Annotated in this window: 52 protein-coding genes and 1 tRNA gene (1 of these 53 running past the window's edge); 28 read left to right on the forward strand and 25 right to left on the reverse strand. The window is 52.0% G+C overall.

The window, feature by feature from the left end; all coding sequences use genetic code 11:
* Positions 1-322 precede the first annotated feature (322 nt).
* Both BM040_RS19285 and BM040_RS19290 read left to right on the forward strand, forming a co-directional pair.
* Complete coding sequence (locus BM040_RS19285) at positions 323-712, forward strand: hypothetical protein (protein WP_092105021.1); 390 nt, start codon at positions 323-325, stop codon at positions 710-712.
* Positions 713-823: 111 nt separating this feature from the next.
* Positions 824-1,861, forward strand: coding sequence for a TQO small subunit DoxD (locus BM040_RS19290; RefSeq protein ID WP_245756306.1), 1,038 nt, complete (start codon positions 824-826; stop codon positions 1,859-1,861).
* A gap of 76 nt (positions 1,862-1,937) precedes the next feature.
* Here the strand turns inward: BM040_RS19290 and BM040_RS19295 are convergent, their stop codons facing one another.
* Positions 1,938-2,333 (reverse strand): VOC family protein, encoded by a 396-nt coding sequence (locus BM040_RS19295; RefSeq protein WP_092105023.1) that lies wholly within the window; start codon positions 2,331-2,333, stop codon positions 1,938-1,940.
* 118 nt (positions 2,334-2,451) lie between these two features.
* On the opposite strand from BM040_RS19295, the gene BM040_RS19300 reads away from it, so the two are divergent.
* Positions 2,452-3,294: an NHL repeat-containing protein gene (locus tag BM040_RS19300; RefSeq protein ID WP_092105025.1), complete on the forward strand. Its 843-nt coding sequence runs from the start codon at positions 2,452-2,454 to the stop codon at positions 3,292-3,294.
* 72 nt (positions 3,295-3,366) lie between these two features.
* On the opposite strand, the gene lgt is transcribed toward BM040_RS19300, so the two are convergent.
* From lgt to BM040_RS19325, 5 genes are all read right to left on the reverse strand, one after another.
* Positions 3,367-4,206 carry a prolipoprotein diacylglyceryl transferase gene (lgt, locus tag BM040_RS19305; RefSeq protein ID WP_092105027.1) on the reverse strand — a complete coding sequence of 280 codons (840 nt, stop codon included), beginning with the start codon at positions 4,204-4,206 and terminating at the stop codon, positions 3,367-3,369.
* Between the two features lie 205 nt (positions 4,207-4,411).
* The gene (gene nadE, locus BM040_RS19310) at positions 4,412-6,298 is read right to left on the reverse strand and encodes an NAD(+) synthase (protein ID WP_092105030.1); all 1,887 of its coding nucleotides are present in this window, start codon (positions 6,296-6,298) and stop codon (positions 4,412-4,414) included.
* Positions 6,299-6,554: 256 nt separating this feature from the next.
* Complete coding sequence (gene rnc, locus BM040_RS19315; RefSeq protein ID WP_092105032.1) at positions 6,555-7,295, reverse strand: ribonuclease III; 741 nt, start codon at positions 7,293-7,295, stop codon at positions 6,555-6,557.
* Positions 7,295-8,548 carry a beta-ketoacyl-ACP synthase II gene (gene fabF, locus BM040_RS19320; protein ID WP_092105034.1) on the reverse strand — a complete coding sequence of 418 codons (1,254 nt, stop codon included), beginning with the start codon at positions 8,546-8,548 and terminating at the stop codon, positions 7,295-7,297. Before fabF ends, rnc begins: the two co-directional genes overlap by 1 nt.
* 57 nt (positions 8,549-8,605) lie before the next feature.
* On the reverse strand, positions 8,606-8,842 hold the full coding sequence (locus BM040_RS19325) for an acyl carrier protein (protein ID WP_018477241.1): 237 nt from the start codon (positions 8,840-8,842) through the stop codon (positions 8,606-8,608).
* A gap of 154 nt (positions 8,843-8,996) precedes the next feature.
* Here BM040_RS19325 and BM040_RS19330 point away from each other — a divergent pair, with 154 nt between their 5' ends.
* A complete protein-coding gene (locus tag BM040_RS19330; RefSeq protein WP_092105036.1) occupies positions 8,997-9,425 on the forward strand; it encodes an IPExxxVDY family protein in 429 nt (142 codons plus the stop codon).
* Between the two features lie 2 nt (positions 9,426-9,427).
* Complete coding sequence (gene pyk / locus BM040_RS19335; RefSeq protein WP_092105038.1) at positions 9,428-10,855, forward strand: pyruvate kinase; 1,428 nt, start codon at positions 9,428-9,430, stop codon at positions 10,853-10,855.
* 931 nt (positions 10,856-11,786) lie between these two features.
* Here the strand turns inward: pyk and rpsT are convergent.
* Together rpsT and BM040_RS19345 are read right to left on the reverse strand one after the other, a co-directional pair.
* Entirely contained in the window at positions 11,787-12,044 is a 258-nt protein-coding gene (gene rpsT / locus BM040_RS19340) for a 30S ribosomal protein S20 (RefSeq protein WP_092105040.1), read from the reverse strand.
* 306 nt (positions 12,045-12,350) lie between these two features.
* Positions 12,351-12,782, reverse strand: coding sequence for a hypothetical protein (locus BM040_RS19345; RefSeq protein WP_092105043.1), 432 nt, complete (start codon positions 12,780-12,782; stop codon positions 12,351-12,353).
* Positions 12,783-12,930: 148 nt separating this feature from the next.
* Between BM040_RS19345 and BM040_RS19350 the strand changes: the two genes are divergently transcribed.
* Positions 12,931-13,887 carry a YheT family hydrolase gene (locus BM040_RS19350; protein WP_092105046.1) on the forward strand — a complete coding sequence of 319 codons (957 nt, stop codon included), beginning with the start codon at positions 12,931-12,933 and terminating at the stop codon, positions 13,885-13,887.
* On the opposite strand, the gene BM040_RS19355 is transcribed toward BM040_RS19350, so the two are convergent.
* The 5 genes from BM040_RS19355 to BM040_RS19375 all read right to left on the reverse strand — a co-directional run bounded on the left by BM040_RS19355 (position 13,884) and on the right by BM040_RS19375 (position 17,230).
* Positions 13,884-14,414 carry a DUF4269 domain-containing protein gene (locus BM040_RS19355; protein ID WP_092105049.1) on the reverse strand — a complete coding sequence of 177 codons (531 nt, stop codon included), beginning with the start codon at positions 14,412-14,414 and terminating at the stop codon, positions 13,884-13,886. The two genes, BM040_RS19350 and BM040_RS19355, sit on opposite strands and share 4 nt — an antisense overlap.
* Before the next feature lie 35 nt (positions 14,415-14,449).
* Positions 14,450-15,091 carry a 16S rRNA (guanine(527)-N(7))-methyltransferase RsmG gene (rsmG, locus tag BM040_RS19360; RefSeq protein WP_092105051.1) on the reverse strand — a complete coding sequence of 214 codons (642 nt, stop codon included), beginning with the start codon at positions 15,089-15,091 and terminating at the stop codon, positions 14,450-14,452.
* Positions 15,092-15,115: 24 nt separating this feature from the next.
* A complete protein-coding gene (locus BM040_RS19365) occupies positions 15,116-15,346 on the reverse strand; it encodes a hypothetical protein (RefSeq protein ID WP_092105053.1) in 231 nt (76 codons plus the stop codon).
* A gap of 181 nt (positions 15,347-15,527) precedes the next feature.
* Positions 15,528-16,136, reverse strand: a complete 609-nt coding sequence (locus BM040_RS19370) for an RNA polymerase sigma factor (protein WP_092105055.1) — start codon at positions 16,134-16,136, stop codon at positions 15,528-15,530.
* Positions 16,127-17,230 (reverse strand): glycosyltransferase, encoded by a 1,104-nt coding sequence (locus BM040_RS19375; protein WP_092105057.1) that lies wholly within the window; start codon positions 17,228-17,230, stop codon positions 16,127-16,129. Before BM040_RS19375 ends, BM040_RS19370 begins: the two co-directional genes overlap by 10 nt.
* Positions 17,231-17,581: 351 nt before the next feature.
* Between BM040_RS19375 and tgt the strand changes: the two genes are divergently transcribed.
* The 3 genes from tgt to BM040_RS19390 all read left to right on the forward strand — a co-directional run bounded on the left by tgt (position 17,582) and on the right by BM040_RS19390 (position 20,839).
* Positions 17,582-18,712, forward strand: coding sequence for a tRNA guanosine(34) transglycosylase Tgt (gene tgt / locus BM040_RS19380; RefSeq protein WP_092105168.1), 1,131 nt, complete (start codon positions 17,582-17,584; stop codon positions 18,710-18,712).
* A gap of 105 nt (positions 18,713-18,817) precedes the next feature.
* Positions 18,818-19,894: an LptF/LptG family permease gene (locus BM040_RS19385; RefSeq protein WP_092105059.1), complete on the forward strand. Its 1,077-nt coding sequence runs from the start codon at positions 18,818-18,820 to the stop codon at positions 19,892-19,894.
* Entirely contained in the window at positions 19,895-20,839 is a 945-nt protein-coding gene (locus BM040_RS19390) for a DMT family transporter (RefSeq protein WP_092105061.1), read from the forward strand.
* Here BM040_RS19390 and ispE read toward each other — a convergent pair.
* Entirely contained in the window at positions 20,795-21,601 is an 807-nt protein-coding gene (gene ispE / locus BM040_RS19395) for a 4-(cytidine 5'-diphospho)-2-C-methyl-D-erythritol kinase (RefSeq protein ID WP_092105063.1), read from the reverse strand. The genes BM040_RS19390 and ispE overlap by 45 nt on opposite strands.
* 240 nt (positions 21,602-21,841) lie before the next feature.
* On the opposite strand from ispE, the gene BM040_RS19400 reads away from it, so the two are divergent.
* Positions 21,842-22,975 carry an aminotransferase class I/II-fold pyridoxal phosphate-dependent enzyme gene (locus BM040_RS19400; RefSeq protein WP_139217855.1) on the forward strand — a complete coding sequence of 378 codons (1,134 nt, stop codon included), beginning with the start codon at positions 21,842-21,844 and terminating at the stop codon, positions 22,973-22,975.
* Positions 22,976-23,695: 720 nt separating this feature from the next.
* Here BM040_RS19400 and BM040_RS19410 read toward each other — a convergent pair.
* Positions 23,696-24,826 carry a trans-sulfuration enzyme family protein gene (locus BM040_RS19410; RefSeq protein WP_092105067.1) on the reverse strand — a complete coding sequence of 377 codons (1,131 nt, stop codon included), beginning with the start codon at positions 24,824-24,826 and terminating at the stop codon, positions 23,696-23,698.
* Between the two features lie 205 nt (positions 24,827-25,031).
* Between BM040_RS19410 and BM040_RS19415 the strand changes: the two genes are divergently transcribed.
* The 4 genes from BM040_RS19415 to BM040_RS19430 all read left to right on the forward strand — a co-directional run bounded on the left by BM040_RS19415 (position 25,032) and on the right by BM040_RS19430 (position 27,677).
* A complete protein-coding gene (locus tag BM040_RS19415) occupies positions 25,032-25,631 on the forward strand; it encodes a hypothetical protein (protein ID WP_092105069.1) in 600 nt (199 codons plus the stop codon).
* A 133-nt stretch (positions 25,632-25,764) separates the two neighbouring features.
* Positions 25,765-26,424 (forward strand): hypothetical protein, encoded by a 660-nt coding sequence (locus tag BM040_RS19420; RefSeq protein ID WP_092105071.1) that lies wholly within the window; start codon positions 25,765-25,767, stop codon positions 26,422-26,424.
* Between the two features lie 117 nt (positions 26,425-26,541).
* Positions 26,542-26,970 (forward strand): DUF1801 domain-containing protein, encoded by a 429-nt coding sequence (locus BM040_RS19425; RefSeq protein WP_092105073.1) that lies wholly within the window; start codon positions 26,542-26,544, stop codon positions 26,968-26,970.
* A gap of 98 nt (positions 26,971-27,068) precedes the next feature.
* Entirely contained in the window at positions 27,069-27,677 is a 609-nt protein-coding gene (locus tag BM040_RS19430; protein WP_092105075.1) for a hypothetical protein, read from the forward strand.
* A gap of 75 nt (positions 27,678-27,752) precedes the next feature.
* Here BM040_RS19430 and atpC read toward each other — a convergent pair whose 3' ends face one another.
* The 4 genes from atpC to BM040_RS19450 all read right to left on the reverse strand — a co-directional run bounded on the left by atpC (position 27,753) and on the right by BM040_RS19450 (position 30,619).
* Positions 27,753-27,998, reverse strand: a complete 246-nt coding sequence (gene atpC / locus BM040_RS19435; RefSeq protein ID WP_092105077.1) for an ATP synthase F1 subunit epsilon — start codon at positions 27,996-27,998, stop codon at positions 27,753-27,755.
* A gap of 92 nt (positions 27,999-28,090) precedes the next feature.
* Positions 28,091-29,602, reverse strand: coding sequence for a F0F1 ATP synthase subunit beta (gene atpD / locus BM040_RS19440; protein WP_092105079.1), 1,512 nt, complete (start codon positions 29,600-29,602; stop codon positions 28,091-28,093).
* Between the two features lie 198 nt (positions 29,603-29,800).
* On the reverse strand, positions 29,801-30,298 hold the full coding sequence (locus BM040_RS19445) for a hypothetical protein (protein WP_092105081.1): 498 nt from the start codon (positions 30,296-30,298) through the stop codon (positions 29,801-29,803).
* A gap of 84 nt (positions 30,299-30,382) precedes the next feature.
* Complete coding sequence (locus BM040_RS19450) at positions 30,383-30,619, reverse strand: hypothetical protein (protein WP_108211528.1); 237 nt, start codon at positions 30,617-30,619, stop codon at positions 30,383-30,385.
* 565 nt (positions 30,620-31,184) lie between these two features.
* Between BM040_RS19450 and BM040_RS19455 the strand changes: the two genes are divergently transcribed.
* From BM040_RS19455 to BM040_RS19475, 5 genes are all read left to right on the forward strand, one after another.
* A tRNA-Gln gene (locus BM040_RS19455) sits at positions 31,185-31,257 on the forward strand.
* A 171-nt stretch (positions 31,258-31,428) separates the two neighbouring features.
* Complete coding sequence (locus BM040_RS19460; protein ID WP_092105085.1) at positions 31,429-32,358, forward strand: ribose-phosphate pyrophosphokinase; 930 nt, start codon at positions 31,429-31,431, stop codon at positions 32,356-32,358.
* A gap of 117 nt (positions 32,359-32,475) precedes the next feature.
* Positions 32,476-33,060 carry a 50S ribosomal protein L25/general stress protein Ctc gene (locus BM040_RS19465; protein WP_092105087.1) on the forward strand — a complete coding sequence of 195 codons (585 nt, stop codon included), beginning with the start codon at positions 32,476-32,478 and terminating at the stop codon, positions 33,058-33,060.
* Positions 33,061-33,377: 317 nt separating this feature from the next.
* Positions 33,378-33,941 (forward strand): aminoacyl-tRNA hydrolase, encoded by a 564-nt coding sequence (gene pth / locus BM040_RS19470; protein ID WP_092105172.1) that lies wholly within the window; start codon positions 33,378-33,380, stop codon positions 33,939-33,941.
* Positions 33,942-34,130: 189 nt separating this feature from the next.
* Entirely contained in the window at positions 34,131-35,396 is a 1,266-nt protein-coding gene (locus tag BM040_RS19475; protein ID WP_092105089.1) for an MFS transporter, read from the forward strand.
* A gap of 43 nt (positions 35,397-35,439) precedes the next feature.
* Here the strand turns inward: BM040_RS19475 and BM040_RS19480 are convergent, their stop codons facing one another.
* Positions 35,440-37,428: an adenylate/guanylate cyclase domain-containing protein gene (locus BM040_RS19480; protein ID WP_092105091.1), complete on the reverse strand. Its 1,989-nt coding sequence runs from the start codon at positions 37,426-37,428 to the stop codon at positions 35,440-35,442.
* Between the two features lie 412 nt (positions 37,429-37,840).
* On the opposite strand from BM040_RS19480, the gene BM040_RS19485 reads away from it, so the two are divergent.
* Positions 37,841-39,025: a Pycsar system effector family protein gene (locus tag BM040_RS19485; protein WP_092105093.1), complete on the forward strand. Its 1,185-nt coding sequence runs from the start codon at positions 37,841-37,843 to the stop codon at positions 39,023-39,025.
* A 135-nt stretch (positions 39,026-39,160) separates the two neighbouring features.
* Here the strand turns inward: BM040_RS19485 and metG are convergent, their stop codons facing one another.
* The gene (gene metG, locus BM040_RS19490; RefSeq protein ID WP_092105095.1) at positions 39,161-41,206 is read right to left on the reverse strand and encodes a methionine--tRNA ligase; all 2,046 of its coding nucleotides are present in this window, start codon (positions 41,204-41,206) and stop codon (positions 39,161-39,163) included.
* Between the two features lie 187 nt (positions 41,207-41,393).
* Between metG and BM040_RS19495 the strand changes: the two genes are divergently transcribed.
* Positions 41,394-41,624 (forward strand): hypothetical protein, encoded by a 231-nt coding sequence (locus tag BM040_RS19495; RefSeq protein ID WP_092105097.1) that lies wholly within the window; start codon positions 41,394-41,396, stop codon positions 41,622-41,624.
* Positions 41,625-41,684: 60 nt separating this feature from the next.
* On the opposite strand, the gene BM040_RS19500 is transcribed toward BM040_RS19495, so the two are convergent.
* From BM040_RS19500 to msrB, 3 genes are all read right to left on the reverse strand, one after another.
* A complete protein-coding gene (locus BM040_RS19500; protein WP_092105099.1) occupies positions 41,685-42,023 on the reverse strand; it encodes a hypothetical protein in 339 nt (112 codons plus the stop codon).
* Between the two features lie 434 nt (positions 42,024-42,457).
* Positions 42,458-42,727, reverse strand: coding sequence for a hypothetical protein (locus tag BM040_RS19505; protein ID WP_092105101.1), 270 nt, complete (start codon positions 42,725-42,727; stop codon positions 42,458-42,460).
* Positions 42,728-42,925: 198 nt separating this feature from the next.
* Entirely contained in the window at positions 42,926-43,477 is a 552-nt protein-coding gene (msrB, locus tag BM040_RS19510) for a peptide-methionine (R)-S-oxide reductase MsrB (RefSeq protein ID WP_092105103.1), read from the reverse strand.
* Positions 43,478-43,682: 205 nt separating this feature from the next.
* Between msrB and typA the strand changes: the two genes are divergently transcribed.
* From typA to BM040_RS19535, 5 genes are all read left to right on the forward strand, one after another.
* The gene (gene typA / locus BM040_RS19515) at positions 43,683-45,488 is read left to right on the forward strand and encodes a translational GTPase TypA (protein WP_092105104.1); all 1,806 of its coding nucleotides are present in this window, start codon (positions 43,683-43,685) and stop codon (positions 45,486-45,488) included.
* Positions 45,489-45,736: 248 nt separating this feature from the next.
* The gene (locus BM040_RS19520; RefSeq protein WP_092105106.1) at positions 45,737-46,699 is read left to right on the forward strand and encodes an aldo/keto reductase; all 963 of its coding nucleotides are present in this window, start codon (positions 45,737-45,739) and stop codon (positions 46,697-46,699) included.
* Between the two features lie 246 nt (positions 46,700-46,945).
* A complete protein-coding gene (locus tag BM040_RS19525) occupies positions 46,946-48,160 on the forward strand; it encodes an OmpA family protein (protein ID WP_092105108.1) in 1,215 nt (404 codons plus the stop codon).
* A gap of 222 nt (positions 48,161-48,382) precedes the next feature.
* Positions 48,383-50,722, forward strand: a complete 2,340-nt coding sequence (locus BM040_RS19530) for a TonB-dependent receptor (protein WP_092105110.1) — start codon at positions 48,383-48,385, stop codon at positions 50,720-50,722.
* A 4-nt stretch (positions 50,723-50,726) separates the two neighbouring features.
* Positions 50,727-51,830 (forward strand): PepSY-associated TM helix domain-containing protein, encoded by a 1,104-nt coding sequence (locus tag BM040_RS19535; protein WP_175491129.1) that lies wholly within the window; start codon positions 50,727-50,729, stop codon positions 51,828-51,830.
* Positions 51,831-52,404: 574 nt separating this feature from the next.
* Here the strand turns inward: BM040_RS19535 and BM040_RS19540 are convergent.
* Positions 52,405-54,891, reverse strand: coding sequence for a DUF5686 and carboxypeptidase-like regulatory domain-containing protein (locus BM040_RS19540; protein WP_175491130.1), 2,487 nt, complete (start codon positions 54,889-54,891; stop codon positions 52,405-52,407).
* Positions 54,892-55,186: 295 nt separating this feature from the next.
* Here BM040_RS19540 and BM040_RS19545 point away from each other — a divergent pair, with 295 nt between their 5' ends.
* The gene (locus tag BM040_RS19545; protein ID WP_092105174.1) at positions 55,187-56,779 is read left to right on the forward strand and encodes a hypothetical protein; all 1,593 of its coding nucleotides are present in this window, start codon (positions 55,187-55,189) and stop codon (positions 56,777-56,779) included.
* A 9-nt stretch (positions 56,780-56,788) separates the two neighbouring features.
* On the forward strand, positions 56,789-57,671 hold the 5' portion of the coding sequence (locus BM040_RS19550; protein ID WP_092105116.1) for a hypothetical protein. It continues 764 nt past the right edge of the window; the window shows 883 of its 1,647 coding nt (coding positions 1-883); the start codon lies at positions 56,789-56,791; its stop codon lies beyond the right edge, outside the window.

Below are 57,671 nucleotides of genomic sequence, written 5' to 3' on the forward strand. Positions count from 1 at the left end.
TTTTTCATCTTATGTAAGAGTTAAGTGTGAATTAAAAGGTAGCTCTTATCCGCTGCTTTTTAAAACCCTTTACCAAAGGTTTAGTGCAACAAAGTGCATAATTTAGGCTCGGCTACGCCTCGCCACCTGCTACACGAGCACGTAGAATTGCACCCCTAAATGCCGACATTGTTGGTGTTATTACCAACAAGCAGTGCTTCGATGGGCTTAAAATGGCTTGCTTCTATCCTGCCCCGTTTGTTCCTTCAACCCAAGAGTCCTATGTTTGCACTCAAAGTATAAACTGCCCGGAACAATTGCCATTTCAGCGGGTTATTCCAAAATGCTACACGAAGTAAGAGCAAAAACAGCGCATATCCTCCACAGCCTCCTTCCTTTGGCGCTGCTGGTGGGCTTGTTGCTGTTCTCTTCCTGTAAACTGCGTGTACCGCTCCAGGCATACTTCCAAACCCCTATCTCAGCCTCCCTTAATCTTGCCAAGGCAACCGTGGGTACACAGGCTGCCTGCCAGGTTGTTTCGGAGGCCACGCCAGCCAAAAGCCTTCAAAAAAAGCAGCACCTCCTTCCCACTCTTGCAGTCTTACCGCAGGAAAAGGTCATGCCGGCCCCGAATGCAGCTTTACAAAGTATAAGCCCATACTTTGCCAGAGGAAACATCTCCGGCGAACTCCCCCTCTACATACTTTATAGAAAGATGAAGCTCTCCTGCTAGGGCTTCCCGAACCCGTGATGCGGTTCGCGCCCTAGCCTTTGGTACTGTTTCAGACCACTTCAACTATTTCGCTGGCACACTGCCAAGCGCCATCTTTCTATTACTCAATGTATGAAAAATCAACACATCGAAGATACACCGTACCAGCCGCACCACATGGCTGGCTTGTTTACCCTGGCCCTACGCCTGGTAGTTGGCTGGACCTATTTCTCGGCCTTCTGGAGAAGGCTTATACTTGAAAATAAACTGGACCCCGAAGCGGCGGGATACATCGGCGAAAAGTTTAACCACTTTCTGCCAAATGCCCTGGGCATCGGCCCGCTGATAGAGTACCTGGTCACGCACCCCGAAGCTCTTTGGTGGGCAATGACGGTCTTTACTATAGTCGAGGCTATCGTCGGGCTGTTTATCATGCTCGGCCTGTTTACCCGGCTGATGAGCATTGGCGTGTTCGGCCTGGCGATGGGCATTTTGCTAGGCTCAGGCTGGCTGGGCACCACCTGTCTGGATGAGTGGCAGATTGGCGTGCTGGGCATTGCAACGGGCTTTACCATCTTCTTGTCCGGCAGCGGCAAGCACTCCCTCGACTACTGGCTCAGCTCCCGGTCATCCAAAATCACAAAGCAGAAATGGTTTGCCTGGCTAGGCTCCGGCGCTTTGCCTATCCACCCCAGGCCCTTGCACAAAATCGTTTTTGGCGGTGCCCTGTTTATCCTCTTCATCACCCTTTTTACCAACCAGTACTTCCATGGCGGGGTGTGGGGCACGCTGCACAATAAGTCTGTGAAGCCAAAAATTGAAATTGCGGATGCCTCGATTCAACCGGGAAAACTCTCTTTTGAAGTATACCGGGTAGAGGGGGCTGATGTGTATGGCTCCTTCCTGATTGGCGTTACCCTAAGCAACAGCAGCGGGGAAGTTATACTTGACAGAAACGGCACCGACCTTTCCAGCTTCCCGGTCAGCAGCATCCACAACCGGTATGTCACGAAGGTAAAGCCAGGGGTCCATAGCCTGATTATTCCTTTAGGGGCCAGGGCTACGCTAACTCTTCAGGACGAGGCGCTGCAGGATTTACCGGCAGGAGACTACCACCTGCTGCTAACCGATATCAGCGGGCTAACCTGGTCAACCACCATCCGCATCTAGCGCAATGCTCCTACTGCAAGCACGCTTCGTACTATAGCTGTTGCGAAGCGTGCTTTGCCGGGGCTCCGTAGTTACTCTATCCCCGCTCCCACATGCCTTCCATAATAATTTCCAGCAGGTGCTCGTCCGGATCGCGGAAGTAGAAAGAGAGAAAGCCACCGCCCCAGTTATACTCCTGCTCGATGGGGATGCCCAGGTTCTGCACTTTCTGTTTCCAGGGCCTGTACTGCTCCTTCTCCACTTCAAAGGCCAGGTGCAGGTGCCCCGAGCCAAAATGCGGCGGCAAAGTGCCGGATTTCTCCGATACTTCCGCTATAAAGCAAAGCAGCACGGAGCTACCCACCCTGAAGAACACATGGCGCCCCTCCAATTCTCCAATCACCTTAAAGCCAAGCTTCCCGTGGTAAAACGCCTTGCTCTCCGCCAGGTCTTTTACATAGAGGCAGGTTTCCTTAATCTTCTTTATGTTCATATCGGTAGCGGGTCTGGTGAACGTATAGGCAAGAGTTTTATACAGGAATTTATACTTTCTAGCTTAACGTGCATACGTGCTTCACGTTTATACAGGCACCGCACAATCTGTTTACCACATGAAGCTAACGATAAAAGTTGCCGTAATTTTTCTGGCCATCATCGGGTTGGCCACCTACCTATTCCGTGATTTCCTGTTTGCGGAGGCTCCCGCCGCCCCTGCCGGACTGGAACGCCTGGCGCCGCTCTCGGGGCAGGTACAGGAAAGCTCCGGAATAGCCGTGCTGGGCCAGGGCGAGTACCTGACGCACAATGATGCGGGCAACAGCCCCGAACTCTATAAAATAAACGCAAAGGGCAAGGTACAGCAAACGATCAAACTGAGGGTACCAAATGTGGATTGGGAGGATCTGGCGCAGGACTCGGAAGGCAATATTTACATAGCCGACACCGGCAACAACGACAACAAACGCCGCGAGCTGGCCGTGTACAAACTAAACCCTGACCAGCCGGAGCAGGTGCAGGCCATCCGTTTTACCTACGAGGACCAGAAGGAATTCCCACCCAAGAAGAAGGACCGCAACTTCGACTCTGAGGCTCTTTTCTGGAGCGACGGTAACCTCTACATCATCTCCAAGGATCGTGGTCAGGGGCAAACTGCCAAAGTATACCAGGTGCCCGACCAGCCCGGCACGTATAAGGCGAAACTAATCGGGAGCCATAAAATAAAGGCCCAGATAACCGGTGCCGCCATCAGCAGAGATGGTGAAATCGTGGCCCTGCTCAGCGAGGAGGCCCTGCACTTATTCCGAGACTTCAACAGCCCCGACAAGTTTTATGAAGGCAAGTATGAGAAGCGGGCGCTGGAAGGCGCCGGGCAGACCGAGGCCGTGGCGTTTGAAACTGACGATGTGCTCATCATCACCAGCGAGGGCGGAAACCTGTACCGCTATGCGTTGTAGGTACTCCACAAAAAAACCTCCCCTTCTGCCAATCAGCCAAAGGGGAGGTTCCGGAAATGATTTTATACTTGCTTATACTTTGCTGCTTTCCTTCAGGCGGCCGCCCGGCAGGGCTGGCTTCGGATTTTGCCATACCCTGAAAAGTATAACCAGGCCGGCAATAATCAGCGGAATACTCAGCTGCTGCCCGATGTTCAGGGCCATGGTTGCCTCTTTGGCTACCTGGTCCTCTTTCAGGAACTCTACCAGGAAACGGAAGGTGAACAGCGCCGTCACGAAAATACCAAACAGCAGCCCCTTCGGCAGCGCCTCCTTATACTTCTTCCAGAGCCAGTAAAGCAGCACAAACAGCAGGAACACGCTCAGCGACTCATACAGCTGGGTAGGGTGGCGCGGCACATGCGAGTACTCGTTTTGGCGCACGAAGATAAAGCCCCACGGCAGGTTGGTCGGGTGACCGAAAATCTCGGAGTTCATCAGGTTGCCCAGTCGGATGAGGGCGCCACCGAGGGCCACCACAATCACGATACGGTCCAGCACCCACATGTAGTCGAACTTATACTTGCGACTGAACATCCAAAGGGCCAGCAAAATACCGATGGTTGCCCCATGGCTGGCCAGTCCGCCTTCCCAAATCTTCAGGATCTCGATGGGGTTACTCAGGTAATACTCCGGCGAGTAAAACAGCGTATGGCCCAAACGCGCGCCCACTACCGTGCCCACAATCATGTAGATTGTGATGATGTCCACATCGCCTTCGGTGCGGCCTTCAGCTACATATATTTTGGAGAGGATGCGTTGCCCGATAATAAAGCCCAGCGCGAAAAGCAGGCCATACCAGCGGATACTGAGCGGCCCGATGTGGAATATCTCGGGGTCAACGTTCCAGGTAATGTAGTTTAGTAAGTTCATAAGGGTGGTGTTATCCTACAAAGTTAAAATAAATCAGCCACCGAAAAAACGGAAGCGCTGTTGCGCTAAAAGCCGATGCAGGATTAAGGCGATGGCAGTCAGGATGAAAACCATGCAAACTGCCCTACCGGGTTGATTTTACCATTAAATGAACAGAGGCCCTCCCCTATCCGGGAAGCGCCTCTGTAGCTATTATTTATACTTTCTACTGCTGTTGTAGCTTCTCCAGTTCAGCTTTAAAGCCCCCGCTCAGGATCGGGAAGCGCAGCCAGCTGCGTGGGTCCACGTTGTAATCATCCAGGTGGAAGGCCGGGGCATAGCGCTCGCGTTTCCATTGGTTGCGGCTCCACATGGTATAAAACTTCGTAATCCAGGCCTTGAGCTGCTCTGGTGTTCCTTTTTGCTGTTCCAGCAGGATGGTGTATACTTCCTCCGGGGCGTAGCGGTCGTAGAAAGCCAGCCGTTCTATCTGGTTCAGCACCTCATACGGCATCAGGTCTTTCTCGTCGGTCTGTGTCTGCTCCTGCGGGCGAAGCTCCGCGCTTGGCTGCAGGTTGTTCACGTACTGCAAACCGGTGTAGCCCAATTCCTGCTGCGCCCAAATAAGAAACTGCCGGATAAAAGCTTTGTCGATGCCCGCGATGGGGGAAATGCTGCCGGCCGTGTCGCCATCCATGGTGGCGTAGCCCACGGAGGCCTCGCTGCGGTTTGAGGTGGCCAGCAGGAGCGCATACTTGATGTTGGCCAGCATCCAGATAGCAGGGGCGCGCACCCGGGCCTGGATGTTCTGCAGCGTCACGTCATCCTGCTGCCAGGTTAGCTGGCGGCCAAGGGCATGCTCCACTTTAGAAGTATAGCCCTGCACTTCCTCGTCAATTGTCCAGTTATAGAAGGTAGCGCCAATAGAGCCTGCCAGTTCTTTGGCTGAAGTATAGGTGTCGTCGGAGGAGTTGACAGTGCCCTGGTAAGCGCAGGTCAACAGCTTGCCTACGATCGCTTTCCGCGCCTCCTCTTTCGGCAGCTGTCCCAGCGCTGCCACTTCTTCCTCGGTAAAGAACAGGGCCTTCTCCAGGAAAGTCTGTAGCCCTATACTTTCCACGCCGCGGCGCACCATCTCGGCCACAGCCACAGCACACAGCGAGGAGTCGGCACCACCGCTCAGCGACAGTACAAAGCCACGGCTGCGACTCTTGCGCATGTAGTCGAACAGCGCCAGGCTGAGGGCAGCAACCAGTTCCTTGTTCTCGTCAATCGGGGGCAGGTACTCGATTACTTCCGCAATTTCCGGGTTGGCCGAAAAGCATACTTCCGCATACTCCAGGTCCACGTCCTTAAAGCAGAGCAAATCGTTTCTTCGGATCAGTTTTCCGTTCTGGGCAATTAGCACCTCCCCGTCATAAATCATCTTGCCCGCCTCGTTGCCCAGCAGGTTGGCATACATGTAGGCGCACTGGTATTTCTTAGACGCATCCACCACCAGGCGGTAGCGCACATCGGTTTTGCTCAGGGCAAAGTGGCTGGCGCTGGGGTTAAGGATAAGTTGCACGCCCTTGGCCATATGGCGCTCAGCCGGCCGGTTCGGTCGCCAGGCATCCTCGCAAATTTCAAAGGCATACTTTACGCCCTGCTCCTCATACACGATATCGCCTATTTTATACTTCTGGCCCAGCATTTCAAACTCCTGGACCTCGTTGGCAGGCCATGGCGCGAACCAGCGCGGCTCGTAATGCACGCCGTCGCTTGCCAGGAACTGCTTGGCCGTAAAGCCGATGATCTCTTTATTCTTAATCACGCAGGCCGTGTTATACACCTGCTTGTTCAGAAAGACAGGCAGGCCAACAGCCACTGTAATGCCGTCGCACCACTCCTTTACCTCCAACAATTTCTCGAAGGCTTCCTCTGATACCCAGGGGCTCAGGAACAGGTCTTCGCAGCCGTAGCCGGTGATGCAGAGCTCAGGGAGTAACAGGATGTGGGCGTTTTGCCGCTTTGCCTCCTGAATGGCAGTTTGAATATGTTGCAGGTTGCCGGCCCAGTCCATAGGGGTTTGGTTAAGGGCAGCGGCGGCCAGGGTCAGTTTCGTTTCTTTCATAGGTGTTTTTAACGCATGTAATCGGGGGCAAGTTAATTTTAATTGTTGGATTGTTAAATGTCCGGCTGCCTGTTGCAGGCCTTGTTACGACAGGCCCCTGCTTGTAAAGTAGAAGTACAGCCGAGCCTAAAGTATAAGCACAGCCAAAGTATAACCCGGTCTTTCCATACTTTCACCACGCTGCTCTTTACAGGTAGCAAACAAAAAAGCCGCAAAGTATACTTCACGGCTGGCAGCGAACGACGGACAACAATAATTAGGTGATATTCAGAAACTCAAGCCCCTTTTCGGCGGCGGCTTGGTCGGCCTTTTTCTTGGAGAGGCCTACGCCAATGGCAATAGGTTTTTCATCAATGTATACTTCGGAGGTAAACTCGGTGGTGTTGCCCTGCTGCTTCCGCTTCACAATGTCGAACCTGATTTCCAAGTTTTGGCTCTGCGCCCACTCAATAAGCTTGCTCTTGAAGTTGGCGGTGGTGTTGACCAGGGTATGAATGTCTACGTGCGGCTTTACGAGCTTGCCAAGTATAAACTGGCGGGTGGTGTTGTACCCCTTGTCCAGGTAAATAGCCCCCACCAATGCCTCCAGCGCGTTCCCGTTCACAGACTTATGCCGCATACTATGGTTCGAGCTATCCACTTTCACCAGCAGGCTGAGGCCTATCTTTACGGCAATATGATTGAGCGACTCGCGGTTAACAATGCGCGAACGAATCTCGGTCAGGAATCCCTCGTCTTCGTAAGGGAACTTCTTGAACAAGTGCTCGGCCACAACAGCACCCAGAACGGCATCCCCCAAAAACTCCAGACGCTCGTTTGTTTCATGCTTGCCGGCAGAGGTTTGCCGCGCAAAGGACGTGTGCGTCAGGGCGAGCTTGTAGAGTCGCAGGTTATCGGGTGTGCTGCCAATAATGCCAGCAAGAGCGCGTACTAATGCTTTATCTCTGTTGAATAATATGTGGTACGCGCGCCGGACTGGTTTAAAAGGGCCAAACACTAATCGTTCAGTTGACGGAATATAACAGAGGTATTGTGTCCACCAAAACCAAAGGTATTGCTCATGGCAACGTTCACTTCACGCTCCTGCGCCTTGTTGAACGTAAAGTTCAGACGGCTGTCGAAGCTATCATCATCAGTGAAGTGGTTAATGGTTGGCGGCACGATGTTGTTTCGAACAGCCATGATAGAGGCGATGGCCTCGATGGCACCGGCAGCACCCAGCAAGTGACCCGTCATGGACTTGGTAGAGCCAATGTTCAGCTTGTAAGCATGGTCTCCAAATACCGACTGTATCGCTTTTACCTCGCTGATGTCGCCCAGCGGAGTGGAAGTGCCGTGCACGTTGATGTAATCCACTTGATCCGGGCTGATGTTGGCGTCGCGCAGCACGTTTTTCATCACGTTCAGAGCGCCCAGGCCTTCCGGGTGAGGAGCGGTCATGTGGTAAGCGTCGGCAGACATGCCACCGCCGATGATCTCGGCATAGATTTTAGCGCCGCGCGCCTTGGCATGCTCATACTCTTCCAGAATAAGGGCTCCGGCTCCTTCACCCAGCACAAAACCGTCACGGTCTTTGTCGAATGGGCGGGAAGCGGTTTCCGGAGAGTCGTTGCGCTCAGAAAGGGCTTTCAGAGCGTTAAAGCCACCAATACCGGCCTCTGTTACAGCTGCTTCAGAACCACCGGTCACCACCACATCAGCCATACCCAGGCGGATATAGTTGAACGAGTCGATGATGGCGTTGGTGGCAGAGGCACAGGCAGAAACAGTAACGAAGTTAGGCCCGCGGAAGCCATGCTTCATGGAAATGTGTCCGGCACTGATGTCAGCAATCATTTTAGGGATGAAGAACGGGTTGAAGCGCGGTGTGCCATCGCCGTTGGCGAAGTTCACGCACTCTTCCTGGAACGTGCGGAGACCGCCAATACCAGAACCCCATATTACCCCTACGCGGTCAGGATCATAATTTCCCTCAGTCAGCTTAGAATCGGCAACGGCCTCATCGGCGGCCACCATTGCAAACTGGGAGAAGAGGTCCATCTTGCGGGCCTCTTTCCTTTCAAAGTAATTCTCAGGGTCGTATCCTTTTACCTCACAGGCAAACTGGGTCTTAAACTTACTCGCATCAAAGCGTGTGATAGGTGCAGCGCCACTCACGCCATTGACCAATCCGTTCCAGTACTCTGCAACGGTATTTCCAAGTGGCGTGAGTGCGCCTAGCCCAGTAACTACGACTCTCTTAAGCTCCATAAGCTGTTAGTAGAGGGATAGATAGTAGAAATTCTTGATAAAAAAGGGACGTGTATATTACTTCGCGTGCTCTTCCAGGTAGCTAACAGCCTGACCTACAGTAGCAATGTTTTCAGCCTGATCATCCGGGATAGATACATTGAATTCTTTTTCGAATTCCATGATAAGCTCAACTGTATCCAGTGAATCGGCGCCAAGGTCGTTAGTAAAGCTCGCCTCCGGAGTAACCTCTGACTCTTCTACACCCAGCTTATCAATGATGATAGCTTTTACTTTTTCTGCGATTTCTGACATTTTATCTTATAGTTTATTAAAACACTGTGCAAAGAAATAGCTTTTAACAGACAATGTCAAAAAAATTTACTCTATTCGCTCCATCACAAAAGTTTTATACCTTACGCTCCCAATTACGGGCTAAGGTTCTTATTTTAGCGTTCCGTCCAGAAACATGAAAACGCACCACCTGCAAATAGAGTACGACTATAGCTTTGACTTGTACGGCATGGTTACGGCTGCCAGGGATTATAAGCTGGCCTGGGCACTGAACAGGCTGCTGGACCTGCGCCTTACCCGGCAGAAAGACCTGTGCTTTGACCTGCTCGACAAGGACCGCCTGATTATAGCTAATTACAGGCATCTTACGGAGCATAGCGAGGTGCGGTTATTTCGCAACAAGGGGCTGGGCGGCCACACGCTAAAAAAACCTTTTCTGCTTCCGGACATTAAAGAGTATGACTATGTGCTGCAAATAACCGGGGCCATGCAGCAACTTCACCCGCAGGAGCTAATCAGAAGCCTGATGCGCGCACCGCTTGTGCAGTATGTAAAACAGTTAGACCCGCTCACTTTAAAATTTAAAGAGAACCTGATTTTCTAAGTATGAAAGTTACATTTAACAAAACTAAAGTTCTGGCTACCGTAGGGCCTGCCAGCGATTCGTACGAGCGCCTTACAGCTCTTGTGCAGGCAGGTGTTAATGCATTTAGACTTAATTTCTCGCACGGGGCCTACGAGGCGCACAAGCAGGTAATTGACAACGTGCGCGAGGTTAACCGCAACTACAACACCAACATCTGCCTGGTGCAGGACCTTCAGGGGCCAAAAATCAGGGTTGGAGATGTGGAGAACGGTGGCGTTGAAATTAGAGAGGGCGAAATCATCAGGATTCTTTGCGACGGCTCGATGAGCGTGCCGGGGCAGCTCGCCACCAACTATACCGAGCTTGCCAAAGACGTAAACATAGGCGACCACATCCTGCTGGACGACGGCAAATTGGAAGTAGTGGTTACCAACACCGATAAACAAAACGTGGTGGAGGCCAAAGTGAAGTATGGTGGCATCGTGAAACCACGCAAGGGCATCAACCTGCCAAACACCCGCGTATCGGCCCCGTCCCTGACCGAAAAAGACATCCAGGACCTGCACTTCGGGCTGGATAACGATGTAGAGTGGGTGGCACTTTCTTTTGTGCGCAAGGTGGAAGACATCCACGAAATCAAACGCATTATCCAGGAGCGCGGTAAAGACACCCGCGTAATCGCCAAGATTGAGAAGCCTGAGGCGATTGAGAACATCGACGAGATCATCGAGGCGACGGATGCCATCATGGTGGCCCGCGGCGACCTGGGCGTGGAAGTAGGCATGGAGAAGGTGCCGATGATCCAGAAGATGCTGATCGACAAGTGCAACATGGCCGCCAAGCCTGTGATTGTGGCGACGCAGATGATGGAAAGTATGATTGTGAACCCCCGCCCTACCCGCGCCGAGACAAACGACGTGGCCAACGCGGTAATCGACGGCGCTCACTGCCTGATGCTGAGTGCCGAGACAGCCGTGGGAGCCTACCCGGTTGAGACCATCGAGAGCATGACGCTGACCATCCGTACAGTTGAAGATCACCAGGAGGGTTTCCACAAAGTATACTCCCCGAACCCGGCTTCTGAGACTTTCCTGAGCGACATCCTGGTAGCTAACGCCTGCAACCTAGCCCGCGACACGAATGCCAAGGCCATCATCGGCATGACCAAGTCTGGCTATACGGCTTTCCAACTGGCCAAATACCGCCCGCAGGCAAACATCTTTGTCTTCACAGAGAACCACCGCCTGCTTAACACCCTGAACTTGGTGTGGGGCGTGCGCGGCTTCTTCTATGACAAGTTCGAGTCTACGGATAACACAATTGCTGACATCAAGGAGACTTTGCTACAGGAAGGCCATCTGCAGAAAGGCGACGTGTTCATCAACACGGCCAGCATGCCAATTAACGAGCAGAAGCGCACCAATATGATTAAACTGAGTGTGGCTTAGGCTATACTTTGTACAGTATGAAAAACGCCCGGGGCTTTGGCTTCGGGCGTTTTTATTTATACTTGTGGAAATGAGGGTGGGCTATAGTACTTCGTTTTTCGGCCTCGCTTGCCTCTGGTGCGTGTGCGCTATTTTACAGCCGCTTTGGTTTATACCTTATACTTTTAAATAGCTGTTCCGGACAGTGATGCCCTGAACCAATGCTGCAAACTTGAAAGTCCGCGTAAGCCATACTTTTACTTTGGCTGTACTTTTATACTTGCTTATACTTGCCGGTTTATACTTTCCTAGCCGCCGCTTCCCGCAACTTGAATCAAGCTATTCTTACTAGCTGCCGTTCATCCTCCAGCCCCACATACCTATCGTTTCATCTCTGGCTTTGGTGCCCTCCCAGGCCGGGAGGCCTCGCCTTCGGGCATCGCGCGGTGTACATTTCCTTTGCTACCCTTCGGTCGCAATGCCCTTGATGGGCACCGGAAATCTACAAGGCGCTCAACCCAAAGGCTGGTACAAGAATCGATAGCCGCTGCTTTTTGTCATCTCGACCTTTGGGAGAGATCTAAATAGAGTTCCCTACAGATCTCTCGCCTTGCTCGAGATGACAAAGTAAGTAGCAAGTATAATTCCCCTCTCGGGAGGGGCAGGGGTGGGTTTATACTTCTGCTGATAAAACAGCAGCTATGTAACCTATACTTCAGCACCAGCAAAAACAGGCTCCCCTCCTTGGCCAAGGAGGGGTTAGGGGTGGTTGGACCCGGTACTGTTGAGACTCCCTCCCATGTTGATAAGGAAAGGTTGAGGTAATCGCAACTTATACCTATTGCATAGCTATACTTATTGTGTGACGACACGCCACAAACCAGGCACTACCACAAACGCAAAAGCCCTGCACGGTGGGTGCAGGGCTCTCACAAGTATGGTTTCCCAAAAATTAAGCAGCGATGCTGTTAACCAGCTTAGCCAGTTTAGACTTGTTGTTAGCCGCTTTGTTTTTGTGGATGATGTTTTTCTTAGCCAGACGGTCAAGCATAGAAGAAACTGTCTTGAACAGTTCCTGCGCCTCGGCCTTGTCAGTTGTAGTTCTCAGCTTCTTGATGAAAGTACGAGTAGTTTTCGCCTGGTATCTGTTACGAAGACGTTTAGCGTTGTTCGCTCTGATTCTCTTTAATGCCGACTTATGGTTAGCCATGTTATTCTATAATATTAATTCTTTCTGATGCTTTTATCAATGAGTTTGCAAAGGTAAACCCTTTAACATTAATTTCCAAAACACCTCAGCCAAAAATATTTCTGGATGTTAGAGAGCCACAAATATAACTAAATCAGCGGGTTTACCACAACTTGCACCATGCAAATTTCAGTTTGTTTCCCCTTAGTTTTCGGGTTCGCCTGCACAGGCCGAATCACGGCCGTTTAACCTACCCCTGGCTTGTAAAAAAATAAATCCGCTGCGGTAGCTACCGCAGCGGATTTAATAGAATGACAGCTGATGTGCTTAGTTATTATCGCGGTTTACATCTACATCCACGTCGATGTCATCGATCTTACCTAAGCGTTTTTGTACTTTGTTCTCAAACTCATTCCACTCTGCCTTGGTGTTTTCCCAGGCTTGGCGGGTTTCATCGTCCCAGGTAGAAGACTCTGCTTCTACCTCAGCTTCGCGGCGCTTGTACTCAGCGCGCATCTCGCGGTACTCGTCCTTAGTTACCGTTTCGGCACGCTCCGTGTTGGTGTCTACCCAAGCCGAAAAGTCGTTGTAGGCTGTATTGGTTTCCATTTCAGCCTCGTCAATTTCGGCATTCATTTCGGTCTGTGCCTCATTTACTTCCGCGTTTGTCTCGTTCTGTGTTTCCTGGCTACAGGCAAACATAAACGCACCTAATATAAACGCATATCCTATTGTTTTAAACTTTGATGTAATTTCCATAGTTGTATTAATTTGGTACTTTAGCCATTTTATACGACCAAAACAAAATATTGATATATAACATCCTAGTTCAAGGCCTTTTTCTGGTTTTTTTCGTATTTATTATTATACAAGTATAGTATTAGTGAATATATTTTTGTTACATACCATGCCACTCTTACCTTCCAAACACCGCCCTCCCTTTTACCTTTTTAACGGGCACCTCCAAACCATTATCCCAAGCTTGTTCAGGCAGGTGGAGGGCGTGCAGTACGAGCGGGAGCGCCTGCTCACCCCGGACGACGATTTTATAGATGTGGATTGGTCCAAGGTGGGGTCTGACGCGCTGCTGGTGCTCTCGCACGGGCTGGAGGGCGACACGGGCCGGCCCTACATCACGGGCATGGTAAAAGCCTTTAACGCCGAGGGGGTGGATGCCATGGCCTGGAACTACCGCAGTTGCAGCGGCGAGCCGAACAAGCTGCTGCGCTCCTACCACCTGGGTGCCTCCGACGACCTGGACTTTGTGCTGCAGCACGCGCTGGCAAGCGGAAAGTATAAAGAAGTATACCTGGTAGGCTTTAGCGCGGGTGGTAACATTACCCTGAAGTACCTGGGCGAGGCGCCGGAGCAGGTTCCGCCGCAGGTAAAACGCGCCACTATGTTCTCCACCCCCATCGATTTGAAGGGCTCTGCACAGCGTATCTCCAAAATCTATACCCAGCGCTTCCTGAAGACGTTGGGAGAAAAACTTGAGCAGAAGCGGCAGATGTACCCCGGCGAAGTGGACCTGTCTGAGTATAGTATCCTCTGGAGCTTTCCGGAGTTTGATGACCGCTACACGGCGCCCATACACGGGTTTAAGAGTGCCGACGAATACTATGCCCGCGCCAGCTCCAAGCAGTTTCTCAAAAACATCCGCATCCCCACGCTGCTGGTAAACGCTAAAAATGATCCTTTCCTGTCACAGGGTTGCTACCCGGTGCAGGAGGCGGAGGATAACCCATACTTTTATTTGGAGATGCCGGACGAAGGCGGCCACGTAGGTTTTGCGGAGAACTTCCGGAAAAACCGCTACTACTCAGAGGAGCGGGCGCTGCAGTTTATACTTCACGACAAGGTCTAGGCTCGTTCCTCAAGCCGCAGCAGGGCCTCATAGGGATCGCCGGGCAGGTTTAGCAAGCGGGCAAAGGCTGGCTCTGTCTTTACACCCTGCTTTTTAAGGTGTACCACCTGCTGCCTGAGCGGCTCGTCGTACTTTTGCAGCAGCTTATACTCTACCAGCATGTGCCTGTAAGCGTGCTGCTCCCGCGACGGGGTGCTTTGCCCGAATACCTCCACTTCAAAATCATCCAGCCAGAAGCTCGCTACTATACTTTCCTGCCCTCTTATCGCACGTTCCCGCAACACAAAGCCCGGGCAAGCAGAAAAGTGTAGCAGCAGGGCCTGCCGAAAGTCGGTTTTTGATTTCCAGCAGCAGATAATGTCCAAATCGCTCTGCGCCACGTCTATCCCAATCGGAATGGTGCCTGCCAGCAACGGGTCGAAAGGAGCCAGCTTCTGCATGACCTCATACTTGAGAAGCACCTCATAAGCCGCCCGCTGCCGCTCGTTGCCAGACTGCAGGTAAGCTATGTCCTCGAAGTTAGGCACGGGTTTATACTTTATTGGAATGCTACAGGGAGTTCCTACCTTTTCAGCGGCACGTACACCACCTTCTTGGTTTCAAAAAACTCCTCGCTGAAGTAGTTCTTCAGGTCGTGGAGTTGCGTGATAAGACCGGACTCCTCGAGCTCCTCCTGCAGGTCGCCGCCTTTGAGGTAGTATAGCCCCTCGTGCGCCAGGCCGGTCTTTTTGAAGCTGTTCATCACCCAGGGCCAAAAATTAGCCAGGCGGGTCACGGCACGGCTCACCACGAAGTCATACTTGTCGCGGACCTGCTCGGCGCGGGTGTGGGTAGCGGTTACGTTGTGCAGGTGCAGTTCGCGGGCAATCTCCTGCACCACGTGTATCTTCTTGCCGATGGAGTCCACCAGGTGGAACTTCACCTCCGGGAACATCACCGCCAGGGGCAGGCCCGGCAATCCGCCGCCCGTGCCCACGTCCATCACCGATGTATGCTGCGGAAACTGCACTACCTTGGCAATGCCCAGCGAGTGCAGGATGTGGTGCACCCCCAGCATCTCCACGTCCTTGCGCGAGATAACGTTGATCTTCTGGTTCCACTCTTTGTACAGCTCGCCCATGTGGTCATACTTCTGCAGCTGGTCTTCGGTCAGCTCCGGGAAATACCCGGAGAGCAGTGTACGGATGGCGTTGGAGTGCAGCATATGTGGTAGTCGGGTGTTAAAAAGTTAAGCGGAGATTTTGAGTGAAAGGTACAGAATGGCGGTGCCGGCAAAGGCAAACACAACCACCCCGATCGCCATCAGGAAATCGAACAGCAGCATCAGCCCGGCGTTGCGGTACTGGCCCTCATACTTTATACTTAGCTCGCGCTTAATCTTCTGCGGCGCGCGCAGGCGCAGGTATAAGTATAGCTTTCCAACTTTCGATAAAATCCTGTTCGCTAAAGCTTGTTTCATGGTAGGTAGCAATGTATATGGATTTGCAAAAGTATAAAATAAGTATGGTATAATCACACAAAGTATAAAACCCCTGTTGCTTACGGGCAACAGGGGTTTATCACGTAATCAATATATTAACCTTAATTTAATGCTTTATGAAAGCACGCATGCTAACGCTATAGAGCTGACAGCCCAGCTGTTATATCAGGTGCTTCTTGTTCTTCACCATGTCATAGAGCAGCTCGCGGGCGCGGTGAAGTTGCGCCTTTACGGTGCCAAGCGGGGCGTTCAGTTCTGTGGCGATTTCCTCGTAGCTCAGCTCATTGAAATAACGCAGCGTAACCAGGCGCTGGTATTTTTCGGGCAGCTTGCCTACCACGTACTGCATGATCTCGATCTTCTGGTTCTTGATGGCCTCTTCCTGCGGGTTGAGGTTCTTGTCCTTGAAGTCGATTGTAATCTCGTCGCCATTGTCGATTTTGATGGCCGAGTCGATGCTCATGGTCTTGATCCGGTTCTTGCGGATGAAGTCGATGCAGTTGTTAGTGGCGATGCGGAACAGCCAGGTACTAAAGGCATACTCCGGGTTAAATTTGTGCAGGTTCTTGAAGGCCTTGGCAAAAGCCTCTATGGTCAGGTCCTCTGCATCGTCTGGGTTGCGCACCATTTTAAGCACTACGTGGTACACCGGCTTTTTATAGATACTCATGAGTTCGGCGTAGGCCTTCTCATCGTTCTCTTCCACCGCAGCCTGTATAAGCTTAAAATCGTGCTTTGCTTTCGCAGAGAATTGTTTGTTTACTTCCATCTGAATTGTTTATACAGTAACACAGATATCCCTAGGAATAAGTAGTTCACAAAGTAAACCAGATCCAGCACGGGCATCAGCAGTAAGGATATCTTATCATCAAGCCTACGGGCGGCCGCCAGATACACCGGGAAAACCGCCAGGTATCGAACACCTGCAAGCGCTCCTAATATAGCTAAATGGCTATTTAGAACAAGAAGAATCAAGAAAAGTATGTAAAAAAGTATATTAGCACCTATAAAAGCCCCTATTCTTCTTCTGTCTGCTGCTCTGTAGCGCCCCCCGACCGACAAGTGTCTCCTTTTCTGAACGACCCACTCCCGAAACGTCTTTTTGGGAATACTGGCTGTCTGCGCCTCTTTGTCTATAACTATGGTAACTTTACTATTGCTGGCGGCATCGCGGACAAAAAGATCATCGTCGCCACCGGTCAGTTTGATATGAGATGCAAACCCTTTGTTCTTAAAGAAACAAGACTTCGTGTATGATAAGTTTCGACCCACGCCCATATATGCGCGGCCCGCATTTGCTTGTGACAAATACTGAATTCCGGTCAGTAAGGTTTCATACCGGATGAGCTGATTCAAAAATCCTTTTAATTGTACATACGGAGAATAGCCAAGTACCACTTCTGCCCCCGAATCGTAGCCAGCCTGCATCTTCGCAATCCAGTTCGGGCTGCAGGGGCGGCAGTCGGCGTCGGTGAAAAGCAGGTGCTCGTAGCGGGCCGCGCGGATGCCCAAAGCCAGGGCATACTTCTTCGAGTTAAGGTAATCGGGCGTCTTCTTTACCGTCACCACCCTGAAATTCGGATACTGCCGCTCAAGCTCATAAGTATAGAATTCGGTATCGTCGTCGGAGCGGTCGTTTACCAGCAGCACCTCAAACTCGGGGTAGTCCTGGTCCAGCAGCTGGGGCAGCAGCTCAAACAGGTTGTCCTGCTCGTTATGCGCCGCCACTATCACCGTCACCGGACGCTGTGTGCCGGGCACGGGATCCTGGTAGCGGGTTAAGGGCAAAAATCTGAAGAAGGCAAAGTATAACTGCACCAGCACACATACTGCCAGCACACCGAGAAGTATAAGTGTTACCAAATTCTGTTACTTGTTATCCTGGTCGAAAAACGCGTGAAGCCAGCCTGCACCGGGGCTTCCCTTCAAAATTAGGCAAACTACCGCCATTTACGAAGCAAGTGCAGCTTTAAAGTATGATAATTTTTGGTTTCGCCTGTTGCACAGATTACCACCAGCTGCCTGCCGTGCAAAGCCATAGCAAAGTACATTTTTTTAAGTATCAGCGGCAGGCAGGTGATGATTTGTGCAAGCACAGTTCGTATCTTTGCCGGTTAGTTAGATTTTTACAGAACTTAAAGAAATAGAAGCCCTTAAGGGGCAGGCCGGTTTTGGTGTTGTTATTGCAAGATGATGCACCGGCAAAATGTAACCATGCAGTTTAACTTAGTAGCGACAGACCCGCAATCCAAAGCCCGCGCCGGCGTGGTACAAACCGACCACGGCGCCATCGAAACGCCTATTTTTATGCCCGTTGGCACGGCCGGCTCGGTAAAGGCGGTGCACCAGCGCGAGCTGAAAGAGGACATCAAGGCCGAGATTATACTTGGCAACACGTACCATTTATACTTGCGCCCGGGCCTGGAGGTGCTGGAGAAGGCAGGTGGCCTGCACAAGTTCAATGGCTGGGACCGCCCTTTGCTTACCGACAGCGGCGGCTACCAGGTCTTCTCGCTGGCCGGCACGCGCAAGATCAAGGAAGAGGGTGTAAAGTTCAAGTCGCACATCGACGGCTCTACGCTCAACTTCACCCCGGAAAACGTGATGGACACGCAGCGCACCATCGGCGCCGACATCATCATGGCCTTCGACGAGTGCACCCCCTACCCTTGCGATTATACTTACGCCAAGCAATCCATGGAGCGCACCCACCGCTGGCTGCAGCGCTGCGTAGACCGCTTCGACAGCACTGAGCCCAAGTATGGCTACTCCCAAACACTCTTCCCGATTGTGCAGGGCAGCACCTACAAAGACCTGCGCATACAGTCGGCTGAGACCATAGCCAGCTTCGGCCGCGAGGGAAATGCCATTGGCGGTTTATCCGTAGGAGAGCCGGCCGAGATGATGTATGAGATGACGGAGGTAGTGTGCGACATACTGCCAAAGGACAAACCGCGTTACCTGATGGGCGTGGGCACGCCGGCCAACATCCTGGAGAACATCGCCCTGGGCGTGGACATGTTCGACTGCGTGCTGCCGACCCGCAACGCCCGTAACGGCATGCTGTTCACCACGCAGGGCATCATCAACATAAAAAATAAAAAATGGGCCGAGGACTTTAGCCCGATTGATGCGGAGCTGGGCGGCTATGTGAGCACGTTTTATACGAAGGCTTACCTGCGCCACCTCATCCACAGCACTGAGTACCTGGCCGGGCAGATTGCCAGCGTGCACAACCTTACGTTTTTCCTGTGGCTGGTAAAGCAGGCCCGCCAGCAAATCCTGAACGGAACTTTCCGCGACTGGAAAGACCTGATGGTAAAGAAATTGATGACACGTTTGTAGAGTTAGAGAGTTTAAGAGTCTGGGAGTTAGAGAGTCATAAAGCATTCTCAAATTCCCAAACTCTTAAACTCCTAAACTCCTTAACTCTTAAACTATAGCGAAGCGTTGAAGCTCCTCGATAAGTACATACTGAAGAAGTTCCTGACCACCTATGTGTTCACGGTGCTGATCATGGTGGCCGTTATCCTCGTGATTGATTTCACCGAGAAAAACGACGACTTCATCAAAACCAACCCGAGCATAGGCGAGATCATCTTTGACTATTACCTCAACCTGATCCCGTTCTATGCCAACATGCTCAGCCCGATCACGGTGTTTATCGCCACGGTCTTTGTGACGGCCAAGCTGGCCTCGCATACCGAGATTGTGGCTATCCTGAGCAGCGGCATCAGCTTCAGGCGCTTTCTGGTACCCTACATTATCGGCTCCACCCTTATCGGGGCCATCATCTTTGTGCTTATCGGATGGGTAATCCCGAACGCGAACAAGAAGAGCGTGGCCTTCCAGGTGAAGTACATCAAGAGCCCCTTTACCTACGACAGCCGCAACATCCACATCAAGATCGGGCCGGAGACCTATGTGTACATGGAGAGCTACAACAACTCGGCGCACATCGGCTATAACTTTGCCATGGAAACGATCAACGGCACCAATCTGCGCCAAAAGCTCACCTCCAGCAGCATCTCCTGGAACGCCGAGAAAGAGAAGTGGCACGTCAACCAGTACACGCTGCGCACTTTTGACGGCGAGAAGGAAACCATCTACAAAGGCACCAACCTGGACACCACGCTGAACATGTGGCCCAAGGACTTTGAAAGCACCTACAAGCTGGAGCAAACCCTGACGCTGACGCAGCTCAACGACTACATAGATGAGAAAATATCACGCGGGGCCGACGACATAGAGACCTACCTGATAGAGAAGTATGAGCGCTTCAGCTACCCGTTCACCATTATCATACTTACCGTGATCGGCGTGATAGTGAGCGCGCGCAAGGCACGTGGCGGGGTAGGCTTCCAGATTGCGCTCGGCTTTTTGCTGGCCTTTATTTTCATCATCTTCGTGATCACGAGCCGAAGTCTGGCGCAGGTGGGCGATATTGCCCCTCAGATTGCCGCCTGGATACCATCTATTGTGTTTACGGGCATTGGTTTCCTTTTATACCGTTACATTCCGCGCTAAATGCCACGTCTTAAAGATTTTATTGAGCTCCACTTTGTTATTTTCCTGTGGGGCTTCACGGCCATACTTGGCAAGCTGATAACGATACCTGCAGTAGAACTGGTGGCCCTGCGCACAATCATCACGGCCCTGGCGTTAGGAGCTATTGTTTACAGAACTGGCGCCCCGCTATGGATAAACCGCAGCGTGGCCTTAAAGCTGATGGGCATTGGCGTGATTATAGCCGCTCACTGGATACTGTTCTTTGCCGCAGCGCGGGTGGCTTCTGTTTCCATCAGCCTGGTGGGCTTGGCTACTAGCAGCCTCTGGACAGCCATTCTGGAACCGGTCTTTAACAAGGGAAGGATAAAGCCGCATGAGATTTTCCTGGCGCTGCTGGTTATCATGGGGCTGTACATCATCTTCCAGCACGAAACCAGCTTCGACAGCGTACTGGGCATTATCATGGCGATTACGGCGGCCTTAATGGGTTCCATCTTCACCATCCTCAATGCCAACCTGGTAAAGAAGATTCCTTCCACAACCATTACCATGTACGAGATGGGGGGCGCTTTTCTGGGCACGGTGCTGTTCTTCCCGCTATACACGGCTTACCTGACAGACACCGGCAGCCTGGACTTCAGCCTGAACCTGGTAGATTGGATTTGCCTGCTTATACTTTCGCTGGTGTGTACGGTATATGCCTATACGGCCTCTGTGCGCCTGATGCAGCGCATCTCGGCCTACACGGTTAACCTGACTGTGAACCTGGAGCCCGTGTATGGCATCATCCTGGCCTGGTTTATCTTTAACGAGGGCGAGCAAATGTCGAGAGGATTTTACATAGGCACCGCGGTTATCCTGCTGAGCGTGTTTATCTACCCGGTGCTGGATATCCTGGAGAAACGCCGTAAGAAAAAGCTACAGCAGCCCCTGCCAGACAGCGTAATGGGCGGGAAAAATTAAGTTAGCCGGAGCCTCCTTGAACAAGCCATATACAGCAGAACCCGAGCCCGTCATGGCAGCATAGGAGGCACCGGCCTCATACAGCTGCTCCTTTAGCCGCGGCAGCTCCGGGTACTTCGGGAACAGGGCTTCCTCAAAATCATTCTTTAGCACCTCTTTCCATACTTTCACATCCTGCTTCAGGAGCATCTCCATAGAGCAGGACGGCTGCTGGGGTTTTATACTTCCGTAGGCTTCTGCTGTGGTAATATGAATGCCGGGATGCACTATCACGCAAGTATAACCGCTTAAGTCCAGATTGATAGGCGTGAACTCATCCCCCCTTCCGGTAGCCACCACGGGCTTGTTGCGGATGAAGAAGGCGCAATCAGAGCCGAGCTGACGGGCGTAGTTCTCCAGGGCATCATCTTCAAGGCCCAGCTCAAACAACTGGTTCAGGATGCGTAGCGCAAAGGCGGCATCGGCGGAACCTCCCCCCAACCCAGCTCCCATGGGTATTACCTTGTGCAGGTGCAAGTGCACGGGCGGCAAGTCGTAATCCTGCTGCAACAGCTTATAGGCTTTCAGGCACAGGTTCGTTTCAGGGTTTCCCGGCACGGGCAGCCCTGTCATATCAAACTGCAGCTTCTCCGAGGGCAGTACCTCCAGGGCATCGCACCAGCGCACCGGGTAGAAACAGGTTTGCAGGTTATGGAAGCCGTCGGGGCGTTTCTCCGTTACGTACAGGCCAAGGTTTATTTTAGCGTTCGGGAAGTCGAGCATTGTCTGAGTGGTGCTTTACAGGTTGCAATCTATAAAATTACGCTGAAAAGGTGGTGAAGGCTAAAACCTCTTCTCATTTATATAGTATAAATCGATTATAGCGTACACATAATCTGTATCTTGAGAAAGCGGTAACACAACCCATAGCAGTAGCGGCATTGCCTCGGACAAGAATCAATGTGTTGCGACACTTAATCCGAAGCTTCAGATTACAGAAGCCACAAGCCACAATTTATACTTATGAACTACAGGCCAGGACGTATTTTCCTTTCGGCGCCGCACATGGGCGGGCACGAGAAAAACTATGCGCTTAAAGCCATAGAAGACAACTGGGTGTCGACGACTGGCCCTAACTTGCCTGGTTTTGAACATGATATCTGCCAGCACACCAACGCCCGGCATGCCGTAGCCCTCAGCTCCGGCACCGCTGCCCTGCACCTGGCCCTACGTATGGTGGGGGTTAAGCCAGGCGACGAGGTGCTCTGCTCTACCTTTACCTTCGTGGCATCGGCCAACCCCATTTTATACTTAGGCGCCAGCCCTGTGTTTGTAGAGAGCGAGCCGGACACGTGGAACATGGATCCTGAAGCATTGCGCGCAGCCATCACCGAACGCCTGCGCCAGGGCAAACGGCTAGCTGCCATCGTACTCGTGCATCTTTATGGTATGCCCGCCAAGCTAAAGGAGCTTATGGCAATAGCGGATGAGTTTGGGATACCGGTGATTGAGGATGCGGCAGAGGCGCTGGGCTCGCGCTACAGCGGCCATCAGGTGGGTACTTTCGGCAAGGTGGGTATCTTCTCCTTCAACGGCAACAAAATCATCACCACCTCCGGAGGCGGCGCGCTTATTTCGGAGGATGAGCAACTCGTGGAGCAGGCACGTTTCTTGGCTACCCAGGCCAAAGACCCAGCTCCCTACTACGAGCACTCCCAGATGGGCTACAACTACCGCATGAGCAACATCAGCGCCGGCATCGGGCGTGGGCAGTTGGAAGTACTGGAGAAGCGCATCAAGCAGCGCCGCGACATTTTCCACTTCTACAAGCAGCAACTGGGCCACATCGAGGGGCTGGAATTTATGGCGGAGCCTAAAATCTGCTACACCAACCGCTGGCTTACTACCGTGCTGTTACCCGAGCCGCACACGCCCGAAAGCATACGCTTGGCCCTGGAGGAGGAGAACATCGAAACGCGCCCGCTCTGGAAGCCCATGCACCTGCAGCCGCTCTTCCAGCACCACCCCTACATGGGCAATAACCTCAGCGGGAAGCTCTTCGAGCGCGGCCTCTGCCTGCCCAGCAGCAGCAACCTGACGGAGGAGGAGCTGGATAAGGTGGTGAAGCACCTGAGGCGGCTATTGGAGGTAGTGTAAGGAAGTATAATGGGGAGTATGGTGGATATTATGCCGCTGTTTAGTGCAGTACCGGGTCCAACCACCCCTACCCCTCCTTAGCCAAGGAGGGGAGCCTGGAACTGCTTCGGCTGAAGTATAAGCTACGTAGTATCAGTTCTCGCGCGGACAGGTCGCGACCTGTCCTACAAATTATAACCCACCCCTGCCCCTCCGAGGAGGGGAATTTATACCTGCCCTCTTTTCCCTGTCATCTCGAGCAGCGCGAGAGATCTATCGTGAATCTTATTTAGATCTCTCCCAAAAGTCGAGATGACAGCAGGGGCAGCTATAGATTATTTTCTTTGCAACCGATTACACCCCTGTTGAGCAATGCTCGCAAGTTTCGAACTCGCGTTCTCACTTGTCCTCAAGGGGACAGTTTATACTTGTTGCATCGCTAAGGTAGCAGCTATCGACCTTATCCCAGCCTTTGGGTTGAGCGCCTTGTGGATGTTGCGGTGCCCGAAGGGCAGCCCGCAGCGGAGCGAGGAGCAGCTTCAGACACACCGCGCGATGCTCGAAGGCGAGGCCTTCCGGCCTTGAGGGAGCCAAAGCCAGAGCTGCAACGAGACATTTGTGAAACCTGGAGGATGAACGGAAGCTAGCAAGGATAGCTTGTTCCCAGCTGCGGGAAGCAGGGGCTATGAAAGTATAAAAAGGCACAAGCGGACGCTTGCGCCAGAGACTACTCCCTCCCAGCTATACCACCGCCAAGGCAGCTTCCAACTCGGCAATAAGCTCCTCCGGCTCCTCAATCCCTGTTGAAAAACGAATCACGCCTACCGTTATACCTAGTTTCTGCTGTTGCTCAGGCGTTAGCGAGCGGTGCGAGGTTCCTAAGGGGTGCGAAATAGATGTGTTCACGCCCGCCAGCGACGGAGCGAAAGGTATGGTTGGCAGCGCCTGCATAAAACGGTTTACGGCCTCTGCCTCGTCTTTAATCTGGAAACTGAGCATGCCACCGAACAGCCCCTGCCCCTGCTGTTTGGCCAGTTCGTGCTGCGGGTGCTCTTCCAACCCCGGATACCATACTTTCTCCACTTTCGGGTGTTGCTGCAGGTACCGGGCAACCTGCAGGCCGTTGCTGCTGTGCTGCTTCATGCGCAGGCGTAGCGTCTTCAGCCCGCGGGCGGCCAGCCAGCCTTCGAACGGACTCAGATTAAGGCCATACACCATCATGACCTTCTGCACGCGCTGCAGCACCTCCTGCGCCCGGCATATCACGACACCCGCTGTTACATCGCTGTGCCCCGAGAGATACTTGGTAACACTATGGATTACAATGTCAGCGCCTAAAGTAAGCGGTTTGGTAAGTATAGGTGAGGCAAACGTGTTGTCAATGACAAGTTTTATACTTTGGCGGCTCGTTTCCTGGGCTAGCCTGGTAATGTTGAGCACCTGCAGCAAGGGGTTGCTCATGGTTTCGGCCAGCATCAGGCGCGTGTTTGGCTGCACGTAGCTGTCTAAAGTATAGGTATCGGCAGTAGGCACAAAGCCCACCTCTATGCCTACCCGCGTTAGCTCCTGCGTCAGCAGTGCCGACGAGCCACCGTATATCTCCTCCGCGCACAGCACATGGTCGCCGGCCTGGCAAACGGCAAGTATAGCCGCCAGTATCGCCGACATACCTGAAGAGGTAACCACTGCTCCCACGCCGCTTTCCAGTTTGTTCACCTCCTGCGCCAGCTCATCCGTGTTGGGATTGCCGTAGCGGGTGTACATGTAGCTTTGCCCCGGCTGCCCAAAGTATAACTCCAGCTCGTTCAGGTCATCAAAAGTAAAAACAGAAGTCTGGTAAATCGGGGTGGTTTTCGGGTGGATGTTCGGCATGGGTAAAAGTATAAGTATGGCTAAATGTAAGGATGAATTTTTATATTGTAAAGGTATAGCGGGAGGTAGGTGTTTAATTTTATACTTGTAGATCAAGTATAAACTCTTTATTCAACGTGGATAAGCATAGGTTTAATGCTATGTTCTAGTTATCCTTAACCTACGGAAGTGTATATTTTGCGGATAACAAGAATCAGGAGACAATATGATTGGTGAAACAGGAATACGTTTAATCGGGAGTATAATCAGCTTAAGAATTATATTCAGCATAGTATTCCTTATTTCACTCTCATCATGCTCTAAAAAGGTCCGATTCAACAAGTTTGAACATTCGCTTCTTGAGGTGTATAATGAAGGTGATACTCTGGTATTTCAATCAAATAAAGGTGAACTCGACACAGTGTATATTGTAGATAAAGATATTGGCCATGCTCGATGGAACCCACTTGTGCATTCAGGTATATTCAGACCGCTAAGTGGTAAGGTATATTCTGCAAGGGAAAGACTCCCAAATGGACAACTGGACACAAGGCAGTTTATTAGCTTATACAAGGATGAGCCTGATTCAACATCTCTTTATATATTCTTCGATGATATCTTTTTAAGTATAAAATTTAAAAATAATCCCTCTGTATTGATGAGTATCCTGCAGGATAGTACATACAAGTTTCAGGAACCTGTAAGTAACAACGATTCAAATAATCAAGAAGTTATTTATTGGCACGTTAAGCATGGTGTAGTCAAATACACCACTAAGGAAGGAACAAGTTGGATTTGTATTAGTTGCCCCGCATCCGATAGGTAATACTTCTTCTATTATAGAACAGAAATAGGTTCAACAAAAATAAGTTAAGTCAATATGGTTCAGCCTTGATAGCTACTCCTAGAGCATGCCTTAATTTGCTTGGCTGTCTTTGAATGCAGAAATATACTAATGAATGAAGTATACTATAAATTTTGTGAATGGTAATAGGCTGGTAACTATCGGATTTATAGGTGTAGTCCTTTCCTTTGCCCTCCCGCCCTACCTTCATATTACTTTCAACACCGAGGATACATTGATGATTGGACTTATTCCATCAATGCTAGTTATCTCGTGCCTTTTGGCCTACTTCTCTTCGAAGCGTAGCCAATACTTCTTGGTTAACGATGACGGCCTCTACACAAGTAAACATGGTTTGATAAAATGGGGTGAAGTCCGAGGTCTGGAACTTAAGGACGGAGCCGGGACAGAGGTTTTGATAATCAGGTTTAAGCTTAGAGGTAGAATAGTTATTCCGAGCAAAATTGACGATAGCCTTAATAGACAAACTTTTGTAGCGTTTAGGGAGGATGTAGCAAGTCACATTTCAAGAGCAACTGCTGCTGCAGAAACTAAAACCATTCAACACTCTTACGCCTATAGTGGGAAGGGTTATAGAGTATTTGGCTATATACTGTTACTTGCTCTCTTCCTGCTTACTCCCTATGTGTTCTATTTATTGGTAACTGAAGGAATGACAGCTAAAAAAATGGTGTCTGTGCTTGTCGTTTATACCTTGACTCTTCCTATGCTTGGCAGAATATTCAGAGATGAAATAGTTGGAAGAATGAGGTAGGTTGAGGGGGTTTGTATAGCATTTATACTTCGATAAGCTTCCCTCATCGGCTGCATCACCCCAATAGTAGATCTTAGAGCCAGATACCATCATCCCCACGCACCTAAAGAAATACCTATGGCAAAAAATAAGACGACCGTAACTGAGAACAGTGTCTTTGATTTTATCAACTCCTTCGTGGACGACGAACAGAAGAAAGCCGATAGTTTACGCCTGATTGAATTGATGCAGGAATGGTCAGGGTTTGATCCCAAAATGTGGGGACCGTCAATTATTGGATTCGGCAGCTATCACTACAAGTATGCCAGCGGACACGAGGGGGATGCTCCTCTGATAGGTTTCTCGCCCCGGAAAGCAGCCTTCTCGCTTTACGTTTACACTCCAGGCGAGGAAAGCGAAAACCTGTTGGCAGCCTTAGGCAAGTATAAAATGGGGAAATCATGCATCTATGTTAAAAAGCTCTCAGACATCCACCTCCCGACCCTGGAGAAACTCTGCAGGGCAACATTTGCCTACCTGAAGGAGCATCCTGAATGTACCTGTTGAATATAATGCGGCACATGGCGGAATGCGCTTTGCTAAAAAGTATAAGTATAGCTTAAGGGTGAATTTTTATACTCTAAAGCTCCCTTCCCCACACAGACATGAAAACTGCTATAATATTTGGCTTTATTGCTCTGATTCTACCTATTGCCTTTATCGCGATTGGGTATTACCTGGACTATAAGCATGATAAGAAAGGCTTCCTAAAAGATGCTAAAAGCATCTTGACAGGTATTCTTGCACTTAGTGCGTCATATTTTCTGTTCACTGTAGCTGAAGCTGGCTTAACTTCACTGTTTCCTATTAACAGCAATTATGGCAAAAGCTACAATGATTTTCGTTTAGCAAGAGGTATTCCTGTAATAGAAAGCAGTTGGAAAGTATGGCCTTTTGCCGGTAATAACTTTGAAGAGTGGTGGGCTGATACTTTAAACACAGATGCAGATATTCATACTTTCAAGGTCATCAAGTATAGTCTATGGGGACCTGTTACGGAGAAAGATTATTTTGAAAAGGAAGAGACAGGATTCAGACTCGAGACAATTTATAACTATAGCAATGGTAGTCTCATTTACTTAAAGATCTCCCCAAAAAGTGACTCTTTAATTCACTTCACAGGAAAAACAACTCCTGATCCCCAGGCAGAAAAAATTCGGACAATCTCTCAAGAAGATTTCAGAAGTATACTAAATGAGTGGACAGCTAAATAACAACCACTTCTAAAAACACCAAGGCCTCCTGCTCACGAAGAACAGGAGGCCTTGTTTATACTTTGTTACGGGCTGCTACTCTGTTACAGACTCAGCCAGTACAATAATCTTGTTGTTGAGCACTTCTACCACACCACCGTCCACGGTAAAGAACTCCTGCCCTTTGTTGGTAGTGATACGGATGCTTCCTTTGTCGAGGGTGCTGATGAGCGGGGCGTGCATGTCCAGCACCTCGAAAGAGCCATTGCTTCCCGGGAACTGAGCGGCCTCTACCTCACCGGCGTAAACCTTCTTGTCAGGTGTGATTATCTCTAAATACATTTTTTTTAGTTAAGAGTTTAGAGTTAAGAGTTATGAGTTATTGTGGCAGAACCAACTTTTAACTCTTAACTCTTAACTTTTAACTATAAAACCTATTTTGCTTCGGCCAGCATTTTCTCGCCTTTCGCCATAGCGTCTTCAATGGTACCTACCAGGTTGAAGGCTGACTCAGGAAGGTGATCGTGCTTGCCGTCCATAATCTCGTTAAAGCCACGGATGGTGTCTTTGATGTCTACCAGTACACCTTTCAGGCCTGTAAACTGCTCGGCTACGTGGAATGGCTGAGACAGGAAACGCTGCACACGGCGCGCTCTGTGTACCACCAATTTATCCTCGTCAGACAGTTCGTCCATACCCAAGATAGCGATAATGTCCTGAAGCTCTTTGTAGCGCTGCAGCAGCTCTTTCACGCGCTGTGCGGTGTTGTAGTGCTCCTCGCCTACCACGTCTGGCGTCAGGATGCGGGAAGTAGAATCCAGCGGGTCCACGGCTGGGTAGATACCAAGCTCGGAGATCTTACGGGAAAGTACTGTCGTCGCGTCCAGGTGGGCAAACGTTGTAGCCGGGGCCGGGTCAGTCAAGTCGTCCGCTGGTACGTAAACGGCCTGTACTGATGTAATGGAACCACGCTTGGTAGAAGTAATACGTTCCTGCATGGCACCCATCTCAGTGGCCAGCGTTGGCTGGTAACCTACCGCAGATGGCATACGTCCCAGAAGGGCTGACACCTCAGAGCCTGCCTGCGTAAAGCGGAAGATGTTATCCACGAAGAACAGGATGTCACGGCCGGCGTCGCTTGAGCCTGGCTCACCATCGCGGTAATACTCCGCCATTGTCAGACCGGAAAGGGCCACACGGGCACGTGCCCCTGGCGGCTCGTTCATCTGTCCGAACACGAAGGTTGCCTTTGACTCTTTCAGCTCGTCGAGGTCTACTTTAGAAAGATCCCAGCCGCCGTGCTCCAGCGACTCCAGGAACTCCTTGCCGTAACGCACGATACCAGCTTCGATCATCTCGCGCAGCAGGTCGTTACCCTCACGCGTACGCTCGCCCACACCGGCAAATACAGAAAGACCACCGTGTGCTTTCGCGATGTTGTTGATCAGCTCCTGGATCAATACGGTTTTACCTACACCGGCACCACCGAAAAGACCGATTTTACCACCTTTTGCGTAAGGCTCGATCAGGTCGATTACTTTGATACCTGTATAAAGAACTTCAGAAGAAGTAGCCAGGTCTTCGAAGCGAGGGGCCGCTCTGTGGATTGGCAGACCACCTGTGCTTACAGGCTGCTGGATGCCGTCAATGGCCTCGCCGATTACGTTGAAAAGGCGGCCTTTGATGCCTTCGCCTGTCGGCATTTTGATTGGGCCTTCCAAGTCAACAACTTCAGCTCCACGGGTAAGACCTTCGGTAGAGTCCATCGCAATGGTACGTACGCGGTCTTCGCCAAGGTGCGTCTGACACTCCAGCACAATTACCTGGCCGTTGTCTTTCGTCACTTGTAGGGCATCCAAAATATTTGGTAGTTTTGAGTTTTCACCCGCAAAGCTAACGTCCACAACCGGACCGATAACCTGGGTAATTCTGCCAATATTCGCCATCTGACTTTTTATATTGATTAACTTTTTATAACGGAGTTATTTCAGGGTGCAAAACTAATGTATAAATCTCTTATATCCATGCAAGCACCTGAAAACTTTTGCACTGGCTGCCCGGGTCTCTCAGAAAGGCACTATACAGAAAAGCCGGGTAGCATCTAAGATCGGGCACTCCCTTGTTATTGTACAACAAGCGGCTTGTCAGAGCTCAACGCGCACCACCCAACTTCCAACTTCGTTTATCTTGAAATTGATCACGCGCTCATAAATAACGGTGTTCATTTTGTTGGGAGACTTGAACCGCACGGTTCCCTCGAAGGGCAGCACGAAGTTCTCAAAAATAATGCGGGAACCATCGCTTATCTGGCTGCCGCTGCTGCCTATCATCTGCAGATCCTGGGGGTTGCGGATGGGAAGGCCGCTATCCATGATCACCAACTCGGCGAGGTAGCCCTCCGGGCTGCGCTGTGTGAGAGATGCCCTTGCCACATTGCGCGTGGAGGTAATGGCCGCGGCGGCTGGCACACGCTCACTTTTAGATCTGATTTTCTTTTTCCTCTCCTTTGCGGTTTGTGTTTGGCTGGAATTGGAGGCTTGCTCCTGTGCTACGACGGACACGTGCTCCACAATGGCTTCAGATGGACCGGAAGCCAGGCCTGCGGCACTGCACAGGCTGATTAAAAGTATAGAACGCAACATGGCACACTGTTTTATAAAACAGACCAATGTACCACTTACTTAGCTGATAATGAAGCTATAGCTTCATTATTTCAGTGCCTTCACTTATAAATTTTTCAGCATCTCGATCTGCTCGTCGTTGAGCAGGATATACCTGTTGTTAAACGGGTTGGCGTAGAACTTCTCCGCAATAATATACTCCCCCGTTTTCAGCTTATGGATGTTGTAGCTGAACAGGCTGTTAGAACGCTCTATCACCAGTTCAGTACTACTTAGATCGAGCTCTCGTCCACAAGTAGTTGTAATCATGTCAGGGTTAATGGTAGTCATAAGCTGAAGCATAGAATAACAGTTAATGCGAATATCTCTACGCATAAAACCTGCCTGGGTGTCACTCTATTTAAATAAAATAATATATATCAAAAGCCTAACTATAAAATCCAACTATAGCTTTCTCGCGTCTTATACTTTCTTACAAGTATATAAGCAGAATTCGCTTGCTCTAGCAATAACAGTACAGAAATGGCGCCCTACTATTTTCTATGTTAGTATAGGCAAAAGGCGTCTTCTTCAGGATTGACGCAGGAAAGTTTACAGAAATAACTACAGCTCTGCGGAAAAGTTTTACTGCCCCTGTGAAGCAGCTGGTTTATGCATGAGCTCTTTAAAATAAGGCAATGAATCTCACGAAATTAGGCGGGCAAAAAGGCCTGGGTCAGCCCGCAAAAGAAGCGCTTTCAGGTTGTGTTACGGGGCTAAAAAAACACCATGATAGGGCCCTGAAGCAGATTTAGGCGGAAAAATTTCTAAAAATTTTGAGGCAATTGTTTGCAGTTTAAAATCGTCTCTCTATCTTTGCATCACCAAACGACAAAAGAACAACAGTTCTGAAGTCAAACAGGGAGATTGTCCGATGGTGTAACTGGCAACACGTCTGATTTTGGTTCAGAAGAGTCCAGGTTCGATCCCTGGTCGGACAACTTAAAAAGAACAACACTCAAACCGGGTGTTGTTCTTTTTTTATGCTTATAAGGCAGCTGTAACTGGTTAAAAATCAGAAATATTTAATGCCTACCATCAGGATTTTTGGTAGCTTTGCGGGCATAATCAACTAAACCCAATACAACCGTTATTTTAGTTTTAGCACCATTATGCCACAAGTAAAAATCTTCTCTGGTTCAGAATCCCGTTACCTGGCTGAGAAAATAGCTGCCTCTTATGGCACTCCACTCGGCGACCTGACCATCTCCCGCTTTATCGACGGGGAAATAGGCGTGCATTACAATGAGTCAGTGCGTGGCGCAGAGGTGTTTATCGTACTTTCTACGTTTCCGCCTGCTGATAACCTGATGGAGCTGATGCTGCTGGTGGACGCCGCTAAGCGCGCCTCGGCCCATAAAGTGATTGTGGTGATGCCATACTATGGCTACGCCCGCCAGGACAGGAAAGACAAGCCGCGCGTGTCGATAGGCGCTAAAGTGGTGGCGAATGCTATCCAGTCTGTGGGTGCCGACCGCCTAATGACCTGCGACCTGCATGCAGGCCAGATCCAGGGCTTCTTCGACATCCCGGTAGACCACCTGGATGGTTCGGCCATCTTTGTGCCTTACCTGCGCAGCCTGAACCTGGGCAACGACCTGATCTTCGCTTCGCCTGACGTGGGCGGGGTGGTAAGAACAAGAGCCTTTGCCAAGAACTTTGGCGCTGAAATGGTTGTTTGCGACAAACACCGCAAACGCGCTAACGAGATCGCCTCGATGCAGGTGATCGGCGACGTGGAGGGCATGGACGTGGTGCTGGTAGACGATATGGTGGATACGGCCGGAACTATAACCAAGGCAGCCGAGCTGCTGAAGGACAAGGGAGCCAAAACCGTTCGCGCCATTGCCACACACCCGATACTTTCAGGCCCTGCCTACGAGCGTATCGAGAACTCGGTGCTGGAAGAACTGGTGGTGTCGGACACGATTCCGCTGAAGCAGCAGAGCTCCAAGATCAGAGTGCTCTCTTTTGCAGACCTGTTCGCAAGGGCGATTAACAACGTGGTAACGCACGAGTCGATCAGCTCACTATTTATTTAGTTGTTCGTTACTTGTTATCCGTTATTCGACTTCAGAATACGATAAACGATTAACTGACAACCATTAACTAAAACAAGGCTATACTTTTGTAGCGATATATTTTAACAAAACAATTTTATGAAAACGTTAGAGATTATAGGGTTTAAAAGAGCAAATCTCGGCAAGCAGCAATCCAAAGAACTGCGCAATGAGTCTTATGTACCAGGCGTGCTGTATGGCGGCAAGGAGCAAGTGCACTTCTACACTCCTGCCATCATGTTCCGCGAACTGATCTACACACCAGAGGTACACGAGGTAGACCTGAACATTGAGGGTACTCACTACCGCGCTATCCTTCAGGACGCTCAGTTCCACCCAGTGAACGAGATGCTGCTGCACGTTGACCTTCTGGAGCTGCAGGACGACAAAGAAGTAAAAATCGATGTACCTGTTAAGTTTGTTGGTGTTTCTCCTGGCGTACTGTCAGGTGGTAAGCTGGTAACCAAGCTGCGTTCTATCAAGATTAAGGCGCTTCCTGCTAACCTGCCAGACTACGTAGAGGTAAACATCTCTGACCTGGAGCTTGGTAAGTCTATCAAGGTTTCTAAAATCCAGCCGGAGAACTACGAAATCCTGACAAACCCGAACGCCCCTATCGCTACAGTAACGATTCCGCGTGCCCTTAAGAGTGCACAGGCTGAGGAAGCTCGTGGCAAGAAGTAATTTTTTGAGCCACAGCTCAGAATATTCTCAAAAGTCCTGTCCTGCGCCATGTGGGGCAGGACTTTTTGTTAAAGTATATTGTTGAATGGCTAAATTGCCATCTAAATTGTTGGTTGTCGGTTGCTGATTGTAAAATTCTACAGACTCCAAGCTCTTGTCGCTCTTAGCGCAACGGATTTGTACAGCAGCATTTTTTTGAACGACTTCTAAACATTAAACCATCAGCAATCAAGAACTTGAGCAATTCAACCTTTCAAAGTATAAAAAAGTGGCTGGGCTTCTTCCCTGCAGCACCCGCCACCGCTGAAGATACAAGTATGAAATACCTGATTGTGGGCCTCGGTAACATCGGCCCGGAGTATGCAGAAACGCGCCACAACATTGGCTTTATGGTGCTGGACTACCTGGCCAAAAAACATGAGGCCAGCTTCGACTCGGGGCGCCATGCCTTTGTAACGGAGATTAAGACCAAGGGCCGCACCTTTGTACTGGTAAAGCCAACCACTTACATGAACCTGAGCGGGAAAGCAGTTGGCCACTGGCTAAACTCCCTGAAGCTGCCGGTAGACCAGATGATGGTGATTACCGATGACATTGCCCTGCCTTTCGGGAAGATGCGCATACGTGCCAAAGGCAGTGCCGGCGGGCACAACGGCCTGAAGCACATCGAGCAAACGCTGGGGCACAACAACTACCCGCGCCTGCGCTTCGGTGTCGGCGACTCCTTCCACAAAGGCAAGCAGGTAGACTATGTGCTGAGTAAGTTCGGTGAGGACGAGCAGCCGGAACTACAGACGCTGATTGAAAAAGCTGCGGAGTCGGTGGTCTCCTTCGGTACCATCGGGCTGGAGCGTACGATGAACCACTTTAATACCAAGTAAGCATTGGGGAGCGGAGCATCATAACTGCGTGTGTTGTGTTTAGCTGCCGCTTTTAATGTTTAATGAAGCACCTCAAAAGCCCCTCCTGGTTTATACCAGCGAGGGGCTTATACTTTTAGGTGAGCAGCAACAATAATATCCTCCCGAACGCATACATTTGCCTTTCCCCCATACTTTGGGTCCACTGCCATGAAAAGAGTTCTCCTCCTTTACCGCAACGCCTTTGGCGGCCTCTCCCGCCCTGCCTGGATGCTCTCGCTCATCATGTTCATCAACAGGAGCGGCGCCATGGTAATACCTTTCTTAGGGGTTTACCTTACAGAGTCGCTTGGTTATACTTTAAAGGAGGCCGGCATTATACTTAGCATTTACGGGCTTGGCGCCGTGAGCGGCTCGTTTCTGGGGGGCTGGCTAACGGATAGGGTCGGGCATTTTAAGGTGCAGCTGTTCAGTCTCACTGTCGGGGGCAGTTTATACTTCATGTTCCTGTTTCTGGAGGAGTTCCAGTACATCGCCGCGGGCGTGTTTATACTTAGCCTGGTAAACGACATGCTTCGCCCGGCCAACTCCGCCTCTATTGCACACTACGCCAGGCCCGAGAACGTAACCAGGGCTTTTTCCTTAAACCGAATGGCCCTGAACCTGGGTTTCTCCATCGGCCCGGCCATTGGCGGCCTGGTGGCAGCCATTTCTTACAAATATCTTTTTATCGGCGATGGCGTTGCCTCCATGATGGCAGGCCTGTTCTTCTTTATCTACTTCCGGAAGCGGCAGGGGCACAAACCGCAAAAGGCGGCGGCATCTGCGGCGGCCAATACGGAAAAGGTGCGCTCGCCTTACACCGATGGTATGTACTTGGTTTTCATACTCCTTAACTGCGGTTTCGCCATCCTGTTTTTCCAGTTGCTCTCCACGCTGCCCTTGTACTACCGCCAGGTGTATGTGCTGCCGGAAGCGCGCATCGGCACGTTGCTGGCCCTGAACGGGTTCATCGTTTTCCTGTTCGAGATGATCCTGGTGTACCTGCTGGGCGATAAAATAAAGAAAGCATGGCTGATTCCGGCGGGGGTGCTGGTGCTGGGCTCGTCTTTCGTGGTCCTGAACCTGGGGCACCATACTTCCCTGCTCTACATGGCCATGGTGCTGCTTAGCTTCTCGGAGATTCTGGTGATGCCTTTTATGGCTACTATTTCGGTGGAGCGCTCCAACGACCGAAACCGCGGCTCTTACCTGGGGCTCTATACTATATCTTATGCAGCAGCGCACGTGGTTGCCCCTTACCTGGGCACTACCATTGCCTCCCGGTATAGCTTCGATACGCTTTGGTGGATACTAAGCGTGTTTGCCATAGCGGTAAGTATAGGCTTATACTTTGTAGTACAGCACATAGAGCGGGAGCGACTAAGCGGGAAAGCTAAAATAGCCGCAAGCGAAAAAGGCGTGACGGTGGGCTAACCTTCTATCTAAGCTGGTTATACTTTTGGAGCGTGCGGCGCCACTACCCGCGCTGTGACCGCGGCACGTTAGGGGAGTTCATTTTCTCCAGCAGCCTCTGGTAGCGCGGGTCCGCCCGGACGGCATCGGAAACCCAGTGCTCGTGCCTGAGCGAGACCAGCAGGGGATCGTGTTCGCGGTAGCCTCTCTCAAAGTAATGGAAAGCCTCATCCAGGCTGTCGTTCACCCAGCCGGCCGCAATCCCGATCACGGTGCACACAATGTACTCCTTCTCGGCCCGCTCTTTGAGGTTGCTCAGTTCCAGGCGTGCGCGCTCCAGGTCTCCCATTTTGCTCAGTGTCATCACCAGGGCCCCGTGCACGAAGTTATGCCTGTCCGAAAGTACCATCAGCCGCTCAAAACAGGCCAGCGCCTTCTCATACTGCTTCATGAACAGGTAAGAGTAGCCCTCATAGAGCAGGCACAGGAAGGAACTGCCATCCAGTTCCAGCCCCGTTCTACAGGCTTCGAGCGCCTCTTCGAACTTGCCGGCCGTGTGCAGAATCTGGGCATAGATACCGAAGCAGATGGCGCTAAGCGGCTCCAACTTGATGGCCTTCCGACCATGCTCCTCCGCTTTGGCGAAGTCCCCTTTTATCCAGGCCAGGTAATTCAGCCCGTAGCGGACGTGCGCCGGCGCGTAGCTTGGGTTGAGCTCCAACGACTTGAGGAAATGCCTCTCCGCCTCTGGTAAGTCCCAGACGTAGCAATAGTAGGACCCAAGGGCACAGTAGGTCTCGCAGAGCAGGGGGTTCAGCTTAAGGGCCATTTCGGCTGATCGCCTGGCTTTGAGCATCACCTTGTTGGGCGGTACCAGCCCGTAGAGGCCGGCCATGAGGTTGGCGTCGGCGTATTCGGCATGTGCCAGGGCAAAATCCGGGTCCAGTTTGATGGCCTGCTGCAGGTATGTTATACCTGTTAAGATGTAAGTGCCCCTCCTGTTGAGGTAGAACCTGCCTTTCAGGTATAGCTCATAGGCCTCTGAGTTATGGGTAGAGGTTTTGCGTAACTTGCTCTTGCCTTTTCCCAGCAGCGTCACCTTCATTTTCTCTGTTATTTCTGTCGCGATTTGGTCCTGCACCGCAAAAATGTCATGCATGTCCCCGTCGTAACGCTCCGACCAGATATGAAACCCATCCTCTACCTTTGTCAGCTGAACGGTGATGCGGAAGCGCTCGCCTTGCTTGCGCACGCTTCCCTCCAGCACTGTGCTCACGCCCAGCTTCTCGCCCACTTCCCGCAGGTCTACGTTATTCCTGTCGAACCTGAAGGAGGAGGTGCGGCCGGCCACTTTCAGGTCCTTCAGGTTCGACAGTGAGTTGATGATCTCCTCGGCAATGCCATCGCTGAAATACTGCTGTTCCGGGTCGTTGCTCATATTTACCAGGGGGAGCACGGCTATACTTTTGGGGGGCGGCCTTTTAGAGGTTCGCAGGGAAGCTTTCTTCTTTACTTCCGTCTTCCCGTTTAGGGAGTCTGGGGCTGGTCTCACCAAGCCTTCGTGGTCTAGGGCAAACACCTCCACTTTCCGCTCCACGTTCTTGAACTGATAAGCCCCCACAGAGTAGGTCTTGATATTCGGGTGGTTCAGGACTTCGTCCCGGATCTTGTCCGAGATCAGCACGCTGCCGGCCACGCCCAAAGACTCCACGCGGGAAGCCAGGTTCACCCCATCGCCAAAGAGCTGCTCCTCATCGAAAACCACGTCCCCCATGTGCAGGCCCATGCGCACCGGAACCTGCGGTACTTGCCGGTATGCCAGTTGCATGGCCAGGGCACACTCTACCGCATTCACAGCGCTCTGGAACATACTTAGCGCTCCGTCGCCATAGTACTGCACAATGCGGCCATTGTATTGCTGATGACAGCGCTGCAGCACCTCCCGGTGCCGGTTTTTAAGAGCCAATGCCTGCTGCTCATTCTGCTGCATGATAGCAGTGTACCCTTCGATATCGGTAAACATGATAGCGGCAAGTTGTCTTTTTTGGCTCATCTGTAAAGCGATTACATACTATTGGTATAATTCAGATTGATATTTTATACTTCATATTTACGTCAACAGAGATAAAATGAATGCTGCAGGATAGCACATTGTTTGCAATTCTGTCCAATGTTTTCTGCTGCGTCAGCTTGCTTTATAATAATCGAAAAAAGACCTGTCTGTCTGGTTGAAGGCAGACTTTAAGCCCTGAATATGACCAGCATGAATGTGGGTGCAAAGAAGAGCACCAGTACACTATAAAAACCTCGCCACCCGCTAAATATACTGGATCACACCTATGACCAAAGTGTCCGTATACATAAATTACCTAACAATCATTTATACTTAACTTATTCTATACTATTAGTGGCAGTTATGGACCCTGAGTGATTTTGAACAAGTACTAACCTAATGCCGTGCGACCATGATAGAGGATGATATTCTGGATAGGGCGAATGTCTTTGTGGGGCACCACCTCCCGATAGAGGGTACCAATGAGTCGGTGGGGTTTGACCTGCAGCACACCAAAAGCCTGGTTGCCGTGGCAGAGTCCATCAGCAGGTTCTGTGACTTCAATGAGCGCGACAACAGGCTGTTGCTGCTGGCGGCATGGCTCCACGACCTGTACTGCAATGAGGAGGGGGAACTGCTGGAAGAGCAAAAGATCCTGCCTGTTACCGAGTTCCTGGTGAGCTGCGGCCTTTCCAAAGCCGAGATATTGCGGATCTCGCAAAGTATAGCCGCCACACGCTATCCCCAACAGCCACGGGACCTGCTGGAGGAGGCGCTCTGCGATGCCGTTGCCAGTTTCCTGGCGGCAGACGACTACGTGACCAGGGCCGAGAAGAAAGCGGCGGACCCGAGCTCGAAGCTTAGCCAGTATGATTGGATGGACAGGCACATCGCCCTCCTGAAAAAGCATTATTACTTTACCAGGTACGCTAAGCGCGCTTTCTCCGGCGGCAAAGAGAGCAACCTGAAGCTGTTGAAGAAGAAGCGAAAGGAATTAAGTAAAGAAAATGCGGAACTGGAGACTTTGTGGGAGGAAAACAAAAGCCTGAAGAAGGACCTGCGCAAGGAGAAGGAGCAGAAAGTGAGCAAAGGGATAGAGACCATGTTCCGGACCACCATGGCCAGCCACCTGCAGCTGAGCGTGATTGCCGACAACAAGGCCAACATGCTCATTTCGGTGAATGCCATCATCGCCTCCATCATGATATCTTCCTTCTTCAGCAAGTTCCAGGACGTGCCGCACCTGCTTCTCCCCTCCATCCTGCTCACGGTAGTTTGCCTTGTCACCGTCATCCTGGCCATACGATCCACCCGCCCCAACATCAAGAACACCGTGATGCCCGACAACAAGATCGACTTTCTCTTCTTCGGAGACTTCGTGCAGCTGGACCCGGGCACATACAGGGATGGCATCCGCAACATCATGCGCGACCACAACCTGCTCTACAACAGCATGGCCGACAACATCTACCTGCAGGGGAAAGTGTTGTCCAGGAAATACCGCCTGCTCAAGCTAGCCTACACTGTTTTTGCGCTGGGTGTGGGGCTCGTGCTGGTCAGCTATGTGCTGGCATGGCTCTTCTTCAGCAATTCCTGAGCAGGGAGTTGAAGGTATAACCACGACGCCCTGTCTTAAAAGTATAAACCTCACCTGCCTGTAAAGCGGGTGAGGTTTATACTTTTAACGGCTATTTATACTTTAGCGGCAGTTTATACTTCGCCGGGTTATACTCTAGCTAACCGTGCCGCCATTCTTAATAGACTTGCTTGGCTGCACAAAAGCGAGCGAGCCGTCGGCGTTCTCGGCCATCAGGATCATGCCCTGGCTGGTGATGCCTTTGATCTCGCGCGGCGCCAGGTTTACAAGTATACTTACCTGCTGCCCAACGATCTCCTCCGGGTTAAAGAACTCCGCAATACCGCTCACCACCGTGCGCTGGTCAATGCCGGTGTCGATGGTTAGCTTCAGGAGCTTTTTGGTTTTGGCTACTTTTTCGGCGGCAAGTATGGTTCCAATGCGGATATCCATTTTAGAGAACTCGTCGAACGTGATGTCCTCTTTGGCAGGGGCTACAACAGCATTTGCCGCCTCGTTTGCCTTCTTCGTATCCAGCAGCTTCTGCACCTGCGCCTCTACCGCAGCGTCTTCTACCTTTTCGAACAGCAGTTCCGGTTTGCCAATTACGTGGCTTTCCTTCAGCAGATCGGCAGCGCCGGCATCAGCCCAACTGTTGCCAAAAGCCAGGTTCAGCATGCTGCGCAGCTTCGTGGCAGACTCCGGCAGGAACGGCTCCATCAGGATGGCGAGGCTTCCGGAAATCTGCAGCGCGATGTTCATGATCGTCTTCACCCGCTCCGCATCCGTCTTGATCAGCTTCCAGGGCTCGGTGTCGGCCAGGTACTTGTTACCCAGGCGCGCCAGGTTCATCAATTCGGCCAGGGCATCGCGGAAACGGTAGCGCTCTATGTAGGTGGCAATCACCATCGGCATGCCTTCCAGTACCTCCAGCACTTGCTTGTCGTAGTCAGTCAGCTCGCCACGTGCAGGCACGGCTCCCTCATAATACTTTTGAGTGAGCACCACGGCCCGGTTGATGAAGTTGCCAAGTATAGCCAGCAGCTCGTTGTTGTTGCGGGCTTGGTAGTCTTTCCAGGTAAAGTCGTTGTCTTTTGTCTCGGGCATGTTGGCGGCCAGTGCATAACGCAGCACGTCGCCTTTGCCCGGAAACGCCTCCAGGTACTCGTGCAGCCACACAGCCCAGTTGCGCGAAGTGGAGATCTTGTCCCCCTCCAGGTTCAGGAACTCGTTGGCCGGCACATTATCCGCCAGAATGTAGTCGCCGTGGGCCTTTAGCATGCTCGGGAAGATGATGCAGTGGAACACGATGTTGTCCTTGCCGATAAAGTGCACCAGCTTCGTCTCCTCGTCTTTCCAGTACTTCTCCCAATCATCGGTGAGCGCCTTGGTGGCCGAGATATAGCCAATCGGTGCATCGAACCACACGTACAGCACTTTGCCCTCGGCCCCTTCCACCGGCACCGGCACGCCCCAATCCAGGTCGCGGGTCACGGCGCGCGGCTGCAGGCCCTGGTCTATCCAGCTCTTGCACTGGCCGTACACGTTCGACTTCCAGTCGCCTTTGTGGCCCTCTACAATCCACTCACGCAGCCATGGCTCATACTCGTTCAGGGGCAGGTACCAGTGCTTTGTCTCGCGCATTACCGGCACAGCGCCGCTCAGGGTGCTTTTCGGGTTTATCAGGTCAGTCGCGTTCAGGGAAGTGCCACAGCTTTCGCACTGGTCGCCGTAGGCGTTCTCGTTGCCGCACTTGGGGCAGGTACCCACAATGTAGCGGTCGGCCAGGAACTGCTGGGCCTTCTCGTCGTAGTACTGCTGCGTGGTCTGCTCTATAAACTTGCCGTCGTTGTAGAGCTTCAGGAAGAAGTCGGCGGCTGTCTCGTGGTGTATTTTAGAGGAGGTGCGGTCGTAGATATCAAAGGAGATATTGAAATCGGCAAACGACTTCTTGATCAGCTCATGATACTTATCCACGGCCTGCTGCGGCGTAATGCCCTCTTTCTTGGCCCGGATCGTGATCGGCACACCGTGCTCGTCTGATCCACAGATAAATTTCACGTCGCGGTTCTGCAGGCGCAGGTAGCGCACATAGATATCAGCCGGCAGGTATACCCCGGCCAGGTGGCCGATGTGTACCGGGCCGTTGGCGTAAGGCAGCGCCGCTGTTACAGTATAGCGTTTGGGAGTAGTTGTTGTCATTTTTCGTCTTAAAAAAACAAATATACAAATACAGCGCGGAATGAATGGCCAAGCGACGGCAAACCCGCTGCAGGAAATACGGCTACGCCCCCGGGTTTTCCGTAAAACAGGGCAGGCAATGCACCCATACTATACTTTCAGGCGCTGCAGGGCCTCCGTTTCAGAAACAAAATCATCCTTAAACTATATGAAGAGCAAAGATAATTTCAAAACCACGAAGCACGATGGCGACACTTTAGGTGAACGTGACAGCAAGCAGAAGGTGACAAAAAACCCGGCCCCGCGCCAGGCCGACCGCGAATCGATGAACACCCCACCCGAGAACGAGGTTTACGTAGACCTGGAGCCAGACGAGCTGCACCTGGGCGATGACGAGCAGCCCGAGGAGGTTGGCAAAAAGGAGAAAAAGAAAAAGTAGGCCTCTGGTCTGCCTGAAGAAGCGGCCCGAAGTATAGCTTTATACTTCGGGCCGCTTCTTTTATCGCTGGTCGACCGGAGGCAAGGGCCTCACCTCGGACTGTTGCGGCCAGTTAATGTTATGCCTCGAGGAGTCTACGGGTGCATTGGGCAACAGCTGCGGGCGCATGCTTTCGGGCGTCATGGCCGGGCGATTGGAGTCGAACTGCTCTATGTTGCGCTTGCGGTTTATTTCGCTGGCCTGGTTGTTCATGCGCTGCCGCAGGTTCTGGCTGGCATCGGGCCGAAGTGTTACCCGTTCAACTGTTGGCGCCGCCGGAATCGTTTCCTGCCCCTCGCTTAGCGAAGTACAGCCGGCCAGCAATACTATACTTATACTATATCCATACTTTATTTTCATAGCTGCTTATACTTTACTCCTTCCCAGCTAGCAGAGCTATTAAGTTCAAAAGAAACTGTCCCCTTGAGGACAAGTGAGAACGGGAGTTCGAAACTTGCGAGCAAAGCTCAATAGGGGTGTAAGGCCAGTAGCAAAAGCTTTAGCTAAAAGCTAACACCCCTCCATGAACTGCGTTCGCAAACTGCGCACTCCCGTGCTTGTTTGTCCTCAAGGGGAGACCCTAGATTTTACTATCTTCAGCTCCTCTGCCAAGATATTAGTACTTTAAGTTAGAACGTAACACCCCTGTTTCTTACCTAGGGTATTTTTGTATACGCACAGGTGCAAGCCACGGCTCATTGCAACGGCAGCAACGCAAACAGCCCGCGCCCAAAGTATAAGCTATACTTTGGGCGCGGGCTGTTTATACTTGTACTGTAGTATAATCAGGGGTTTCAGGCCTCGCTTTCTCCCCAAACGTAGGCATCTCCGACCTGCGTCAGCATCAGCCCATCGGGTGCCGGGTTCACGTATCCTTCTTTGGTAAGGTGATGCTCGGCCTCTTTCTGCACATCTTTATAGTGCGGGTAGCGCTCCTGCAAGTAGGGGTACAGCTGCTGGTAAGGCAGCACATCCCCTGCCCTGATGTCGAATTGTTTGAAGGCCTCTACAATGCACTGCGCGGTATTTTCTATGTTGTCGGCTTCAGAACGTATTTCTGCCATAATTCTATACTTTTTGGTTTAGAGTTTAAGGTACGGCAGAGTTTCGTTGTTAGTTAATAGTTGAGAGTTATTGGTTGATAGTTGTCGGTTATTGGAGGTAGCCGGTTTATACTTGGTAAGGAACGAGCGAAGGGTAACTTCCCCTAGTCATATCAACAGAGAACCTGATAACGAATAACTAACAACCAATAACCAACCTTACTTTTTCTCTGTGAAGCTAAGGGCGGCGGAATTGAGGCAGTAGCGGAGGCCGGTTGGCTCGGGACCGTCCTCAAACACATGCCCGATATGGGAGCCGCAGCGGGCGCACTCCACCTCTGTTCTCACCTCGCCGGGGAACGATCGGTCTTCCACCTCTTTTATGCGATCTTTGGCTAAGGGGGCGTAAAAGCTTGGCCAGCCCGTGCCGGAGTCGAACTTGGTGCGGGAACTGAACATCGGGTTGCCACAGGCGGCGCAGGCGTAAATGCCTTTCTTTTTATTGCTGTCATACTTGTTTTTGAAAGGAGGCTCAGTGCCCTCCTGCCGCAGCACATAATACTGCTCCGGCGTCAGGATTTTGCGCCACTCCGCCTCTGTTTTCACCACGGTGTCCTGCAGGCTGGTATTTTGCAGCGCCAACCTTTCCTCCTCCTCCAGCTGTACGTCGCTGGTTAAACCTGTTGTGGCCACGTTCGCTGCTGCATCTTGCTCGGAGCATGCAAACATGCCCACAGATGCAAGCACTATAAAAAACTGCGCTACTTTCATAACCTATACTTCCAACGCAGGCTCCCTGCCTTTTAAAATACCTAACCTATTAGGAAACAAACTTTAATATAACAATGTTTGGCTCCTAAATCGTGCCAATGCGGCCTTCAAATTAATTTAATACAACCATAACCTGTTTATTTCGAAGCAAATACTAAAAGTGTGAAGGCTTTTTTGTATTTTTGCGCCTCGAAAAACCAATTCAATGCAAAATATCCGGAATATTGCGATTATCGCACACGTTGACCACGGCAAAACGACGACCGTGGATAAGATCATCCACGCCTCTAAGCTGTTCGCAGAGCACCAGCAGTTCGACGACCTCATTCTCGACAACAACGACCTGGAGCGCGAGCGCGGCATCACGATCGTTTCCAAGAACGTGTCGGTTCGCTACAAAGGCGTTAAGATTAACGTTATCGACACCCCTGGTCACGCCGACTTCGGTGGCGAGGTGGAGCGCGTGCTGAAGATGGCTGACGGCGTACTGCTGCTGGTAGACGCTTTTGAAGGTGCCATGCCTCAGACCCGCTTCGTGTTGGGCAAAGCTATCCAGCTCGGCCTCAAGCCAATTGTAGTAGTAAACAAAGTAGACAAAGAAAACTGCCGTCCGGACGAGGTGCACGAACAGGTGTTCGACCTGATGTTCAACCTCGACGCTACAGAAGAGCAGCTGGACTTCGTGACCCTATACGGTTCCTCTAAAAACGGCTGGATGAGCCGCGACTGGAGAGAGAAAACCGAAGACATTACCCCACTGCTGGATGCCATCATCGAAGAGATTCCGGCTGCGCCATTCCGTGAGGGTACCCCGCAGATGCAAATCACGTCGCTGGACTACTCTTCTTTCGTGGGCCGTATCGCCATTGGCCGCGTAAACCGTGGTAGCCTGAAAGAAGGCATGCCGATTAGCCTGTGCAAGGCCGATGGCAGCATCAAGAAGGGCCGCATCAAAGAACTTCATGTGTTTGAAGGACTGGGCAAACAAAAGGTTGCCGAGGTGAAGGCAGGTGAAATCTGCGCCGTGACAGGCATCGAAGGCTTCGATATCGGAGACACAATTGCCGACGCGGAGAATCCGGAGGCTATGGAGCGCATCTCAATTGACGAGCCAACCATGAACATGCTGTTTACGATCAACAACTCTCCTTTCTTCGGCAAAGAGGGCAAGTTCGTAACATCCCGCCACCTGCGCGACCGCCTGTTCAAGGAAACAGAGAAAAACCTGGCCCTGCGCGTGCAGGAGACAGACCGTGAAGACTCTTTCCTGGTGTTTGGACGCGGTATTTTGCACTTGTCTGTACTGATCGAGACCATGCGCCGCGAAGGCTATGAGCTGCAGGTAGGTCAGCCGCAGGTAATCTATAAAGAAATTGACGGTGTGCGCCACGAGCCAATCGAGCAACTGGTAGTAGACGTGCCGGAAGATACGGCCGGTAAAGTAATCGAGCTGGTATCGATGCGCAAAGGTGAGCTGAACGTGATGGAGCCGAAAGGCGACCTGCAGCACCTGGAGTTCACGATTCCTTCGCGCGGTCTGATCGGCCTGCGTAACAACGTGCTGACAGCTACTGCCGGCGAGGCCATCATGAACCACCGCTTCCTGGCTTATGAGCCATACAAAGGAACCATCCCTGGCCGTAACAACGGTTCCATTATCTCGATGGAGACTGGTCCGGGCACCGCTTACTCTATCGACAAGCTGCAGGACCGCGGCGTGTTCTTCGTGGATCCAGGTGAGGATGTGTACATGGGCATGGTAATCGGTGAGCACAACCGCCAGAACGACATCACTGTGAATATCCAGAAGGGCAAGAAGCTGACGAACATGCGTGCTTCCGGCTCTGATGACAACGTGAAAATCGCACCAGCCAAGCGTTTCTCCCTGGAGGAGGCCATGGAATACATCCAGAAGGACGAATACCTGGAGGTAACACCAAAGAGCATCCGCATGCGCAAGATTTACCTCGACGAGAACGAGCGTAACCGCATGTCCAGAGCTGATGCGTAAGCATCTGAAAGTATAAATACTTATAGCCCCATGCAAGGATGTACTGCATGGGGCTATTTTTTTGGCCAGAGCATCCTCGTATGAATGCAGGCGCCTTTTATACTTTCAACCTGACCAATCCCAGCCTGGCAACCCGGTAAAACGCCTGCTTCCTTAAGCCCGCCCCAAAACATTACCTATGAGAAACCAGTTAGTCGAAGGGCAGCCTGTGGCAGCCGGAATGTAACATCCACCTTTAAAAGTATACTATGAACAAACGAAAATTAGGAAACACCAGCTTACAAACATCACCCATCGTGGTAGGAGCCAACGTTTTTGGCTGGACATTGAATGAGAAGGAGTCTTTTGCCATCTTGGATGAGGCGTTTGAGGCTGGGTTTAACACCATCGATACCGCCGACGCCTATTCCCGCTGGGCCGAAGGCAACAAAGGAGGCGAGTCTGAGACCATCATCGGCCAGTGGATGAAGGAGCGTGGTAACCGGGATCAGGTAGTCGTGATTACCAAAGTGGGCTCAGACATGGGCCAGGGTCATAAAGACATTTCGGAAAAGTACATCCTGAAGGCAGCGGAAGACTCTCTGAGAAGGCTGCAAACGGACCACATCGATTTATACTTCACGCACTGGGACGACGACAAAACCCCAGTGGAAGAAACCCTTGGCGCTTACCAAAAATTAATTCAAGCTGGAAAGGTGCGTTACATCGGGGCCTCCAACCTTTCGCCGGAGAGGCTACGCGCCTCCCTCAAGGCCAGCCAAGAGCACGGGCTGCCGCGCTACGAGGTATTTGAGCCGGGCTATAACCTCTACGACCGCCAGGAGTACGAGCAAGGGGTAGCTCCCATCTGTCAGGAAGAAGGGCTGGGCGTTATCAACTATTATGCGCTGGCGAGCGGTTTTTTGAGTGGCAAATACCGCCAGGAGGAAGATCTAAACAAGAGCGTTCGCGGGGGTGGCATCAAAAAGTACCTCGACGCCCGGGGACAGCGTATTCTGGCTGCCCTCGATTCTCTTTCCGAAAAGCATGCTGTTTCGCAGGCAAGTATAGCGCTGGCCTGGCTCATGCACAATCCGCTGGTGACAGCGCCAATCGCCAGCGCCACCAAAAGCAAGCATGTACAGGCATTTACCGAGGCTACGCAGGTTGTGCTTCGCAGCGAGGACATGGAATTGCTCGATAACGCCTCCGCCTATACAATACCCTCTTAAAAAGCATTATGCCAGGTACCCGCAACCTTCTCCGGCTATTGGCCAGAGAAGGTTTTTTTATCGGGTTATACTTTCGCAGCGAAACAAGTCCAAACTACCTGCCCCCCACCTTATATTTTAACAAGCTCACTTAACGCATTGGTGCTCTTGCTAAAGGTGTATTACTATTACTTAATAATTATGTACAATTTTTTATAGTTTAAACAAAATTATATACGTTTGCCCTACCACTCAACCAAGGATACTATGAAAAAAAGAATCTTGCTGTTTATCGGGGCAATTTTACTAGCTGCGGGCATATTGCCTGCCCAGGCCCAGTTTAACGTTGCCAACAAGATCAAAAACAAGGTTAACCAGAAAATCGATCAGAAGATCGACAAGACGATCGATGAATCGCTGGAGGGAAAGAAGAACACAAGCGGCAGCAACACTGCCACAGCGGATGCAGCCGCTGCAGACAACGGCTCTGGCAGTGCACCCGAAACGGAGGCAGGCAGAATGAAGGCCTGGACCAAGTATGATTTTGTGCCGGGGGATAAGGTCATGTTCTCCGACAACCTGGCTGGTGAAGAAGTAGGCGAATTTCCGTCGCGCTGGGACCTGAAACACGGTAATGCTGAGGTAGCCGTGCTTGGGGATGAGAAGGTGATAAACCTGGTGCAGAGCAGCACAAGCATTACCCCGCTAATGAAAGGCGAAAACTGGCTGCCCGAAACCTTCACTATAGAAATGGATGTGTTCTTTGACAGCGACAACGGCAACGTGGCCTATGGGATATATTTGGTCAGTGACAATGCAACCTACAAAGAAGAGATAAACGGCGATTTCTGGAATCCCATCGATATCAGAGCCAACCAGGCACGGTTTAAAACCTTTGGTTCCGAATCAGAGGAGTTGGCGGCAAAAGAGGTGAAAAACCAGTGGCGGCACGTGGCCATCTCGTTTAACAAGCGCAGCATGAAAGTATACCTCGACGAGCACCGCTTGATTAACATCCCGAACGTGAACGGCAAGCCAACCGGCCTGCGCATTGAAGTGGATAAGCGCATTGATGCCAACACGATGATAAAGAACGTGATGATTGCCCAAGGCGGCAAGAAGCTCTATGACCAGGTGCTGGCCGATGGCAAAATCGTTACTTACGGCATCAAGTTCGATGTGAATAAGGCAAGCATCCGCCCTGAGTCGGTAGGCACGCTGGCAAGTATAGCCAAGCTCATGCAGGAACAGCCAGAGCTGAAGTTTAGCGTAGAGGGCCACACCGACAGTGACGGCGATGATAACTCTAACCTGAAGCTGAGTCAGCAGCGCGCGGAAGCGGTGAAAACATACTTAGTGGACCAGGGCATTGACGCTGACCGACTGGCTGCCAAAGGCCACGGCGAAGCCAAACCCCTTGACAAGAACAGTACTCCCGAGGCTAAGTCGAATAACCGGCGGGTGGAGTTTGTAAAACTATAATCACACCGGCAGCGCCCGACCGGGTTCTGCCACCCAATTATTCTTTCAGTATCTTTTACCAAGCCTGTTACTTCGCGGTAACAGGCTTTTCGGTTTGTAGACACCTGTGTTTGAACAGAGAATATTATTTAGATTTATTTTAAATAAGGCTTGCATGGATGCTCCCCCTCCCATACTTTTGCCCTAATTATAATCAGTCTAAATAAGAACACCTAACTATCCATGCGCAAGTTTCTACTCCTCTTTATATGGCTATTTGCCTTGTCCGAAGGACAGGCGCAAAGCAACGCCACCATTGCCGGCAAAGTAACCACTTCTCAGGGCCAGCCGGTTGAGCTGCTCACCGTTGCCCTGGAAGGGACCGTACTGGGCACAAACACTAACGCTGCCGGTGAGTTTATACTTAACAACATCAAGCCGGGCAGCTATACCTTGCGGGTAGGAGGAATCGGCTACAAGTCTTTGCGCCAGCCCATCACCCTTGGCAGCGGCGACAACCTGAACCTGCAGCTAACCATACAGGCAAGCACCAGCACGTTGGATGAGGTGGTGGTATCGGCCAGCCGCAGCGTGGAAACCCTGGCGGAAACGCCTGCCTCCGTGCATGTGATCGATTCGCGAACCCTGCAGATTCAGTCGCAGATTAGCACCGACATCTCTAACATCCTGGCCAACTCGGTACCCGGCCTGGCCTTTAACAGCAACACGACCAGCAACGTGGGCCAGACGCTGCGCGGCCGCAACGCCCTCGTAATGGTAGACGGCATACCGCAGTCCACGCCGCTGCGCAACGGCAGCCGCGACATCCGCACCATCGACCCTGCCGCGATTGAGCGCGTGGAGGTGGTTAAAGGCGCTACCGCCGTGTATGGAAACGGAGCTGACGGCGGCTTGATCAACTACATTACCAAGCAGGCCAATACCAGCCAGCCTTTCAGCGCTTATACTTCCGTTACCGGCACGGGCAATCTTTTCCATTCTGATGGCACCTTGGGTGCCCGCATCTCGCAGCAGTTTACCGGTAAAGTTGAGGACCTTGACTACGTGTTCAGCGGCACCTACGAGAAAACCGGCGTAATGCGCGATGGCGAGGGAGAAGTTATCTCTCCGGTGTACGGGCTGGGCGAAACGAAAATGTATAACGGCTTTGCCAAGGCAGGCTATAACTTCAACTCCAATCACCGTTTGGAAGGCATGTACAATTACTTCGGCAGCCGCCAGAACTCAGACTATGTCCTCCAGGAGGGCATCTATGGCGAGAAGCCATCTATCGGCGTGAGGGGCGAAGTACAGGGCGAGCCGGAGGGCACCAAGTATAACCACAACGCCCAGCTGCGCTACATTGGCAAAAACCTGTTCCTGAACACCAACCTGGAGCTAAGCTCTTACCTGCAAAGCTTCTACACCGTCTACGGCTATACGCCATACTTTGAGGGTGGCGGGCAATCGACCATCAAATCCGCTAAAAGGGGTGTGCGCCTGAACCTGAACACGCCTTTTAGAATTAGCAGCGGTATTGAGGGCAGCGTGTTGTATGGTGCCGATTACCTCAACGACGTTACCTCCCAGCCGCTGGTGGATGGCCGCACCTGGGTGCCGGAGATGGACCTGCACAACCTGGCTCCTTATGCACAGTTGCAACTCAACATCCTGCAGGATCTCAACTTTAAGGCGGGCTACCGCTTCGACAACGTGTCGGTGAAGGTGGATGATTTTCAGCAGTTGGTGCTGGCAAGCGGCGCCGGCGGGGATTTTGTGCAGGGAGCAAAACTGAAGTTCAATGCTAACACCTTTAACCTTGGCCTGCGCTACTCCGGGCTGGAGTACTTCAAACCGTTTGTCAGCTACTCGCAGGGCTTCTCTATGATCGACGTGGGCCGTTACGTACGCAGCGCCACCGAAGACTTTATCGCGCAAATGGACCTGGAGCCGGTGATCGTGAACAACTACGAGGCTGGTTTCCACAGCCAGTTCGGGATTGCCTCTTTCAGCGGTGCCTACTTTATCAGCACTTCTAAGCTTGGTGCCAACCTGATTGCCAACGAGGCAGGCGTGTACGAGATTGAGCGTGCACCGGAGCGCGTGGAAGGCTTTGAGGCGCTGGTAGACCTGTTCCTCTCCGACAAAATAACACTGGGCGCCAACGCCTCTTACAGCGAAGGCAAGGCAGACATCAACAACAACGAAAAGTATAGCGACAGCGAAGACAAGTACCTGACCAGCCTGCGCATCCCGCCGTTCAAGTTCACGTCTTACCTGAACCTGAAGCCCATCCAGAACCTGAGCGTGAACCTGCAGTGGATATACTCCGGCGAGCGCGACCGCTTTGACCGCAACGCCAAAGGCGGCTATAACTCGGGCGAGGGTCCGGTGAAGGCATTCGACGTGTTTAACCTGGCTGCCTCTTACCAGGCCACTGAAAAGCTGAGCCTGAACCTGGGCGTGGAGAACCTACTGGACAAAGCCTACTACCTGCCACAAGCCTACTGGTATGGCCGAAACGACAACTTTACCAGAGCCAACGGCGCCAGATTTCAGTTAGGAGCAGCCTATAAGTGGTAATACTTTGAAGAAACGCGTAAAAAGAACCTTTTCCATTCACCATTGGTGCGGGCTGATAGCCGGGATATTCATCCTGGTTATCAGCCTTTCTGGCGTTATTCTGGTCTTTGATGATGACATCGACGACGCCATGTTTGCCGACCATGCCAAATTGGAAACGCCGGCCAAAGCACTGCACATTGATAAATCAATTGGATGGGTAAGGGCGGAGAACCCGGGCTGGGACATTCGGGTGCCTGCACTGCCTGCCTCGCCAGACGAAGCGCTGTTGTATGAGTTGCGGCAGGGGCAGTTGCGCCGCTGGCTCTTCGTGCACCCCGAAACCGGCGAAAAACTCTCTACTGTGGGGCAGGCACATAATCGCTTTTCCTACGTGGTGCTCAATATCCATTACAACCTGCTCTCAGGCACGCCGGGTAAAATCGTGGTGCTGCTGATAGGCGTGGCACTGCTGCTGCTTACCATTACCGGGTTTATACTTTACCGACGTTCGGTGCTCAAGGTGCTTACTTTCCGGCAAAAAATCAGTTTTAGCAGCCGCCGAAGCATATTTTCCGGTCTGCACCGCGTGGTAGGCGTGTGGGCATTGGCGTTTAACCTGCTCATGTGTGTTACGGGTTTATCCTTGGCTATTACGGTGGTAAATGCCGCCCTCAAAGGCGGGCCAAAGGAAATTGCCGTGCCCGAGATTACCACCTCTGTAGATGCCACCATGGCCGAAGCGCGGGCCACCTATCCCGAGTTTGAAATCACGTACCTGCGCTTTCCGGTAAATGAGGAAGGCAAGATCCAACTGCTCGGCCGCCTGTACTCCGACCCCTCCTACTACGGCAAGTTCTACAGCAAAATACAGGCAGACTATACCAGCGGTGAGCTGGGTGCCCCCTACTTTGTGCGGGACCAACCGCTGCTCGACCGCTTCCTTACCTCGCTGCATCCCGTCCACTTCGGCGATTTTGCGGGCCTGTTTGTAAAGCTACTCTACGCCTTCTTTGGCCTGATGCCCGGCATCCTTTCCATCTCCGGCTTCGTGATTTGGTACTACCGCCAGCAGCCGCAGCAAGAGCAAAAGCAGGTTAGAAGAAAGGTAGCGAGGGTGGTGCGGTAGTGGAATGAACCCACCTCTCCGAGGAGGCAGGCCCTTTCTATTTGCAAAGTCTCTAACTCTTTGTCATTCTGTAAAGAAACTTGGTGGAAGGGAGGTCAGCTTTTGCTACTTGCCACCAAGATCCTTTCAGGATGACAAAAAGATGGGAGTGCCTACGGTGTCTGCCTTCGCTCTTCCAGATTCGTAATCCAGAAGCACTTCATATGTGGATTTGCAATCCGATTTTGTACTCCGCCATTGCAGTGAACAAACTATGGGCAAGGAAGGGATTACAAATCCCAATAGTATTTACTTTCGGATTGCAAATCCGAAAGAGCAGTTATCCCTTTCCTGCACCTCTCGCTCGCCTCTGACGAGTGTGCGTTATTGGGTGGCGTCCCCCCATATGACACAACAAGTATAAAAGTATAAGCCTGAAAGTATAGATTTCAGCGGCCAGAGGCCGTGGGGTAGCGCACACTCGCCAGAGGCGAGCGGGGGTTAGATGGTAGAGACTATACTTATACTACTAAAAATGCCGGAGCCGCAAGTTTATACTTGTGGCTCCGGCATTTTATACTTTAATCTATACTCTTTACAGTTTAAACTGCACCGAGAACTTGAGCCCGAACTTCCGGGTGCCTTCGTCCAGGTGGGTGAGGCGGTGGAAAGCATCCACGCGCAGGATTTTGAAGATGTTCTCGATGCCGTAGCCCAGCTCCACATACGGCGTATCTCCCAGCGTTTTAAAGGCCTCCTGCCGGTTGCCTGCCGGCGTATACTCTGGCATCAGGTCGAGGTTGCTTTGGCTGAGGCTGCCGTAGAGTACGTTGGCTGAGCCCAGCACGCGCCACTTGAGCTTTTTGATAAGCGGCAAACGGTTAAACAGCAGACCTTCAAAGTACTGCTCGTAGTGCAGGGCTGCATACGTATCACTGGCAAACTCGAAGTAATCCATCAGGTTGTAGGTGGCGTCGTAGTAAAAGGGCGTCTCGTTACCGGTGTGCACCTCCAAGAGCGGGTAAGGCACCGGCGAGAAAATCTTGCCAGCCTCCAGCCTATACATGGCATTGCCCAAACGGCCCATCACGAAGTCCTGCTCCACTCCCAGGTCCACGCGTTGGTAATCTACCGTAGCACCCAAGGCGTTGTTCAGGCCCAGCGTATACTTCAGACTCAGCACGGGGTAGCTGCCGCTTCCCAGGCTGATGCGCTCGTTGTCGTTCTCCACGTATACTTCATCCTTGGCGTAGCGCGTCAGAAAACTCACTTCGGTGGCGGTAAAGCTGCTGGCGAGCTGGTCAGGCTGGGCAGGGCCGTTTTTATAGTAGGCAAAGTCATACTGCGGGTCGAAGTGGCGAGTGCGCATGCTCACGCGCTCGGTTACCCCGCGCAGTACGTCGCGCTGCAAGTATAGATTGGACTCGCGCACCATCACCGGCCGGCGTAGCTCCCCGAACCTGGAGAAGCCCAGGAAGAACGGGCTGGAGGCCAGCCTGTCAGACATCAGGCCCACCTGCTGCAAATCCTCCTGGTGCGTAAAGCCTAGCTCGCTCCAACGCTTGCGGTTAAAGATGTAGCGCCCACCCAGGCTATACTTGTACGCCTGGTCCTTTGTGCCATAAGCCACGTAGCCGCGAAGCTCCAACTTGTTGCTGAAGTTAATGTTGGTCTTGCCGCCTACCTGGAAACGGTGTCCCTCCACGTCGTTCAGCGCATAGGTATAAGGCCAGGGTCCCCAGCTCACCTTTCCGAAGCTCTTGTAGCCGGTACCCAGCACGGTGACGATATCGGAGAAGCGCTTGACTCTTGGCGTCTCGCGAAGAGCGTTGATGGTGGCGTATACTTGCTGGTCGGCCAGGCTGAGGGTATCGTGGCGGCGTTCTTCCCAGAAGCTCTCCGCCTGCTTGCTGGCCCCAGCCAGTAGCTCCACCGGCTTATCAAAAAAGTCCGGCTTCTGCGGTTGGTTGACCACCACCTCCTGATACGAAGTATAAACCTTGGCCAGAATGCCCGGTCGCTTTGGCGTCAGGCCCACAATCTTAATCTTCACCTCGGTATCGGCGGGCATCCAGGCCTGCTCCCCTACCGGCTGCAGTTCCTGCTTCAGGGCGATGCTTTCCACGAAGTTAATGTTGGCCGATTTGCTGACAGTGGCCTCCAGTTTGCGCAGCGCATAGCCGTCTGCCGTAATCCACATGCGGCCGTTAAAGGCCAAATCCTGCGGGCGTTTCTGCTTAAAAGAAAGTTCGTAACACCAGTCGTCGCCGATGTAGGTACTGTCCTCCAGCTCATAGGTATAGTAGCTCTTCCAGCCGTCGGCAATCGGGCTGATGAAGTTTTTTTGCAGCACGCTCACCCAGTTCTGGTAAAAGTTGTAATCCTGATAGTTGCTACCAATCACCTGCGAGACCAGCGTGCCGTCCTGCAGGCCGATGCCGGTTACCTTGGTGGCTTTGATGATTTCCTTGCTGCGCTTGGGGTCGCGGGTATAGTAGACGTCGGAGAGCGACTCGGAGAGGAAGAAAGGCAGCAGTTTTTTGCCGTCCTCGCCGGCCAGATACATTTGTGAGTCTACCAGCGATTCAATGGCCTTGCCCACGACGCCCTTGCCTTTCTGCTGCCCCACGTTGTCCACGTCGAACTGCATTTTGGTGTAGGCCTCATACTGGTAGGCGGTGAGCTTGCGCTTGTCGTTGGCGTTCTTGTTGTCCATCACGCGCCGCATAATGGGCCAGGCCGGGTTCTCGCCGGGGCGTATCACCACCTCCTGCAGCTGCTGGGCATTTGTCTGCAGCTTGAAGTCGAGTGTTTGGGTGGCCACGCCCTTCTGTACGGGCAGCGTGAGGGGCAAATAGCCCACAAATGCAGCGGTAAGCGAGTCCGGGGTGCTGGAAAGGCGGATGTTATACTTGCCCTCCACGTCCGTAGACGTACCGATGGAAGAATTTTTAACAAAGATGCCCACAAAAGGCAGCGCCTCGCCTGTGGCGGCATCTGTTACCTGACCTGAAATGCGGGTTTGAGCCTGGCTTACCAGCGAGGCAAGTATAAGCAGGGTGAATAGGATAAATCTTTGCAAAGCTATACTTTTTGAAGCGCGCAAAGGTAGGAGAATTTCTCTGATTTACCAGCATATTTGTTTAGACAACAATAAGGTAAAGTCCTGATGCTGTTCCGGGTTTCCTGCCAGCAGGTTAACATAAGACAAGCGTTCCAGGCAGCCGTGCATCAATAGAATTACATTGGTATAGCTATACTTGCCACTATGCTTCCCTCTACCCAATCTCCTCTTGCCTAAGACATGTGGACCGTTCACGTGAAAACATTACCGCCCGTTTACGTTAAATAAGTTGCAAATCAGCACTAACATCGGCATGAAGCTATATTTTTGGCAGGTTATACTTGCCATCACCTTACTTACTTCGGCTGGCTGTGCCAGAAAAAACTTCTACGCCAGCACACCGGTCGTAGACCAGGAAGTATTTAAACACCTAAAATCCAATTCTGCCACCCCGGACAGCGTAACCATACAGGCAGGAGCACATTACGAGCGCAGTTTCCTGCACCGTCTTTTCTGGGGCACCCATTACCGCCCCGTCTGGAGCGTTCCGGTTACTGTACCGGTGTTCGAGATGGACACCACCTGGGGCGGACTGACGGTCGAAAAAAAAGGCGGCGGTTTCCAGACGACCAGCTTTACCATGGTCAGCGCCGACAACAAGACCTACGCCCTTCGCTCCCTCGGCAAAGACCCTGAGGAGGTGCTTCCCGGCTTTTGGCGCAAAACCTTTGTGGTGAACATTCTGCGCGACCAGATTTCGGCTTCGAATCCCTACGGTGCCCTCATCATCCCGCCTTTGGCCAAGGCTGCCGGCATTCCGCATGCCACGCCCCAGCTGGTGTATGTGCGCCCCAACGATGCAGACTTTGGTGAGCACCAGGAAGCAGCCAGCAACAAAGTATACATGCTGGAAGAAAAGTATACTGATGAGCGCATGGTGGACGAAGTGACGGGCAACCCCGTGGATATCGTGGGCAGCGGCAAGATGCTCAACGAGGTGTTCGGGCAGCAAAATCATTATCCCAACCAGCTGGCCTTCGCTAAGGCCCGCCTCTTCGACCTGCTCCTGGGTGACTGGGACCGCCACGAAGGGCAATGGGAATGGGCCAAGTATGAGCGCGGCGGCAACCACTACTACCGCCCCATCCCCAAAGACCGTGACAACGCCTTTTACCGCTTCCAGGACGGCATCATCCCCTGGCTCTTCAGCCGCAACTGGGCCATCCGTAAGTTTGAGACCTTTGACGAGGATTTGAGCGACGTGTACGCGCTCACCATCAACTCCCGCTTTATTGACCAGCGGGCACTGGCGCAGGTAACGCGCGCGCAGTTCGACTCGTTGGCTGTGGCCTTGCAGCAAAGTATAACTGATGAGGTGATAGCACAGGCGGTGAGTCAATTCCCTGCCCCGGTGCAGGAACTGGAGGGCGAGGCGACCAAGCGCAAGCTCGTGAGCCGCCGCGACCAGCTGCCTAAGGCTGCCAGCAAGTTTTATGAGATTCTGGCCAAAGAGGTGCTCATAGTGGGCACCGATGCCGAAGATGTGTTTGAGGTAAAGCGGCTCAACGACGAGGAAACAGCGGTCACCGTCCGCCGCAAGTCCGACGACTACGTCTCCTTTCAGCGCACTTTTCATCGCTCCGAAACCCGCCTAATCACCCTGCACGGCCTTGCCGGCGACGATGAATTCGCGCTAAGCGGCAAGGTGCAGCAAGGGATTACGGTAAAGGTAGTGGGTGGCCGCGGGGAGGATGAAATCAAGGATGAGTCGAAAGTAAGCGGATGGGGTAAGAAGACGAAAGTATACGACACCGTACGCGGCACAGAGTTGGAAGGTGGCCCCGACACCAAAGACAGACGCACCAGCGACGTGCGGGTGCATGCCTTCGACCGCGAAGGGTTTTAAAGAAGAGTAATGAGACAAACTGATTTACCTGGCTTTCTGGGCCGTTTTTATACTTTATTTTGCCTGCTTCTGCTTTCCAGCCTGGCTGGGTGCGGCAAGCGCTTCAGCCACAGTGTGCGGCAGGTGTCTGCGCCCGTTCCTGTGGCAGCCACCGTTCCGGATTACACCGACAGTACCTTAACACTGGCAGCAGGCAAGCACTATGGCCGAAGCCGCCTGCATACGTTCTTTTATGGCAAGCACTACCGCTCGGTCTGGACCACGCCTGTAGAGGTGCCGGTGCTGGACATCGGCACTGCGCATGGCGGCCTGGAGCCGCTGCAGATGGGCGGCAGCCGCCAAACCATCAACCTCCGCCTGCAGGACAGCACCGGCACCGAGTACGTGATTCGCTCCCTGGACAAAGAACCTGCCAGTGCCCTTCCCAAAAGGCTGCAGAAAAGCTACCTGGCTGATTTTATCCGTGACGCCACCTCCGCCACCAACCCGTATGCCCCGCTGGCTTTGCCTACCATGGCAGAGGCTATCGGCATCCATTACCTGGAGCCAGAGCTGGTATTCGTACCGCACGACCCGCGGCTGGGCGAGTTTATGGATAAGATAGGCGGCACCATGGCCTTGCTCGAGCGCAGGCCGGCCAAAGACCAATCAGACTATGGTCCGATGGGCAACGCTACCAAGGTAAAGAGCACCCGCTCCGCCATCACCGAGCGCCTCACCGACAACGACTCCTACTTTGACGCCAGGCTATTTCTGCGCTCACGCCTCTTCGACATGCTGCTCGGCGACTGGAGCCGCCACGAGGACAACTGGCGCTGGGCCGAAGGAGAGTATAGCGACAAGGCGTATGTATACAAAGCCATCCCCCGTGACCGGGACAACATCTTCTATA

It is taken from the genome of Pontibacter chinhatensis (assembly GCF_900113285.1).
Taxonomy (GTDB): Bacteria; Bacteroidota; Bacteroidia; order Cytophagales; family Hymenobacteraceae; genus Pontibacter; species Pontibacter chinhatensis.

Excerpts from the sequence above, each read along its gene's own strand:
- BM040_RS19350 (WP_092105046.1), top strand. The coding sequence starts at position 12,931 with ATGCCACTCTTACCTTCCAAACACCGCCCTCCCTTTTACCTTTTTAAC.
- BM040_RS19400 (WP_139217855.1), top strand. The coding sequence starts at position 21,842 with ATGAACTACAGGCCAGGACGTATTTTCCTTTCGGCGCCGCACATGGGC.
- BM040_RS19295 (WP_092105023.1), bottom strand. The coding sequence starts at position 2,333 with ATGAACATAAAGAAGATTAAGGAAACCTGCCTCTATGTAAAAGACCTG.
- BM040_RS19480 (WP_092105091.1), bottom strand. The coding sequence starts at position 37,428 with ATGAGCCAAAAAAGACAACTTGCCGCTATCATGTTTACCGATATCGAA.
- BM040_RS19425 (WP_092105073.1), top strand. The coding sequence starts at position 26,542 with ATGGCAAAAAATAAGACGACCGTAACTGAGAACAGTGTCTTTGATTTT.
- rsmG (WP_092105051.1), bottom strand. The coding sequence starts at position 15,091 with ATGCTGCACTCCAACGCCATCCGTACACTGCTCTCCGGGTATTTCCCG.
- msrB (WP_092105103.1), bottom strand. The coding sequence starts at position 43,477 with ATGAAAGTAGCGCAGTTTTTTATAGTGCTTGCATCTGTGGGCATGTTT.
- BM040_RS19505 (WP_092105101.1), bottom strand. The coding sequence starts at position 42,727 with ATGGCAGAAATACGTTCTGAAGCCGACAACATAGAAAATACCGCGCAG.
- BM040_RS19525 (WP_092105108.1), top strand. The coding sequence starts at position 46,946 with ATGAAAAAAAGAATCTTGCTGTTTATCGGGGCAATTTTACTAGCTGCG.
- rpsT (WP_092105040.1), bottom strand. The coding sequence starts at position 12,044 with ATGGCTAACCATAAGTCGGCATTAAAGAGAATCAGAGCGAACAACGCT.
- tgt (WP_092105168.1), top strand. The coding sequence starts at position 17,582 with ATGCAGTTTAACTTAGTAGCGACAGACCCGCAATCCAAAGCCCGCGCC.
- BM040_RS19460 (WP_092105085.1), top strand. The coding sequence starts at position 31,429 with ATGCCACAAGTAAAAATCTTCTCTGGTTCAGAATCCCGTTACCTGGCT.
- BM040_RS19330 (WP_092105036.1), top strand. The coding sequence starts at position 8,997 with ATGAAAACGCACCACCTGCAAATAGAGTACGACTATAGCTTTGACTTG.
- BM040_RS19530 (WP_092105110.1), top strand. The coding sequence starts at position 48,383 with ATGCGCAAGTTTCTACTCCTCTTTATATGGCTATTTGCCTTGTCCGAA.
- ispE (WP_092105063.1), bottom strand. The coding sequence starts at position 21,601 with ATGCTCGACTTCCCGAACGCTAAAATAAACCTTGGCCTGTACGTAACG.
- BM040_RS19430 (WP_092105075.1), top strand. The coding sequence starts at position 27,069 with ATGAAAACTGCTATAATATTTGGCTTTATTGCTCTGATTCTACCTATT.
- BM040_RS19300 (WP_092105025.1), top strand. The coding sequence starts at position 2,452 with ATGAAGCTAACGATAAAAGTTGCCGTAATTTTTCTGGCCATCATCGGG.
- BM040_RS19410 (WP_092105067.1), bottom strand. The coding sequence starts at position 24,826 with ATGCCGAACATCCACCCGAAAACCACCCCGATTTACCAGACTTCTGTT.
- BM040_RS19345 (WP_092105043.1), bottom strand. The coding sequence starts at position 12,782 with ATGGAAATTACATCAAAGTTTAAAACAATAGGATATGCGTTTATATTA.
- BM040_RS19285 (WP_092105021.1), top strand. The coding sequence starts at position 323 with ATGCTACACGAAGTAAGAGCAAAAACAGCGCATATCCTCCACAGCCTC.
- BM040_RS19365 (WP_092105053.1), bottom strand. The coding sequence starts at position 15,346 with ATGAAACAAGCTTTAGCGAACAGGATTTTATCGAAAGTTGGAAAGCTA.
- BM040_RS19500 (WP_092105099.1), bottom strand. The coding sequence starts at position 42,023 with ATGAAAATAAAGTATGGATATAGTATAAGTATAGTATTGCTGGCCGGC.
- BM040_RS19450 (WP_108211528.1), bottom strand. The coding sequence starts at position 30,619 with ATGCTTCAGCTTATGACTACCATTAACCCTGACATGATTACAACTACT.
- BM040_RS19370 (WP_092105055.1), bottom strand. The coding sequence starts at position 16,136 with ATGGAAGTAAACAAACAATTCTCTGCGAAAGCAAAGCACGATTTTAAG.
- atpD (WP_092105079.1), bottom strand. The coding sequence starts at position 29,602 with ATGGCGAATATTGGCAGAATTACCCAGGTTATCGGTCCGGTTGTGGAC.
- fabF (WP_092105034.1), bottom strand. The coding sequence starts at position 8,548 with ATGGAGCTTAAGAGAGTCGTAGTTACTGGGCTAGGCGCACTCACGCCA.
- BM040_RS19290 (WP_245756306.1), top strand. The coding sequence starts at position 824 with ATGAAAAATCAACACATCGAAGATACACCGTACCAGCCGCACCACATG.
- lgt (WP_092105027.1), bottom strand. The coding sequence starts at position 4,206 with ATGAACTTACTAAACTACATTACCTGGAACGTTGACCCCGAGATATTC.
- atpC (WP_092105077.1), bottom strand. The coding sequence starts at position 27,998 with ATGTATTTAGAGATAATCACACCTGACAAGAAGGTTTACGCCGGTGAG.
- BM040_RS19420 (WP_092105071.1), top strand. The coding sequence starts at position 25,765 with ATGAAGTATACTATAAATTTTGTGAATGGTAATAGGCTGGTAACTATC.
- BM040_RS19445 (WP_092105081.1), bottom strand. The coding sequence starts at position 30,298 with ATGTTGCGTTCTATACTTTTAATCAGCCTGTGCAGTGCCGCAGGCCTG.
- typA (WP_092105104.1), top strand. The coding sequence starts at position 43,683 with ATGCAAAATATCCGGAATATTGCGATTATCGCACACGTTGACCACGGC.
- BM040_RS19465 (WP_092105087.1), top strand. The coding sequence starts at position 32,476 with ATGAAAACGTTAGAGATTATAGGGTTTAAAAGAGCAAATCTCGGCAAG.
- BM040_RS19390 (WP_092105061.1), top strand. The coding sequence starts at position 19,895 with ATGCCACGTCTTAAAGATTTTATTGAGCTCCACTTTGTTATTTTCCTG.
- nadE (WP_092105030.1), bottom strand. The coding sequence starts at position 6,298 with ATGAAAGAAACGAAACTGACCCTGGCCGCCGCTGCCCTTAACCAAACC.
- BM040_RS19475 (WP_092105089.1), top strand. The coding sequence starts at position 34,131 with ATGAAAAGAGTTCTCCTCCTTTACCGCAACGCCTTTGGCGGCCTCTCC.
- pyk (WP_092105038.1), top strand. The coding sequence starts at position 9,428 with ATGAAAGTTACATTTAACAAAACTAAAGTTCTGGCTACCGTAGGGCCT.
- BM040_RS19485 (WP_092105093.1), top strand. The coding sequence starts at position 37,841 with ATGATAGAGGATGATATTCTGGATAGGGCGAATGTCTTTGTGGGGCAC.
- pth (WP_092105172.1), top strand. The coding sequence starts at position 33,378 with ATGAAATACCTGATTGTGGGCCTCGGTAACATCGGCCCGGAGTATGCA.
- BM040_RS19520 (WP_092105106.1), top strand. The coding sequence starts at position 45,737 with ATGAACAAACGAAAATTAGGAAACACCAGCTTACAAACATCACCCATC.
- BM040_RS19415 (WP_092105069.1), top strand. The coding sequence starts at position 25,032 with ATGATTGGTGAAACAGGAATACGTTTAATCGGGAGTATAATCAGCTTA.
- BM040_RS19545 (WP_092105174.1), top strand. The coding sequence starts at position 55,187 with ATGAAGCTATATTTTTGGCAGGTTATACTTGCCATCACCTTACTTACT.
- BM040_RS19495 (WP_092105097.1), top strand. The coding sequence starts at position 41,394 with ATGAAGAGCAAAGATAATTTCAAAACCACGAAGCACGATGGCGACACT.
- BM040_RS19325 (WP_018477241.1), bottom strand. The coding sequence starts at position 8,842 with ATGTCAGAAATCGCAGAAAAAGTAAAAGCTATCATCATTGATAAGCTG.
- metG (WP_092105095.1), bottom strand. The coding sequence starts at position 41,206 with ATGACAACAACTACTCCCAAACGCTATACTGTAACAGCGGCGCTGCCT.